The organism is Pseudomonas sp. BN414, assembly GCF_029871275.1.
GTDB classification, from domain to species: Bacteria; Pseudomonadota; Gammaproteobacteria; order Pseudomonadales; family Pseudomonadaceae; genus Metapseudomonas; species Metapseudomonas resinovorans_C.
Genome location: NZ_SSOL01000066.1, coordinates 56486 through 113120 on the forward strand (window position 1 = coordinate 56486; position 56635 = coordinate 113120).

Sequence of the window (56635 nt, forward strand, 5' to 3'; positions counted from 1 at the left end):
CAGCCATCCGAAGCTGACCCAGGCCGTGCTGTTGATGGAGGCCAATATCGAAGAGCCGCTGACCACTGACGAAATCGCCCAGCACGTCTGCGTGTCCCGTCGCCAGCTGGAACGAATCTTCAAGCAGTACCTCAATCGCGTGCCCAGCCAGTACTACCTGGAGCTGCGCCTGAACAAGGCACGGCAGATGCTGATGCAGACCAGCAAGTCGATCATCCAGATCGGCCTGTCCTGCGGCTTCTCTTCCGGCCCGCACTTCTCCAGCGCCTACCGCAATTTCTTCGGCGTTACCCCGCGCGAAGACCGCAACCAGCGCCGTGGCGCCAGTCCCTTCGAGACCCAGCAACCGTTGCCGACCCCGGTGGCGGAGCGGACCTGACCCTCGTTTCACCCCTGCTTTTCTTGTAGGGGTGAATTCATTGGCTATGTCTGCGTTAGCTGTTGCCAGAGATCGACATCGGTCCGGTGCCTTGTAGGAGCTAGCTTGCTAGCGAAAAGGGGCCATTCGCTGGCAAGCCAGCTCCTACGGGCAATGCAGCTACTTGCAACACTTAATGCAAACCAGCGAATTCATTCGCCAAGGGCAGCGCAGCTGCCCCGTAGGTTGGTGCTGAGGAACGAAGCCCAACGCTTGGTGCGGAGACGTTGTTGGGCTTCGCTGCGCTCTGCGCCAACCTACAAGTGCTCCTTACCGGACCGCCCATCACTTGCCTGCCAATACCCACCAGTCACCCCGTGGAGAAAATTTCCCGGCGGGTGCGTAGCGGTGGCGATCAGCGTTTAAACTGCGCCTTCCCGACGCTTTCTGTCGCATTTCCATAAGCGCCGGTTTTCGCAGGGTTGGCGCTGTAAGAAGTTGTCGCATGGCGGCAATGCCAACCCAGAATCAGTCCCTACAATCCTTTCATCACTAGCCGTTCATGGCAGGAGAAACTGATGTCCGTTGAGCATGCGCAGGTCGAGCGCGCCGATTTCGACAAGGTGATGGTTCCCAACTACGCCCCCGCCGCTTTCATCCCGGTGCGTGGCCAGGGTTCCCGTGTCTGGGACCAATCCGGTCGCGAGCTGATCGATTTTGCCGGCGGTATCGCAGTGAACTCCTTGGGTCATGCACACCCGGCGCTGGTCAAGGCGCTGACCGAGCAGGCCAACAAGATCTGGCACGTCTCCAACGTCTTCACCAACGAGCCGGCCCTGCGCCTGGCCAAGAAACTGGTGGATGCCACGTTCGCCGAGCGCGTGTTCCTGGCCAACTCCGGTGCTGAAGCCAACGAAGCAGCTTTCAAGCTGGCTCGTCGTTATGCCCATGACGTCTATGGCCCGCAGAAGCACGAGATCATCTCCGCCACCAACAGCTTCCACGGTCGCACCCTGTTCACCGTGACCGTTGGCGGCCAGCCGAAATACTCCGACGGCTTCGGCCCGAAGATGGAAGGCATCAGCCATGTGCCCTATAACGATCTGGAAGCCCTGAAGGCGGCCATCTCCGACAAGACCTGTGCCGTGGTCCTGGAACCCGTGCAGGGCGAAGGCGGTGTACTGCCGGCCGACAAGGCCTACCTGGAAGGCGCCCGCAAGCTGTGCGACGAGCACAATGCGCTGCTGATCTTCGACGAAGTGCAGAGTGGCATGGGTCGTACCGGTTACCTGTTTGCCTACGAGCACTACGGCGTGACCCCGGACATCCTCTCCAGCGCCAAGAGCCTGGGCGGTGGTTTCCCCATTGGCGCCATGCTGACCACCAGCGAAATCGCCAAGCACCTGTCCGTGGGCACCCATGGCACCACCTATGGCGGCAACCCGCTGGCCAGCGCCGTGGCGGAAGCAGTGCTGGACGTGATCAACACCCCGGAAGTGCTCAGTGGCATCAACGCCAAGCATGACCGTTTCAAGGCTCGCCTCGAGGCTATCGGTGCCAAGTACGGCATCTTCAGCGAAGTTCGCGGTCTTGGCCTGCTGATCGGCGCCGTGCTGTCCGAAGCGTGGCAGGGCAAGGCGAAAGACGTGCTGAACGCAGCCGAGAAGGAAGCCGTGATGGTCCTCCAGGCCAGCCCGGATGTGGTGCGCTTCGCCCCCAGCCTGGTTATCCCGGATGCGGACATCGATGAAGGCCTGGACCGCTTCGAGCGCGCCGTCGCCAAGCTGACCCAGGCGTAAGTCTCTGCTGGACGCAGCGCACGGAAGCGCTGCGCTGCGATCCCAGGGATGGACAGATTCATGCGTGAGTGCGGGCCATTGGGGCCCGTCTTTTCTCCGGATGGAACCACTGGTTCGTTCGGAGTCTTCAACAAGAAAAGGAGTGACCCCCATGTTGGTGATGCGCCCCGCGCAAATGGCCGATCTCGCTGAAGTCCAGCGTCTGGCCGCGGACAGCCCCGTGGGTGTGACTTCGTTGCCGGATGACGCCGAGGTCCTGGGCGAGAAGATTGCCGCGTCCGAGGCATCCTTCTCCGCCGAAGTGAGCTTCAACGGCGAAGAGAGCTATTTCTTCGTCCTCGAAGACAGCAAGACCGGCCGTCTCGCCGGCTGCTCGGCGATCGTCGCCTCGGCCGGTTTCTCCGAGCCTTTCTACAGCTTCCGCAACGAGACGTTCGTACACGCCTCTCGTTCGCTTTCGATCCACAACAAGATCCATGTCCTGTCGCTCTGCCACGACCTCACCGGAAACAGCCTGCTGACCAGCTTCTACGTCGAGCGCGACCTGGTGAATACCTCCATTGCCGAACTCAACTCCCGCGGCCGCCTGCTGTTCATGGCGAGCAACCCGGAGCGCTTCGCCGATGCCGTGGTAGTGGAAATCGTTGGCTACAGCGACGAGCACGGCGAGTCGCCGTTCTGGGACGCGGTGGGGCGCAACTTCTTCGACCTCAACTACACCGAGGCCGAGCGCCTGTCCGGCCTGAAGAGCCGCACCTTCCTCGCTGAGCTGATGCCGCATTACCCGATCTATGTGCCGTTGCTGCCGGACGAAGCCCAGGAATCCATGGGCCAGGTGCACCCGCGTGCGCAGATCACCTTCGACATCCTGATGCGCGAAGGCTTCGAGACCGACAACTACATCGACATCTTCGATGGCGGTCCGACCCTCCATGCGCGCACCTCGAGCATCCGTTCCATCGCGCAGAGCCGCATGGTGCCGGTGAAACTCGGTGAGCAGGGCAAGGGCGGACGGCAGTACCTGGTGTGCAACGGCCAGTTGCAGGATTTCCGCGCGATCGTCGCCGATCTCGACTGGGTTCCGGGCAAGCCGGTGGTGTTGGGTGAAGAGGCCGCTGAAGCACTGGGTGTTGGTGAAGGCGCCAGCGTCCGCCTGATCGCGGTTTGAGTCTTTGACCCTCCTCCCGCCGGGAGGGGGTGGCCCCTGGCGGGCCGGATGAGGGCACTGCTCTCTCCCTCGCTTCCTTCCCGGACGGAAGGAGCGCAATTTCTGGAGGCACTATGATCGTTCGTCCCGTACGCAGCGCCGACTTACCGGCCCTGATCGACCTGGCGCGCAGCACTGGCGCAGGCCTGACCACGCTGCCGGCCAATGAGGAGCGCCTGTCGCATCGCGTCGGCTGGGCGGAGAAGGCATTCCGTGGAGAGGCCGAGCGTGCCGACGCGGACTACCTGTTCGTTCTCGAGGACGACGATGGCACCGTCATCGGCATTTCCGCCGTGGCAGGCGCCGTGGGTCTGCGCGAGCCCTGGTACAACTACCGCGTCGGCCTGACCGTCAGCGCCTCCCAGGAACTGCATATCCACCGGCAGATTCCCACCCTGTTCCTGGCCAACGACCTGACCGGCAATTCCGAGCTCTGCTCGCTGTTCCTCCATGCCGGTCATCGCAGCGGCCTGAATGGTCGCCTGCTGTCCAAGGCGCGTTTCCTGTTCATTGCCGAGTTCCCGGAGCTGTTCGGTGACAAGGTGATCGCCGAGATGCGCGGCATGTCCGACGAGCATGGCGTTTCCCCGTTCTGGGAAAGCCTGGGACGGCACTTCTTCAAGATGGAGTTCTCCCGCGCCGATTACCTTACCGGCGTCGGCAACAAGGCCTTCATCGCCGAACTGATGCCCAGGTTCCCGCTGTACACCTGTTTCCTCTCCGAAGCGGCGCGCAACATCATCGGCCGCGTGCACACCGACACCGAGCCGGCGTTGGCCATGCTCAAGGGCGAGGGCTTCAGCTATCAGGGCTACGTCGACATCTTCGACGCCGGCCCGGCCATCGAATGCGAAACGTCGAAGATCCGCGCTGTGCGCGACAGTCAGAGCCTGGTGCTCGCTGTCGGTACGCCGGGCGATGACGCGACGCCTTTCCTGATCCATAACCGCAAGCGCGAAGACTGCCGCATCACCGCTGCGCCGGCCCGCCTGGCTTCCGGCACCCTCGTGGTGGACGCACTGACGGCCAAGCGCCTGAAGCTCTCTGCTGGTGCCTCGGTTCGCGCTGTTCCGCTGTCGGCCAAGGAGTCCGTATAAATGAGCACTCATTTCATTGCAGGTAATTGGCAGGCAGGGCAGGGCGAAGCCTTCGATTCGTTGAACCCGGTGACTCAGTCGGTCGTCTGGTCGGGCCAGGGTGCCAACGCCGCCCAAGTGGAAGAAGCCGTGAAGGCCGCCCGCGCCGCGTTCCCGGCCTGGGCACGTCGCCCGCTGGAAGAGCGCATTACCATTCTCGAGCAGTTCGCGGTGGCGCTGCGCAGCCATGCCGACGAATTGGCCCGCTGCATCGGCGAAGAAACCGGCAAACCGCTGTGGGAGTCGGCCACCGAAGTGACCAGCATGGTCAACAAGGTCGCCATCTCGATCCAGAGCTACCGCGAGCGTACCGGCGAGAAGAGCGGCCCGCTGGCTGACGCCACTGCGGTGCTGCGCCACAAGCCCCACGGCGTGGTGGCGGTATTCGGCCCCTACAACTTCCCCGGTCATCTGCCCAACGGCCACATCGTCCCGGCCCTGCTGGCGGGTAACGCGGTGATCTTCAAGCCTAGCGAGCTGACCCCAAAGGTTGCTGAACTGACAGTGAAATGCTGGGTGGAGGCGGGCCTGCCGGCCGGCGTGCTCAACCTGGTGCAGGGCGCTCGTGAAACCGGCATTGCCCTGGCTGGCAACGCAGGTATCGACGGTCTGTTCTTCACCGGCTCCAGCCGCACCGGCAATCTGCTCCACCAGCAGTTCGCCGGCCGCCCGGACAAAATCCTCGCCCTGGAAATGGGCGGCAACAACCCGTTGGTGGTGGATCAGGTCCAGGACGTGGACGCTGCCGTCTACACCATCATCCAGTCGGCCTTCATTTCCGCAGGCCAGCGCTGCACCTGTGCCCGCCGCCTGCTGGTGCCCGAAGGCGCCTGGGGCGATGCCCTGCTGGCGCGTCTGGTGAGCGTCGCGAGCACCATCAAGGTAGGCGCCTTCGACGCCCAGCCCGCGCCCTTCATGGGCTCGGTGATTTCCCTGGATGCGGCGCGCCACCTGCTCAAGGCTCAGGACCATCTGATCGCGGGCGGTGCTTCGGTGCTGCTGGCAATGTCCCAACCGCTGGAGAATGCGGCACTGCTGACTCCGGGCATCCTCGACGTTACCGCCGTGGCGGATCGTCCGGATGAAGAGTTCTTCGGCCCGCTGCTGCAGGTGATCCGCTACAGCGACTTCGGCGCGGCAATTGCCGAGGCCAATGCCACCCAGTACGGCCTGGCCGCTGGCCTGCTGTCCGATTCCGCCGAGCGCTACCAGCAGTTCCTCATCGAGAGCCGTGCCGGCATCGTCAACTGGAACAAGCAACTGACCGGCGCCGCCAGCAGCGCGCCCTTCGGTGGCGTCGGTGCCTCCGGCAACCACCGCGCCAGCGCCTATTACGCCGCTGACTATTGCGCCTACCCGGTCGCCTCGCTGGAAAGCGAAACCCTTGCCCTGCCTGCAACCCTTACTCCAGGAGTCAGCCTGTGAACGCCTATGAAGTGAACTTCGACGGACTGGTCGGCCCGACCCACAACTACGGTGGTCTGTCCTACGGTAACGTCGCCTCGCAGAGCAACAGCCAGGCGGTTTCCAACCCGAAGGAAGCGGCGCTGCAGGGCCTGGGCAAGATGAAGGCGCTGATGGAAATGGGCTTCAAGCAGGGCGTGTTTGCGCCGCAGGAGCGCCAGGACGTCGCCGCCCTGCGCAGCCTTGGCTTCGCCGGCACCGATGCGGAAGTCATCGCCAAGGCCGCCAAGGAAGCCATGCCGCTATTGGCGGCCTGCAGTTCCGCCTCCAGCATGTGGACCGCCAACTCCTGCACCGTCAGCCCCAGCGCCGACACAGCGGATGGCCGCGTGCACTTCACCGCCGCCAACCTGAACTGCAAGTTCCACCGTTCCATCGAGCATCCGACCACCAGTCGCGTGCTCGGCGCGATGTTCGCCAACGACAAGTTCTTCGCCCACCATGCCGCGCTGCCGGCGGTAGGCCAGTTCGGCGACGAAGGCGCAGCCAACCACACCCGGTTCTGCAAGGGCTACGGTGAGGCGGGCGTCGAATTCTTCGTCTTTGGCCGCAGCGCCTTCGACAGCCGTTTCCCGTCTCCGCAGCGTTACCCGGCGCGACAGACCCTGGAAGCCTGCCATGCGGTCGCTCGCCTGCACGGGTTGGGCGCGGAGGGCGTGGTCTACGCTCAACAGAACCCGGCGGTGATCGATCAGGGCGTATTCCACAACGACGTGATTTCGGTGGGTAACGGCGAGGTGCTGTTCTACCACGAGGATGCCTTCCTCGAGACCGACAAGGTGCTGGCCGAGCTGGATAGCAAGCTGGGCAAGCGTGGTGGCCGCTTCCAGGCGGTTCGCGTGCCGCGCAGCGCGGTGGGGGTGGAGGACGCGGTGCGTTCCTACCTGTTCAACAGCCAGCTGCTCACCCGCGCCGATGGCAGCATGCTGCTGATCGTTCCGGAAGAATGCCGTGGCAATGCCAACGTCTGGAACTACCTGAATGAGCTGACCTCGGGGCAGGGGCCGATTCGCGAAGTGAAGGTCTTCGACCTCAAGCAGAGCATGCAGAACGGCGGTGGCCCGGCTTGCCTGCGTCTGCGCGTGGCACTAAAGGAAGACGAGCTGGCGGCGGTGAACCAGGGGGTGATCATGACCCCGGAACTCCACGCCACCCTGAGCACCTGGGTCGAGAAGCACTATCGCGACCGCGTTAGCGAGTCCGACCTGGCTGATCCGCAATTGCTGGTGGAATGCCGGACGGCATTGGATGAACTGACGCAGATCCTTAAACTGGGCGCTGTTTATCCCTTCCAGCTCAACTGAGAAACCTGAAATGTCCGACGCCCTGCAACTCATCCTCGAAGATACCGACGGCACCCAGCTCGAAACCTCTTGCACCCGCTTCGCCGTCGTCTGGCAGGGCAAGGAAGTCTGGATCCAGCAGGCCGGCAATGGCCAGTTGCTGATCGGCGTGGACGTGGAGGAGGGCGACACCGAGTACGCCAACCTGCTGCTGCGCCCGCTGGCCACCAACCTGGTCAGCCTGGAACTGGAAATGGAACCGGCCGACGCCGCTGGCGACGACGATGACCATGTACATGGTCCCGACTGCGATCACGATTGAGGTAACAGGATGCTAGCCCTCGGAAAACTGCTCGAACTGACCCTCGCCGGCCGCGAGCCGACCGAGAAGATCCAGCTGACATCCGGGGGCGTGCGTCTGCACTGGCTGGGGGAGGGGGCGCTGGACGTCACTCCGCCGGCCGCCGAAGACAGTGGGCTCGACCTGATCCTTTCGGCCGGGGTGCACGGTAACGAGACCGCCCCGATCGAACTGCTGGACCGCCTGGTCCAGGCCATCGCGCGCGGCCAGTTGAAGCCGCGTACGCGCATTCTCTTCCTGCTGGGTAATCCCGAAGCCATTCGTCGCGGCGATCGCTTCGTCGAGCAGGACATCAACCGCCTGTTCAATGGTCGGCATGCTGAATCCAGCGGTTTCGAAGCCATGCGCGCCGGGGAACTGGAGCGCTACGCCGCTGCCTTCTTCAGCAAGCCTGACCGCTCGCGCCTGCACTACGACCTGCATACCGCCATCCGTGGGTCGAAGATCGAACAGTTCGCCCTCTATCCCTATGTCGAAGGCCGTGAGCATTCGCGCAGGGAGCTGGCCCGTCTGCGTGACGCCGGTATCGACGCCGTGCTGCTGCAGAACAAGACCGGTATCACCTTCAGCTCCTACACCTACGCGCGACTGGATGCCGAGGCCTTTACCCTGGAGCTGGGCAAGGCGCGTCCGTTCGGCAGCAATGCGGAGGTCAACCTCGACCGACTCGAGGCCCGCCTGCATGCGCTGATCGAAGGGCGCGAGCCGAAAGCCGACGGCGAAAGCCTGGATGGCCTGCAACTGTTCTCGGTATCGCGCGAGATCATCAAGCACAGCGAATCCTTCCAGCTGCACCTGGCACCGGATATCGAGAACTTCAGCGAGCTGCCCGTGGGCTACCTGCTGGCCGAGGACATCGCCGGTACGCGCTGGGTGGTGGAAGAGCAGGGCGCGCGGATCATCTTCCCCAATCCCAAGGTGAAGAACGGCCTGCGTGCCGGCATCCTCATAGTGCCTGCCGACGTCTGAGAACCTGACCACGATCTGCTGCGCGTCGGCCCTGCTGCGTTAAAAGCAGGCTCGGAATGCTCATTTACAGCTCGTAAACTCCGCTTCCTCGCCTTCTTTTGCCTTGCATGGCTCTAGCTCGCGAGACCGTGAACAGGTTCTACGTCTTTCTTTGCATCTGTACCTGTACCCGCAGGGGGCCGGGATTTAGGATCGGGCCCTTCGCCCATCCAAGGAGCCCGGCATGAGCCTGATCGACCTGCGTAGCGACACCGTCACCCAACCCACAGCTGGTATGCGCGAGGCCATGCAGCGCGCCGAACTGGGCGACGATGTCTATGGCGAAGACCCAACCGTAAACCGCCTGGAAGCCAGCCTGGCCGAACGCCTGGGCTTCGAGGCCGCGCTTTTCGTGCCGACCGGCACCATGAGCAACCTGTTGGGCCTGATGGCCCATTGCGAGCGCGGCGACGAGTACATCGTCGGCCAGCAGGCGCATACCTATAAATACGAAGGTGGCGGCGCCGCCGTGCTGGGCTCCATCCAGCCCCAGCCCATCGAAGGCGAAGTGGACGGCAGCCTGGATCTTTCCCGGGTCGAGGCTGCCATCAAGCAGGACGACTTCCACTTCGCCCGGACTCGCCTGCTGGCGCTTGAAAACACCATGCAAGGCAAGGTGCTGCCCCTGGACTACCTGGTAGCAGCCCGTGAACTGACTCGTCGTCGCGGTTTGGGCCTGCACCTGGATGGCGCCCGCTTGTACAACGCGGCGGTGAAGCTGGGTGTGGATGCCCGCGAGATCACCCGGCATTTCGACTCGGTTTCCGTCTGCCTGTCCAAGGGGCTCGGGGCGCCGGTGGGTTCGGTCCTCTGTGGCAGCGCGGGACTGATTGCCAAGGCCAGGCGCCTGCGCAAGATGGTGGGTGGCGGTATGCGTCAGGCCGGCCTGTTGGCGGCGGCGGGGCTTTACGCGCTGGATCACCGGGTGGAACGCCTGGCGGAAGACCATGCCAACGCCGAGCGCTTGGGGACGGGCCTGCGTGAACTGGGCTATAGCATCGAGCCGGTACAGACGAACATGGTTTACGTGCAGATCGGCGACCAGGCTCGCGCGCTGGGCGACTTCCTGGCGGGTCGCGGCATTCGCGTCAGCCCTGCCGCGCGCTTGCGACTGGTAACCCACCTGGACGTGCAATCCGCTGATATTCCCTCTGTGATCGAGGCTTTTGCCGCCTTCCGGCAAGCCTGATTGAATGGCGGGCATAAATAGCCGCCATCTATCGCACAAAGAGACTATCCCGCTGGCGCAGGGCCGATATAATGCGGCCCTTTGCCGGTGATTCGTATGCCTGTCGCCAGACGGCTGCGAGTTTCGCGCGCAACGTGGGAAACAGGCGTTAAATGCCGGGATATTCTTGAGAACCTGCTGCTTTTTCGCCGATTTCCGCTTGCCGCCCTTCGCCGATAACGATTAGCACCCGCCGTCGTGGCCGCAGTTTCCGTGGAAGAACCTATGAAAAGCGCAGAAATCCGTGAAGCCTTCCTGAGCTTCTTCGAAGAGAAGGGGCATACCCGTGTCGCTTCCAGCTCCCTGATTCCGGGCAACGACCCGACCCTGCTGTTCACCAACGCGGGGATGAACCAGTTCAAGGACTGCTTCCTTGGCCTGGAAAAGCGCGCCTACACCCGTGCCACCACCAGCCAGAAATGCGTACGTGCCGGCGGCAAGCACAACGACCTGGAAAACGTCGGCTACACCGCGCGCCACCACACCTTCTTCGAGATGCTGGGCAACTTCAGCTTCGGCGACTATTTCAAGCGCGATGCCATCCATTACGCGTGGGAATTCCTCACTGGCGACAAGTGGCTGAAGCTGCCGAAGGACAAGCTCTGGGTCACCGTCTACGCCACTGACGACGAGGCCTACGAAATCTGGACCAAGGAAGTTGGCGTGCCGGAAGAGCGCATGGTGCGCATCGGCGACAACAAGGGCGCCCCGTACGCATCCGACAACTTCTGGGCAATGGGCGACACCGGTCCTTGCGGCCCGTGCACCGAGATCTTCTTCGACCACGGCCCGGAAATCTGGGGCGGCCCGCCCGGCTCTCCGGAAGAAGATGGCGACCGCTACATCGAGATCTGGAACAACGTGTTCATGCAGTTCAACCGCACCGCGGACGGCGTGATGCACGCGCTGCCGGCGCCGAGCGTGGACACCGGCATGGGCCTGGAGCGCATCAGCGCCGTGCTGCAGCACGTCCACTCGAACTACGAGATCGACCTGTTCCAGAGCCTGCTGAAGGCTTCCGCTGACGCCATCGGCTGCGCCAATGACGACGCGCCGTCGCTGAAAGTCGTGGCCGACCACATTCGTTCCTGCTCCTTCCTCATCGCCGACGGCGTGCTGCCTTCCAACGAAGGCCGTGGCTACGTGCTGCGCCGCATCATCCGTCGCGCCTGCCGTCACGGGAACAAGCTGGGTGCCAAGGGCGCCTTCTTCCACAAGATCGTCGCGGCCCTCGCCGGCGAAATGGGCGAAGCCTTCCCCGAGCTCAAGCAGCAGCAGGCGCACATCGAGCGCGTGTTGAAGACCGAGGAAGAACAGTTCGCCAAGACCCTGGAGCAGGGGCTGCGCATCCTCGAGCAGGACCTGTCCGGCCTTTCCGGCACCGTGATCCCGGGCGATGTGGTGTTCAAGCTGTATGACACCTATGGCTTCCCGATGGACCTGACGGGCGACATCGCCCGTGAGCGCGGCCTGACCCTCGACGAGGAAGGCTTCGAGCGCGAAATGGACAAGCAGCGCGAAATGTCGCGCGCCTCCAGCGCCTTCGGCATGGATTACAACGCCCTGGTCAAGGTCGACGCAGACACCGATTTCACCGGTTACGTCTGCACCCATGGCGATGCCAATGTCGTTGCCCTGTTCAAGGACGGCCAGGCCGTCGAGCAACTCGCAGAAGGCGAGGAGGGCGTACTGGTCCTGGATCGCACGCCGTTCTATGCCGAGTCCGGCGGTCAGGTGGGCGATTGCGGCTTCATCGCCGCAACCGGCCTGCGCTTCGACGTGCGCGACACCACCAAGGCCGGTGGCGCCTTCCTCCACCACGGTGTGGTCGATCACGGCGTCCTTCGCGTTGGCAGCGCTGTCACCGCTCAGGTGGATGCCACCGTTCGTCAGGCAACCGCCCTCAACCACTCCGCCACCCACCTGCTGCACGCTGCGTTGCGCCAGGTGCTGGGTGACCATGTCCAGCAGAAAGGCTCCCTGGTCGACAGTCAGCGCCTGCGCTTCGACTTCAGCCATTTCGAGGCCATCAAGCCCGAGCAGCTGAAAGCCCTGGAAGACATCGTCAACGCCGAAATCCGCAAGAATAGCGAAGTCGAGACCGAAGAGACCGACATCGATACCGCCAAGGCCAAAGGCGCCATGGCCCTGTTCGGTGAGAAGTACGGCGACCAGGTGCGCGTTCTGACCATGGGCGGCGATTTCTCTGTCGAACTCTGCGGTGGTACCCACGTATCCCGCACCGGCGACATCGGCCTGTTCAAGATCACCAGCGAAGGCGGTGTCGCGGCTGGCGTGCGTCGTATCGAAGCGGTGAGCGGGGCTGCTGCCCTGGCCTACCTGAACGGTGCCGAAGAACAACTCAAGGAAGCCGCGGGCCTGGTCAAAGGCAGCCGCGACAACCTATTGGACAAACTGTCCGCGCTCCTGGAGCGCAACCGCCAGCTGGAGAAAGAGCTGGAGCAGCTCAAGGCCAAGGCGGCTAGTGCTGCCGGCGACGACCTGGCTTCTTCCGCCATCGATATCAAAGGCGTGAAGGTGCTGGCTGCGCGACTGGACGGACTGGACGGCGACGCGCTGCTGGCGCTGGTCGACCAACTCAAGAACAAGCTCGGCCGCGCGGTGATCCTGCTCGGCGGTGCGCTGGAGGGCAAGGTGACACTGGTCGCCGGTGTCACCCAGGACCTGACCGGCCAACTCAAAGCCGGCGATCTGATGAAGCAGGCCGCGGCAGCGGTTGGCGGCAAGGGCGGCGGCCGCCCTGACATGGCGCGTGGCGGCGGTACCGACGCTGCGGCCCTGGAACAGGCTCTGGCCCTGGCTGCACCGTTCGTCGAACAGGGCCTCTAAGGCCCGCCACCAACGGTCCGCCCCACGCCCGGCGGGCCTTGGCAGTGTTCTGCGTTGATTGTTTAATGGGCGCCCTTCACGGGATTAGGCGGCTTTTGAAATGGCTTTGATCGTACAGAAGTTTGGGGGGACCTCGGTCGGCACTGTCGAGCGCATCGAGCAGGTGGCCGAGAAGGTGAAAAAGTTCCGCGAAGGCGGCGATGACATCGTGGTCGTGGTTTCCGCCATGAGCGGCGAAACCAACCGCCTGATCGATCTGGCCAAACAGATCAGCGAGCAGCCGGTACCGCGCGAACTGGACGTAATGGTTTCCACCGGTGAGCAGGTGACCATCGCCCTGCTGGCCATGGCGCTGATCAAGCGCGGGGTGCCGGCGGTTTCCTATACCGGCAACCAGGTGCGCATCCTCACCGACAGCGCCCACAACAAGGCGCGCATCCTGCAGATCGACGACCAGAAGATCCGTGCCGACCTCAAGGCTGGCCGCGTTGTCGTGGTCGCCGGCTTCCAGGGTGTGGATGAGCACGGCAACATCACCACCCTCGGTCGTGGCGGTTCCGACACCACCGGCGTAGCCCTGGCAGCGGCCCTGAAGGCCGACGAATGCCAGATCTACACCGATGTAGATGGCGTCTACACCACCGATCCGCGCGTGGTGCCCCAGGCCCAGCGCCTGGACAAGATCACCTTCGAAGAGATGCTGGAAATGGCCAGCCTCGGCTCCAAGGTGCTGCAGATCCGCTCGGTGGAGTTCGCCGGCAAATACAATGTCCCGCTGCGCGTGCTGCACAGCTTCCAGGAGGGTCCGGGCACCCTCATTACCCTTGATGAAGAGGAATCCATGGAACAGCCGATCATCTCCGGCATCGCCTTCAATCGCGACGAAGCCAAGCTGACCATCCGTGGCGTGCCGGACATCCCCGGCGTGGCCTTCAAGATCCTGGGCCCGATCAGTGCCGCCAACATCGAAGTCGACATGATCGTGCAGAACGTGGCGCACGATAACACCACCGATTTCACCTTCACCGTGCACCGCAATGACTACCAGAATGCCCAGCGCGTGCTGGAGCAGACCGCTAGCGAACTCGGCGCCCGTGAAGTGATCGGCGACACCAAGATCGCCAAGGTCTCCATCGTGGGTGTCGGCATGCGCTCCCATGCCGGAGTGGCCAGCCGTATGTTCGAAGCCCTGGCCAAGGAGACCATCAACATCCAGATGATCTCCACTTCGGAAATCAAGGTGTCCGTGGTCATCGAAGAGAAATATCTCGAACTGGCGGTGCGCGCCTTGCACACTGCATTCGAGCTGGACGCCCCGACCCGACAGGGCGAATAAGGCAATTTTCAAAAGGCGCGGCTCACCCCGCGCCTTTTGTCGTTTTTGGCTGCTACGGTGGAACTTTCCTTTTGCCGGGGCTGGTCAATACTTGGGTGTAAGCTCCAGCGGTAGTCCGTGCTGGGGCCGTAACCATTTCTTTTTTGCAGACTGTTGTCCCGAAACGAATCCGTAAGGAGAAAGGAATGCTGATTCTGACTCGCCGGGTCGGAGAGACCCTGATGGTGGGTGACGATGTCACTGTGACCGTGCTTGGGGTGAAAGGTAACCAGGTGCGCATTGGTGTCAATGCTCCCAAAGAGGTTGCCGTGCACCGTGAGGAAATTTACCAGCGCATACAGAAAGAGAAAGACCAAGAACCAAGCCACTAATTTTTCTGCAATTTTTGGCTTTGCAAACGGGGAAAACATGGTTATCATGCGCCCCGTGTTGCGGAGAGGTGGCCGAGTGGCCGAAGGCGCTCCCCTGCTAAGGGAGTACACCTCAAAAGGGTGTCGGGGGTTCGAATCCCCCCTTCTCCGCCATTATTTAGTGTTGTAGGGGTGGTTAAGTGCTAGATCGATAAGTTATTGAAACTTATCAAAAAAGCAGTTGACCGAAGCAAAAAAATCCCTATAATGCGCGCCCACAACGCACTCATAGCTCAGCTGGATAGAGTACCCGGCTACGAACCGGGCGGTCGGAGGTTCGAATCCTCCTGAGTGCGCCATCTTCCAAGATCCGCGGCGTTGCCAGGGTCCTGAAGAAACCAGCGGTGATCTGGTCTAAAAACACCAACTGCGCACTCATAGCTCAGCTGGATAGAGTACCCGGCTACGAACCGGGCGGTCGGAGGTTCGAATCCTCCTGAGTGCGCCATACCGAAAGGGCCTGCAGAAATGCAGGCCCTTTTCTTTTGCGCGTTATTTTCCCTCTTTCACACAGCCATTCGTGTCGAATGCCACCTGGTAGCTGACGCCTCTCTTCGGCTTGTAGTGGTAGCGCAACTTGCCATTGCTTCCGCTGATACGGTCTGGCTTGCCTAGAGCGCTCTCGACATCCGTGCGGGTCATGCCGCTGCGAATCTGCTTGCGAATGATCGCGTTGCGCCTTTCCTGCGCTGAAATCATGTCGCCGCACACCGCCTCTCGCTCACCGACCACTACTATTTCCTGAAGGCGTTCAGGGTTTTCCCATTTCTGAATCGGAAAATACGAGTCGCTCCCTTCGTTCGGTATCGGGTCGCTGCTCAAGAGATTTGGCGTTCGCGTGCGGTGTTGTTTGATTTGGCTGTCCGGGGGACAGCCATGCTGGTTGAAGCTGACATTGCCTTCGGCGTCGCTGCAGCGGAAGACCGATGCCGCTTCCAGTGGGGGCTGCGGCCAGCAGGGCAGGGCGGTAAGGATGAATATCGAGAGTCGTTTCATGGTGCCGTTTCCTTGGCATGGGCTCTCGAGGGTATCCGCTGAATCTCCACGCGCGGGCGTGTCCTACAGATGAGTGCCGTCGTCGCAGGAGGGTGACGGCAATCCCAGCTTTGCGATGCAAGCGATTGTTCTTTCCATGATTTTGTAACGCGTGAGTCTAAAGGCGGTGTTATCATTGCGCGGTCAGCCCCGCCGGGGCATTCGGACAACCATCATGGACTTACCCAGTAGTTACTCAGAATCCCGATTGCACAATCGCGAAATGACTTTCTGACCCCTTCTGGCGTGCTCTGCCACTGGGGGTGGAGCGCGCTATATGACTGAAGTAGAAGCCAAAAAGCCGCAAGAGAGCCTGCAGGACCGCCTGGCCCAGGTAATCGAACTGCTGCATCGCCACAAGCTGGTGGAAGACCTGACGCATCGTCAGGAAGGCCAGCACCGCGACCTCGTTGAAAATCTCGTCCACCGCCAGAACCTCGCGGAACTGCAGCGCAAGCTGGACGAGTTGCACCCTGCCGACATCGCCCACATCCTCGAAGCCCTGCCGCTCCAGGACCGTCTGACGGTCTGGCAGTTGGTCAAGGCCGAGCGCGACGGCGACATCCTCCTTGAAGTGTCCGATGCGGTCCGCGAAACACTGATCGCGGACATGGACAATCACGAGCTGCTCGCGGCCGCCAAGGAGATGGACGCCGACGAACTGGCCGACCTCGCACCCGAATTGCCGCGGGATGTGATCCATGAGCTGATGGAGTCCCTCGACGCGCAGCAGCGTGAGCGTGTTCGCTCCGTGCTGTCCTACGAGGAAGACCAGGTCGGCGCGCTGATGGACTTCGAGATGGTCACCATCCGCGATGATGTGGCCCTCGAAGTGGTGCTGCGCTACCTGCGTCGTCTCAAGGAGCTACCCGGCCACACCGACAAGCTCTTCGTAGTGGATTACGACGGCGTCCTCCAGGGCGTGCTGCCCATCAAGCGTCTGCTGGTGAATGACCCGGACAAGGAAGTGGCCGAAGTGATGGCCACCGACCCGGTGAGCTTCCACCCGGATGAAGATGCCTATGATGCCGCGCAGGCGTTTGAGCGTTATGACCTGGTATCGGCGCCGGTGGTGGACAAGAACGGCAAGCTGATCGGCCGTCTGACCATCGACGAAATGGTCGACCTGATCCGCGAGGAGAGCGAGACCGAAGTGCTCAACATGGCCGGTCTGCGTGAAGAAGAGGACATCTTCGCCTCGGTCTGGAAATCGGTCGGCAACCGCTGGGCCTGGCTGGCGGTCAACCTGGTCACCGCCTTCATCGCGTCTCGTGTGATCGGGTTGTTCGAAGGCTCCATCGAGAAGCTGGTAGCGCTCGCGGCGCTCATGCCGATCGTTGCCGGTATCGGCGGCAACTCGGGAAACCAGACCATCACCATGATCGTCCGCGCCATGGCTCTGGACCAGATGGGGCCCGGCAACACGTCGCGCCTGCTGCGCAAGGAATTGGGCGTTGCACTGATCAACGGCCTGATCTGGGGTGGGGTGATCGGTGCCGTCGCCTACTACCTCTATGGCAACTGGTCGCTGGGCGTGGTGATGACCGGGGCGATGACCCTGAACTTGCTGTTGGCAGCGCTGATGGGCGTACTGATCCCGATGACGCTGACACGTATGGGGCGCGACCCTGCGATGGGGTCGAGCGTGATGATCACGGCCATGACCGACAGCGGTGGCTTCTTCATCTTCCTGGGGCTGGCCACGCTCTTCCTGCTCTGACAATCGAACAAATAAAGAAGCCGCCTCAACAGGGCGGCTTCTTCGTTTTTGCGATCATCCCGGGCGCAGTTCCGGAATCGGAGGCATGAAAAAAACCGGCAATCGCCGGTTTTTCATTCAATGCGGGTGGCCTCAGGATTCCTCGGCCGCCAGTTCCGCATCGTGGGCGATCAGGGCAACCAGGGCATTCTGCTGGCGCCGGGAGAGCTGGCGGAAACGCTGCAGCAGCTCGCGCTCGTGCAGGGTCAGCTCCGGGCTGTCCAGGCGCATGGAAACGCCTTCGTCCAGTGCGCCTTCCTGGAGCATGCTCTGCTCGAGGCGGGCGATTATTTCGGAGTTCATGCTGCGATGGTGATTGCGGGCCACGACAGCGATGCGCTCTCGCATACCCTCGGGGAGGCGAACGACGAATTTGTCAGCCGTGCGACTGGAATAGATAGCCTGTTTCATAGGGCGCATACATTCAACCGGTTAGTTCAGGAAAGCGATGCTGGCAATGAGCTGCAAGATTGTCACCGGTTTGACTGTTCTTGGCAGCAATTGTTCAACCAGTTTCGCGATTCGAGTCGGTATGACCCTAAGGTCGGAAAAACGTTTCCTTGACGTCAAATTGGTGTCAGATTGTGATCGTTATAGAGGCTTTTGGCCAGCACCAATTGTCCGAATTGCGAGTGGCTGAACACTTTCCAGACAATTCCCAAAGGCTGATTCCACCGCTCTAGAACCGTCATTGACCACAGTCTGACAGCCGCATTGCCCCTCGAAGCCCCATTCAAGGTCCATGAAGGCAGGATGATGCTGTCTGGCCATCATCCTAAAGGGTAGCTGCAGTTGTCAGACCACGCTCTGTGCAAAAGAATCCTTTGCGCTGTCATGAAAGCGGTTCAAAATTTTCATCTGTGAATTGCTTCTAAATCCGGCCGGGATCCAGGGCCATTTCCCCTTCCTCCAGGTGCACCCATGAAAGGCAGGCTCATCTACCTGATAGGCCCTTCCGGTTCCGGCAAGGACAGCCTGCTCGATGCCGTGCGAGAGCACGCGGGCGCCCAGGGCTGCCGCGTAGCGCGCCGGGTCATCACGCGTTCTGCGGAAGCGAAGGGGGAGCTTGCCGAGGCGGTCAGTCCCGAAGCTTTCGCCGATCGCGAGGAGCGTGGCGACTTCGCCATGAGCTGGTACGCCAATGGACTGTCCTACGGCATTCCGCGCCTGGTCGACGACTGGCTGGAAGGAGGCGACGACGTGCTGGTGAACGGCTCCCGTGGCTACCTGCCAGAAGCCCGTAGGCGCTACCCGCACTTGCTGGCCGTGCTGCTGACGGTCGAAGACGAGGTACTTCGCCGGCGTCTGCACGCTCGCGGCCGTGAATCGGCGGAGGAGATCGAAGCCCGTCTGGCCCGCAACAACGGATTCGCCGACACCCTGCTGGCCGGCGAGAACGCCGACCTCTGCCTGCTGGATAATTCCGGCTCCCTCACCGAGACCTGCCAGCGCCTGCTGCAGCTCATCGAAGACCACCGCCCCCTTGCCTGGCCCGACTCGGCCTGAGCCCTCAGAACCTATTTACGATCTGCTGCGCGTCGGCCCGGCGGCGTTAAAAACAGCCTGGAGCGCCAGCCCGGTCGGAACGCTCATTTACAGCTCGTAAACTCCGCTTCCTCGCCTGTTTTGATTCGCTGGCGCTCACCCTTCGGGCCAGCCTTCGGCTGTTACTCCCGTGGGTCGTTGCGCCTTGCATGGCTCTAGCTCGCGAAATCGTAAACAGGTTCTTAATCCAGCGGCAGCTCCGTGGTGCGCTTGACCTCGCTCATGGCGATGTTCGAGTGCGCCTCCAGCACATGGGGCCGTTGCAGCAGCTGGTCCCGCAGAAAGCGCTCATAGCTGGCGATGTCCTTGGCCACCACCTTCAACAGGTAGTCCGAGCCGCCGGCCATGGTGTAGCACTCCAGCACTTCCGGATAGCCGACGATGGCCTCCTCGAACTCGGTGAGGTTGTTGCGCCCGTGGGCGGACAGCTTGATGTTGACGAACACCGTGATGGAGAAGCCCAGCAGCTTTGGATTGAGCAGGGCCACCTTGCGCTCGATCAGTCCTTCTTCCTGCATGCGATGAATCCGCCGCCAGCACGGTGACTGCGACAGCTCCACCCGCTCGGCCACTTCGGCGGCGGAGAGGTCGGCATCGTGTTGCAGCAAGCGCAAAATCTTGCGGTCGATGGGGCTCAAAGAGTTCTGCATGAGTCAGTCCGAAATTTTGTTTTTGTTGGAAGGATCATGCGCAAGTCTGGCGTTGGCGCCCGAAAATAGAAAGAAAAAATCAGCACTGTCCGGTCATAGTCTTGGCACGCGTCCGAGGCAGCGATCCTGCTTCGGGCTGAACACAAGATGGCACCCACCGTTGCCATCAAGGTCGCCATAAAAATAAAAGGAGCGCCTGCATGTCTCTGGCCGAGATCCGCCTGGATGACAAATACCGCCTCGAAACCGGTCACCTCTACCTCACTGGCACTCAGGCGCTTACCCGCTTGCCGATGCTGCAGAAGCAACGCGACAAGGCCCACGGCCTGAACACCGCCTGCTTCATCTCCGGCTACCGCGGTTCGCCCCTCGGCAACCTCGACAAGAGCCTCTGGGAAGCCAAGTCGTTCCTCAAGGAAAACCACGTCCACTTCCAGCCCGGCGTCAACGAAGAACTGGCCGCTACCGCCTGCTGGGGTAGCCAGCAGACCAGCCTGTTCCCCGGTGCCCGCTACGACGGCGTGTTCTCCATGTGGTACGGCAAGGGTCCGGGTGTGGATCGCTGCGGCGACGTCTTCAAGCACGGCAACTCCGCGGGCGTATCGCCCCACGGCGGCGTGCTGCTGCTGGCCGGTGACGACCACGGCTGCAAATCCTCCAGCATCGCCAACCAAAGCGAGCACGCCTTCATCGGCGCATCCATTCCCGTGCTGAACCCGTCCAACGTCCAGGAAATCCTCGACTACGGGATCATCGGCTGGGAGCTGTCGCGCTACAGCGGCTGCTGGGTGGCGCTCAAGACCATCGCCGAGAACGTCGACTCCTCCGCCGTGGTGGAAGTGGACCCGCTGCGCGTGGATGTGCAGATTCCGCAAGACTTCGTCCTGCCCGAAGACGGCGTGCACATCCGCTGGCCGGACCCGCCCCTGGCGCAGGAAAAGCGCCTCAACATGTACAAGATCTACGCCGCCCGCGCCTTCGCTCGCGCCAACAACCTCAACCAGGTGATGCTGGATTCGCCCAGCCCGCGCCTCGGCATCATCACCACCGGCAAGTCCTACCTCGACGTGCGCCAGGCCCTGAATGACCTGGGCCTGGACGAAGAGCTGTGCGCCAAGGTCGGCCTGCGGGTGCTCAAGGTCGGCATGAGCTGGCCGCTGGAACCGGTCTCCGTCCACGAATTTGCCGAAGGTCTGGATGAAATCCTGGTGGTGGAGGAGAAGCGCAGCGTCATCGAGGACCAGGTCACCGGCCAGCTCTACAACTGGCCCGTGGACAAGCGCCCGCGCGTCGTGGGCGAGTTCGACGAAGACGGCGTGTCGCTGCTGCCCAACCTCAGCGAACTGACCCCGGCAATGATCGCCCGCGTCATCGCCAAGCGCCTGGCACCTATCTACTCCAGCGAGCAGATCGAATCCCGCCTGGCCTTCCTCGCCGCCAAGGAAAAAGCCCTGGCCGCGCCCAAGCACACGACCACCCGCACGCCGCACTTCTGCTCCGGCTGCCCGCACAACAGCTCCACCAAACTGCCCGAGGGCAGCCGCGCCCAGGGCGGTATCGGCTGCCACTACATGACCCAGTGGATGGACCGGAACACCGACACCTACACCCAGATGGGCGGGGAGGGCGCCACCTGGATCGGCCAGGCACCCTTCACCGATACCCCGCATATCTTCCAGAACCTGGGTGACGGCACCTACTTCCACTCCGGCCAACTGGCCCTGCGCGCGGCCGTCGCCGCCGGGGTCAACATCACCTACAAGATCCTCTACAACGACGCCGTGGCCATGACCGGCGGCCAGCCCATCGACGGCGAACTGCGCGTCGATCAGCTCAGCCATCAGGTCTTCGCCGAAGGCGTGAAACGCATCGCCCTGGTCACCGACGAGCCGGAGAAGTACCCGACTCGCGATACCTTCGCGCCCATCGTCACCTTCCACCATCGCCGCGAACTGGATGCCGTGCAGCGCGAACTGCGCGAGTTCAAGGGCGTGTCGGTGCTGATCTACGACCAGACCTGCGCCACCGAAAAGCGTCGCCGCCGCAAGCGCGGCAAGCTGGTGGACCCGGCCAAGCGCGCGTTCATCAACCCGGCCGTGTGCGAAGGCTGCGGCGACTGCAGCGTCAAATCCAACTGCCTGTCCGTGCTGCCGCTGGAAACCGAGCTGGGGCGCAAGCGCCAGATCGACCAGAACGCCTGCAACAAGGACTTCTCCTGCGTCGAAGGCTTCTGCCCGAGCTTCGTCACCGTGCATGGTGGCAGCCTGCGCAAGCCGGAGGCTGCCGGTGCCAAGGCGCTCTTCGTGGCCCTGCCGGAACCGCGCCAGCCGAGCCTGGAGCGTCCCTGGAACATCCTCCTGCCGGGCGTAGGCGGCAGTGGCGTGACCACCGTCGGCGCGCTGCTGGGCATGGCTGCCCACATCGAAGGCAAGGGCTGCACCGTCCTCGACCAGGCCGGCCTGGCGCAGAAGTTCGGCCCGGTGATCACCCACATCCGCATCGCCGCCAAGCAGGACGATATCTACGCCGTGCGCATCGCCGCCGGTGAGACCGACCTGCTGCTGGGCTGCGACCTCGTGGTAGCCGCAAGCGAAGAGGCCCTGGCCAAGCTCAACGACCGCATCGCCCACGCGGTAGTCAACAGCCATGAAGCCGCGACCGCCGAGTTCACCCGCAATCCCGATGCCCAGGTGCCCGGCCAGGCCATGCGCGACGCGCTGGCAGAAGCGGTCGGCAGTGCCAAGACCCACTTCGTCGACGCCACCCGCCTGGCTACCCGCCTGCTGGGCGACAGCATCGCCACCAACCTGTTCATGCTCGGCTACGCCTACCAGCGCGGCCTGGTGCCCATCTCCGCCGAAGCCATCGACAAGGCCATCGAGCTCAACGGCGTGTCCGTCACCCTCAACCAGCAGGCGTTCCTCTGGGGCCGCCGTGCCGCACACGACCTCGTGGCGGTGGAAAAGCTGGCCAAACCGGCCGAAGTGGAAGCACCGCGCTGCGAAACCCTGGAAGAAATCATCCAGCACCGTGCCGATCACCTGCGTGCCTACCAGAACGCCGACTACGCCGAGCGCTACCGCGCCCTGGTTGAGCGCGTACGTCAGGCCGACAGTGGTGAAGATAAGGCTCTCAGCCGCGCCGTTGCCCGTTACTACGCCAAACTGCTGGCCTACAAGGACGAGTACGAAGTAGCGCGCCTCTACAGCGACGACGCCTTCCGCAAACAACTCGAAGCGCAGTTCCAGGGCGACTACCACCTGGAGTTCCACCTGGCTCCGTCCTGGCTGGCCAAGGCCGATCCGCTGACCGGCGAACCGCGCAAGCGTCGCTTCGGCCCCTGGATGCTCAAGGCCTTCGGCGTGCTCGCCGGCTTCAAATTCCTGCGCGGCAGCGCGTTCGACCTCTTTGGCTACAGCGAAGAACGCAAGCTCGAACGCAAGCTGATCGCCGAGTACGAAGCCACGGTTGACCTGCTCATCAAGGAACTGAAGCCGAGCAACTACACCGCAGCCGTTGCCCTCGCCGAACTGCCGGAGCAGATCCGTGGCTACGGCCCGGTGAAGGAACGCGCCCTGGCCAAGGTCCGCGAGCAGGAGAAGCAACTCCGCAACCGCCTCACCGCCGGCGACATCCAGGTCCTGCACCTGTTCGACCCGGCTGCCTGAACCCAATTACGCCCTCAGACCTCCCCCCTTTCCCGCTTATGGGAGAGGGGCCGGGGGAGAGGGCGCTCTTCGACTTGAAACACGTCCATACCGAATCAGAGGTACCTCCATGTCCGTCTTCACCCATGTCGAGTTCGATCATCACGAGCAGGTGGTCTTCGGCCACGACAAGGCCACCGGCCTCAAGGCCATCATTGCCGTCCACAACAGCAACCTCGGCCCGGCCCTCGGCGGCTGCCGCATGTGGCCCTACCTGAATGACGAACAGGCCCTGCGCGACGTCCTGCGCCTGTCCCGTGGCATGACCTACAAGTCCGCCCTGGCCAACCTGCCGCTGGGCGGTGGCAAGGCCGTGATCATCGGCGACCCTCACCGCGACAAGAGCGAAGCGCTGTTCCAGGCCATGGGCGATTTCGTCGACAGCCTGGGTGGCCGCTACATCACCGCCGCCGACTCCGGCACCGGCGTCACCGAGATGCGCATCATGGCCGAGCGCAGCCGCCACGTCGCCGGCGCCGGCACCCGCGAAGCCCTGGGTGGCGGCGTGCGTGACGGCAACCCGTCGCCGTCCACCGCCTACGGCACCTTCGTCGGCATCCGCGTCGCGGCCAAGCATCGCCTCGGCCGTGACGACCTGACCGGCCTGCGCGTGGCCATCCAGGGCGTCGGCCAGGTGGGCTTCAGCCTGGCGCAGTACCTCAAGGACGCGGGCGCCCAGCTTTGGGTCTGCGATATCCACGAAGCCAACGCCCGCAAAGCCGCCGAGCAACTGGGCGCCCAGGTGGTGGGGCAGAACGAAATCTACGGCCTCGATGTGGACGTCTTCGCGCCGTGCGCCATGGGCGGCATCATCAACCCGCAAACCCTCGAGGCCCTGCGCGCGCCCATCATTGCCGGCGCCGCCAACAACCAGCTGGCCGACGCGGGCCTGGCCGAGGAGCTGCGTCGTCGCGGCACCCTCTACGCACCGGACTACGCCATCAATGCCGGTGGCATCATCGACGTCTGGTACGAGCGCAGCAACGGCAGCGAAACCGCGCTGCGCCAGCACGTCGAAGGCATCGGCGAGACCCTGCGGGAAATCTTCGTTCGCGCCGACAGTGAAGGCCGCACCACCACCGCCGTGGCGGATCGCCTGGCCGAAGAACGCTTCGGCCGCTGAGGTGAATGCCTCGCGGGACACTGGTCCCGCGAGGCATGACAAAACGCGCGGACGTCGCTAACATGCCGCCCGTCCTCCGGACCTTGCCAGCAATTGGCGAGCCCGCGTCCCAGTAGCTCAATTGGATAGAGCATCCCCCTCCTAAGGGGAAGGTTGGTGGTTCTTATCTTGAGTGTGTTTCTTATGCACATTAGGATGGCAACCCCAAGCAAGCTCACCAAGCTTGGTTACACGGCAACGTCCCCATAGTTCAATGGATAGAATAAGCCCCTCCTAAGGGCTAGATACTGGTTCGAATCCAGTTGGGGGCGCCATCCTTCAGGAGCAGTGGCATCACTGCCACGTAGTCTCCAGTCCTTGCAAAGACAGCCGTTTGCTTAGGCGAGTGCCATGCGTCTCGGACTGCGTACGTGTGTGCCTAGCTGCTTAGTCCGATATGAGGGCAAGGTCTGGGTACATGTGGCTGTCCACCCTTCCGTGGCAACGCTTCAAAGCGGATCAAAGGGATTGGAGAGCCGCTTCCCACCGCTTGGAAGGCGGCTTGGGTTGGCCGGGGGGATCAAGATGTCTTTCAGCTCGGATTGGACGAGCCTTTGCAGCCCTCGCCATTCGCCATAGCTCTCCGCGTAAACCGGGGTAAGGATGCTTAGCGGATGAACCAGAAGTGTCAGTGCCCACCAAAATCAAGCTGATTCATGTCCCTCCGAGCGGGTGACAGGCGCTTCAGCCTTCCCGCTCACCTTCCTCCAGCACGATCCCGTACACATCCTTCAGCTCGTGCTTCATCAGCTTGAGCAGCGCACAGCTTTCACCGTAGGTGGCTGCATAAGACCGGAACAGAAGGGTAATGGGGTGAAGGCCCAGGTTCTGCGCGATCTCGTCAATACCCTTGAGAGACGCTGCTTTGGTGCCCTTCTCGATGCGGCTGACGTGCGCTTGGTTTGGGCCGACGTCGGTTTGTGCCTTGTCCAGTATCTGGCGCGCTTCGCGCAAGGCGGAGCCGAACTCGTTCTGTCTGATCATCTGCTATTGGCAAATGAAAAATATAGAGCCAGAATACTTTAAAAATGGCTATGACCTATGGTCATATTTTAATGGATATTATATATGTTTGAAAGCCACTCGGTCGCGCGAATGCACCTGGGGAAAAGATCCCCGGACACCTACGAATGGTCGTATCTGGTGCTGCCTGAGGATTTGCCTTGGTTTCAAATCACGTGGTGCCATCGCCCAAGCGGGAAGGTGATGTGTGATGATGAGCAGCGCTTCATCGGTTACGTCCCGATGCTGTTGGCACACGTGAATGCAGAGCATCCGGAGTATTTCGTCAAAGAAGTCCTGATGGTAACGCCTTCAAGTATGAATAAGTCGGCCCACTCCAAGATGGAGCGGCTAAACAGAATAGTTTCCTATATGTCGGGCGAAGTGTCAGAGCCTGAATATGCTTATGAGGTGGCTAGTGGTCAGCGATACCCTCTTGGGTTGGATTGGGCGTCGCTTAATGCCTGTGAGGAAGTCTTTACTCGGCAATCACTGCGGAACTGGTAGTGGAGGCAGGGATGCAAGAGCTGAACGACGCTTTTCTAGCCGCCAAATATCCAAAATTAGTCCCCACTAATAAGTATGCGGAGTTATGCCTGTTTGGATTCGAGTGCGGTGATGGTTGGCTTGGCCTCCTGGATGGTACGTTATCGTTACTCGACGGATATGCAAGTCAACGTTCCGTTGACGTCTACTTGACACAAGTAAAGGAAAAGTTCGGTGTGCTGCGGATTTACTCGCGCGGCGGGGATGAGTACACCGAACTAATGATTGATATCGCAGAGCTAGTGTCCGGGACCATCTGTGAAATTTGTGGGCAACGAGGGGCTGCGTGGTCAAGTCAAGGGTGGATTAGCGTACGTTGCGCAGAGCATCGTCTTGAAAGTCCACCGAGCATTGCGGTCCATCGGAGTGCTTTCAGGAAATACAGCCCAGCTTACTTCAGTACTGTAGCCGCAGTAATCAACCTCTTTGGGCCAATAGCATTACGGTGGGTTCAGGAACCGGTGCTCGCACTGGGAAACCGAAAGCCGTTCGAATTGTTGGGCAATACAGAGGGATGTCAAGAAGTGCTCAGGCTGATCAATCAACTGGAGCATGGTGTTTATAACTAAGTTTCTGCATCTCGCGGGTAAGTCGTCTATGAATGTAGTGATGGCCAATCAGCCGAACCTTTTAGCGTATCTGAAGCGCGAACTGGAATTCGAGTTTTCTAATGGTCCGGTCGATCTTCGACGGGTAAGAAACTATGTCTCTTCACCGAGGCTGTTCGATTTTTATGCAAAGGGGATTGAATTACCTGGAATGATCGAAGCAGGGGACACCTACCTGGACCGGCGAACGATGCTAGCTGATCGCAGCCAGAAGACTTTTGCCCTTTCTTACGCGGATTGGGTCCAGCATCAGCCTCGCGTTGAGGTCGTAGGAAACTTCGCGGCTCGCGACTCCAGTATCATGAACATCCAGGTCTGGCCATACGCGCCCGCTGAACTGGATGAGTTTCAGATGGCGATTGCGGTGGCCTTGGCATACACCAAGCGCGAACTCGATGCTGAGTCGAGAATCTCTTCAGCAATTGATGACGTGATATCCGCGTACGGATTCTTCACTGACGAGTTCTAGAGCCAACTGACAATACAGAGCATGGTGCCGCCAAGCGGCGGCACGTGCCTTATTGCAGCCAAGACTCCACGACATCACTTCCGAACTCGGCTTTCCATTCCTTGAGGATGCGGTGATTGCCACCCTTGGTCTCTACGACTTCACCCGTGCTTGGGTTCTTGTAGCGCTTCACTTGCCGAGCCTTACGTGCAGACGGCTTTGCGGCAGGAGTGGAGCGCTTGGCCTGTGGGTCTAGGATGGCGATCACATTACGTAAGGACATCCCGTACTCCGCGAGCAGCGCGCGCAGTTTTTCTTCAAACTGAATCTCACGCTTGAGTTCGGAGTCATTTTTTAGGGCGTTGAGCTGAGCAAGTTGCTCGGCAAGCTGTGCTTCTAGTGCTTTATACTCTGCAAGCTTCGACATAACCTCTCCCTTTATGATTGATGTTTTTGAACATATAAGGTGTGTGTTTGTTTATGTCAATAGATTAGGGGCTGAAACTTGATCTATTTCTTTGTTTAGGACTGGTAGGCTTAATTAGACACTATGTTTGGTTGAGTGGGGCACGGCAGCTAGTGCCACATGGTGTGGTGTGGGGATCTGGTTCTGCATTCCAACCTACCAGTGCTCCTCCCAGCCTAACGTTGAGCGAAGAATGTATGCTCGTTGCGAGTACATTACCACGTGGCAGGGATTCGCCTGGAATAGTGTAATCCCACGAGCCGTGGTGCCAACCAGCCTCCTTGTGCACTCCAATACCTTGCTCGGTGGGATGGCGAGTTCCCCTTCGGCCGTGGCTATTGTTGCTTCCGAACGAGTAGACCAAGCGACAGTACTTAGAATCTGGATGCGGAGCTGGTGCGTCTGCCGCTGGACTCAAAGTTGCTCCATGATGAGGAGCCACAATAGCAACAGGAGGGTAGGGGTTAAGTCTATCTAAGAAGCAAGTATAATTACAGTCCCCCGTTAATATCCAGCTCCTAGGGGAAGGAAGTACTGACTCCACGGCGAGTACTATCCCCGTATTGTTTCTATTTCTCCCCACTCCGTGTGTAATCTTTATAGATTTTTTATCAGCCAATATGGCAGATACAACCAGTGGGTCAGCCCCGCAGATTAGAAATTTTCCGTTGTTGGATAATACCTCATGGGCAAATGCAATATGTACGGGTCCAACCACCTGTCGCGGTGCAATCCATGTCTGTGTTAATGCAGGGTATTCATCATTTACTTTGCACGCAAAAGCGCCTGCCCAATGATCTGCGTCCCAATGGGAGAGAATTATATTGGGGCTAAATGTAAAGCAGAACGCTAATTCTGTTGGGGTGGTATGTTGATTTCTATACACACCTGCGCCAAGGTCATAGTAGAGTGTTGGTGCGCCTATATCGCCCAGTAATGCGTTTGCATTTCCTTGGCCAACATCGTAGATTGCCAGATATTCGGCGGCCACGTAAGTACTTTCAATCAGGTCGCGTATATCGATGGAAGAGATTTCCCGTAGATTATCTAAAGAGAAGATTCCCGAGAGTCGCTCCCCTTCACTTCCTGTGGGGAGTTTCCCGCGTACGTGGACTTTTTTTGGAAGAGTAAACAGTCCTGAGTAAATTTTGGCTTCGTGCGAGTCCTTGTCAGGGAGTTCGGTTATATAAAATTCCAGCCAAGAATTAGCTCGCCTGGCCTTAGCAGACCATTCATCTGCATTCTCAACTGTATATTCAAAGAACTTGAATATTTCGCCGTGACTCTCTTTCTCAATTTCTAGACGGTACGTTGGCATGTCTTGAAAGGGATTTGGTTTTGGGTGTTCTTCACCAAACTTCCAGCGTAACCATGTCTCTGTGTATGTCTCTGGGTTGTCAATATTAAAGTAAGGGTTTGACTTCGTTTCCGAGTCCAACCAGTCTGCATCCACAAGATCGATCGATATTAGTGAACTTTCCAAATCTAACTCATCGACTCGGCCATAGCCGCGTCGAGGTACCTTTCTCGTAATTTGTTCTTCTTTGTTTCTGTTGAAGTGTGGGTTCAAAGATTAATTTTCCTTATCAAGTTGATTCCATGTTTCTGGTAATACTTCAGGGAGGAATTTTTCAATTAGAGCAAGGTGTTTGCTGATGCGTGTGCCTAATAGAATTCCGGGTTTACCATTGCGCTCGCGACGTTGTTCAATGGTAATTCCTGTAAGGAGCTGTCGCGCTGCCAATTCTTCTGGGTGGTATTGCTTTGGTAGGAATGGTATTTTCGATATCTTGATTATCGCGCCCCCACTCATGCCCTTCGGGATAGGTGAAGTCTGCCATCTGCCATTTTTAATGATTTGGTTCTCATAAAATAATGCTATGTGTGTTTCGCGGTCTAGGTCCAAACTCAAATATGCGCCATCATCAAGCTCGCGTGAGGGAAGTGCCTCTCGCCGTGTGTTGGCTTGATTATTCCGAGTTTTTGAAATCTTTGAGCGGAATCCGGCTGCTAAGTAAACACAACCGAAATCATCTCTAGGCTCAAGATCGAGGTCGTCGAGAGTGAGGCAATCTTTTTTTATGATTTCTGGAACTGCTTCTTGTATGTGATACACGGATGCGTCTATGGGGTCATCTGAATGTGTGCCTGACTTCCCTTTTAGAGAGCTGAATCTGTCTCCGCCCAAATATGCCAACGGCTCGCCATTTCCTAAACCGATGCAAAGTTTATACTTTCCTATGTCATCGAAAACATGGGATGCGCTAAAAAAGAAATGTTCTCCTCCGATCTGAATGGCGACGCAGGAGCCAATCTGTACCGGTTGCTTGCCGGATTTAATTACGTGAAAGATAGGGAATACGGCGCTTTCGACTGCTTGAGGTATTGATAGCGCTTTTTCATTTTGGCTGGCGATTAGATGGAGTATGAATTGAGTGCGGTGGTCTTTTAGGTCGATGCCTACTTTCATACTTCTTCCTTGAAAGGGAGGTTAACCATTAATTTGTATTTGGCGGATTTAATTGGACGGTGATTAGGAATCCAATGCCGAAACAGTGGGAGTTTCCTTAGTGATCAAGCGTCCATTTTGCAGGTTACCATCAAAAAATGCATTGTAATCACTTGCATAGCCATCGGATTCGTTTAATCGGCCCCAAAGACAATTCTTGTCGCCTTCCTTGATGTCTTCTTCCATTGCCCGTTGCCCCAACACGTATGCTCGGCGGGCTGAGGTCTAGCCCCGCTCTCAGCCGGATCGTTCTAGACCTCTCCCAGCCCACAACGGGGCGTAACCAACCGGAGGTAGTCGCCGAACTGAGCCCTAACCGAAGATGCTTCGGTCTGACCCTTTGGGAGGGCCTAACTTGACTGGCAAGGGGAACATCGGTCCATAGAATACGGAGCGGCCAATGTGGCTTAACGTAGCTCGAAGGAGAAACTGAAGTTGCTACCAATACGAAGCGCCGCTACCCCACTGTTCTGCTTCTTCTGCTTCTTCTGCTTCTTCTGCTTCTTCTGCTTCACAGCAGCGCTGGCGCTGGTTCAGCGGTACGGAGTGGATCTGGTCCATCTCTATTACGACCTGTGCCACCTAGCGTACGGGTTTGCGTTCCCGCTTTTGTTTAGTTACCTGCATATCGTGCCGGAAGGTGGGAAGATACCTTTTCGCGAATTCGTTGCTGAGGCGCTTGCAACACCGGTCTGGGATCGGCCCGGATCGATCTGGCGTCGGCACACCGAGAAGTAGCTGCGGGAGTACCCTGGCAGCCGTGGGCTGGGGGCATTTGGATCGCTATGATCTCGGTCTACAAGGAGACTGTCCTCGACCCAGTAGAGAACGGCGTCCCCATTACAGCAGCCTACGACAACCTCGCAGCTGACTTCGCAGGAATATTGCTATTCCTCGCGGTGAGCCGCTGGCTGACGAAGCGCTTGTCTCGGACTCCCTCCTAAATGCATGAACTAGGGGCCCTGGTCGATCTGATCAGGGCTCTATTTCTCTCTTGATTCGACCGATTTTTACTTTAGTTTCAACTATATGAATACTCTGAAAACTGTCTATTGTGTCCCGATGGAGAGAAATCTGTATATTCATGGAGAGTCAGCCAATGAGGAAGAAGATTTGGTTCTTGGGCATGCTTGGTCGCCGGGAGATAGAGCACCTCTCAACGTAGATGACGGCCCTGATCAGGATCATCGAATTTCTGAAGGATATGAAATACTCGATGAGTATTTTGCTCACACCTTTAAATCGTCAAGGAAAATTATTGAGGCTAACTCTAAGTTTTTTGAGGGGTTAGGCTAAACTGGCCGGATTGTTGTTCTTGGGCACTCCCTGTCTAATGTTGATCGTGACTATTTCTTGGCGATTGTGGCCGCTTTGTATGCTCGGGATGTGAGTTGGACTATAGCTGTTCGGGGAGAGTGACGAGTTTCAGGAGAAAAAACACCTCTTGTCAGAGTTTGGTCTGCCTTGTCACCATATTGAAAGTAAGCTATGCATTGAAATTTAGCTTCTGAATATAAGAAGCTTAGGGGTACGTATGGATTGGGTCGCAGTAGCTCAGCAGCTTGATAGGGATCTTCTAGCCATTGAAATGGTGAGGTGTGCCCTGATACAGCAAGAAGAAAGCATACGGTCAATCCCTCTGTTTGATAGTGAAACCGGAACGCCGATAAGTAAGCTCGAATTCAAAGAGCTTGGTGCCGCTGGCATGATAATAAATCAAGTTGGTGCTGAGGCGATAATTGCTCTTGTGGCTAATGCTGTTGAAACATTTAGTATTCGCTTAGAAAGACATTTAGGTGTCAAGTGGGAAGCATTCTCTGCGCCAAGTAATGAGATTCAATATGCTGAGCGGGTGAGGCAATTTAGGGCTCTCAACAACGTATTCAAGCATCAAGAAGGATATGTGGATTCGGAATGCTCAAGATCCGCGAGATACCTCGTTAAGAATGGCTATTTCGCAGATAAGACCTACTTGAAGCATTATGACGCAGATAGCATTGTGGCTGATTTTGAGATTGCTATCTATGAGGCATTTTCCCATATGTATGGAGTATGCTTTCAGCTCGCAGGGTTGCGATTTGAGGAAGCATCAATGTCTGGTAAAGATCTTGTGGCTCATTTAAAGCATAGAGTGATCTACGACGTGATTCAGTCTAGTCTTGTCCGATAGAATCGGAGTTAGGGCATAGCAGTGGACCTTGAGAGGTACTGCTTTCGCAAGGATGAAAACATAATGGCACTCTTTATTCAAAAGCCCGTTTTCTGGAATACGCTTCACTATTTGGCCCCCTCTGGTTTCATCGGGACCAGCGGCTATCCCAAGGTGACGGGATATGGCCACGAAGAGTGGAACAATTCTCCGAGGATGCTATTAACACGCGGAAAACAGCGTTACCGTGTGTTTCATACCGAAGGCTTAGGCGCAGCTCCGCTGGAGGAGAATGCGGGCCAGACATTCATCTTCATGACCGCGTCGCACGACGGAGTTCAACAGCTCGTCGGCATTGCCGGTAATGCAATCTGCCTATCCCCAGATAATTATCGATCTCAACGCGAAGAAATTGCCCAAGAGCTATCACTTCATGCGTTGTGGAAGGATGCCTGGAAAATCCAAAACGTCCAGAAACAGCATCAAAATAACCAACGACTGTTCCTAAAAGATTGGGAAAAGGACTTGCATTGGATTCCCAATTGGGTGTGCCCTGACGACTTCTTCTGGTGGCTAGATGAACCAGTGACCCTTAATTCACAGGCGATCACGGGTAAAAGCAAGCTGCTTGGAATGTTCAGTAGCTATACAGAACTTGACCTTCCAACCGTCGGCCGCTTGCTAGATTCCATTCCTGCAAATCAGCGTCAGGAGAAGTGGATGCGCCTCGCCGATGCCGTTCAGTGCGCTCCGACAGAGCCCTTGGCGACTGAGGATATGTTTGACGGCAGCGAACCGGTCACGAGCGTACTTGCCAGAGTTAACGCACGACGCGGCCAAGGTAAATTTCGAGAAGATCTGATGCGTGTGTGGGGTGGTGCTTGTGCTGTTACGGGAATGGGATGCCATGAAGTGCTTCGGGCTTCCCACGTGAAGCCTTGGGCAGAATCAACGGCCAAGCAGCGGCTTGATACTCACAATGGTCTTCTGCTCTCTGCGAATCTCGACGCGTTGTTCGACAAAGGACTCATTACGTTCGAAGACAGCGGCAAGATGCAAATCTCTGAGCGCCTTAACGCTAAGCATCGGAAGGCATTGGGCCTACCTAGGCCTCTACGTTTCGTTCCTAAGGAACTTGCACCATATCTCAAATATCACCGGGACAATGTCTTTCAACGCTGAGTCATCAGACCAGCCTGGCAGTCTTGTCCAGTTGAATGTCGCTGCGCTCAGTGTGACCTGTTATCGGAAAATCGAATAAAAGGCGAAGAAGGGAAATGGATGCCGTGAATCTTTTTGATCTTGTGGTGGAAGACGCTGATCTACACCCTCTTTTTAGGAGGGTTGTTCAGGAGGAAAACTATAAAGCGGCAATGGCTGTCATTAATGAATGGTCGTTAGGGTTGTTGGATAGAAGGAGCGAGGCAGCTAAATTTATTAAAGAATTTCAGACGACCTTTAATTCTTCCTTGTGGGAAATTTATTTAAACAAGGCCTTTAGAGAGTTCGGGTTTGAAATTGATTACGCTAAGAGCGCTCCGGATTTTAATTTGAAGCATCATTCGGGGAAATTTGTTTCCGTTGAAGCAGTGACGACCAATAATAGGCTCAATAGGGATGAGGATTATTATTCTTTTGAATCATTTAATGATCAAATTAATGATAGTAATCATCTTGATCGATCAACTATAAAGTTGATTGGGAAGTTGAAGGATAAAAGGGATTTGTTTACCGGTACAGGTGGGAAAAAGTATCCATATTCAAGTCTTGAGCATGTCAAGGGTAACCCATTCGTGGTTGCAATTGCTCCTTTTGATAATCATTTGTCATACGCTCAGAATAATATGGCAATAAATAGGGTTCTGTATGGGATTGATCCTCCGGTTGCGGACTCTGATGGGGTGATGATCGCTCCGAAAATAGGCTTCATAGAAAATCATAATAATCAGAAAATAGAACTCGGCATATTTACAAATGAAAGCTATAAGGAAATAAGTGCGGTGATTTTTTCAACGACTGGGATGTTTGGAAAAGCTGTTAGTGAGGCAGGGGTTAGCAATTTGGTTCGTGCCACTAGATATAGGAAAATGGATATATTGGAGTTCATGAATAAAGAGGGGGCTGCAATGCTTGGTTATACTCATAGAAGAATTTCTGAGAGGTATGACATTTATTCGCTTCGGCTTGTTGATGGAGGGCTTGTTTGCGGTAGTGATACGTTCTTTTATGACTCAAAATTTCATAGAGAGACACATCTAGATGGCCTGCATATATACTACAATCCATATGCTGAAGTGCCGCTAGATAAAAATCTGTTTTCTGCTTATGAGGTAACCCAGAATAGCTATAACATAGAAACAGGAAGCATGATCTGCCAGCATAATGATGGGTCGTTGGTTTCTAGGCAGACTTTTACGTCACTTTCCAGCTATGTGTAGGTAAAGATTTGTCTATAGTGATTGTCGATTTTTATGTTTTTCTACTATTTTAGATTGTTTATATTCCCCACTTCTCCAGCCTTTCCTGCTGAGTTATGAGCTTCCTCTAGCTGCCAGGCTCCGATAACAGTTCGCTACGAGCCGAAGGCTGTCTGTCCGCCGCGTCTGTATTAGACCGTAATGGGTGTTTCTCTGCTGAGGCCTGTTCGCCATAAAGCTCAACGTCGTCGCCGTCGCAGCCGTAAAACTCATACGCTGAAGTTCTTCATCAGACACTGCTGCTGATCGGCTAGGTCGTTGAGTGCCTGACTGATCTTGGCCGACTCCTCGGCCTGCTGAGCCAAGGAAGCGGTGACATCGCGAATGGCAGAGACATTCCTGTTCACCTCCTCAGAAACCGCGCTCTGTTCCTCAGCTGCGCTGGCGATCTGGAGGTTCATGTCTCCAATCACGTCGATGCCACTGCTGACCTTTTGCAATGCTCTGGTCGCATCCTCAACATGCTGAACACTTGAGCCAGCGCGCTGGTGGCTGGTCTGCATCGACTCAACCACCGCGCGAGTTTCGCTTTGAAGGCTCTGGATAACGCCCTGGATTTCGCTAACCGATTCCTGGGTGCGCTTGGCCAGGTGTCTCACTTCGTCAGCGACCACCGCGAAGCCGCGACCACTCTCTCCAGCGCGAGCTGCTTCAATGGCTGCGTTCAGCGCCAGCAGGTTTGTTTGCTCCGCCACTGAGCGGATGACATCCAGAACACTGCCGATACGCGCGCTGCTGCCAGAGAGAGCTTCGACTTGCTCCATTGCCAGGTTCATTTCACCGGCCAGCAAAGTGATCGATTCGTTCGTGCGTTCGATCACTTGCATGCAGGATCGAGCCGCCTGCTCCACGTCTTGTGCGGCATCCGCAGCAAGAGCAGCACTACGTGCCACGTCCGATGCTGTAGCGCTCATCTCATGGGCTGCGGTTGCAACCTGATCGACCTCTCTGAACTGGTGCTGCATCCCCGCACTGGCCTCGTTGGATATCTTCGCGGCCTGGTCCGCGGTGGCTCGCGTATCGGAGACAGACGCGCTCACTTCCGCGATGACAGGCTGAAGCTTGTCGAGGAAGCAGTTGAACCAAGAAGCCAACGTACCCATCTCGTCCTGGCGCTCGTAGTGGAGTCTACGAGTGAGGTTCCCATCACCGTTGGCGAACTCCTCCAGCATGTGTGCGACCTGAAGGATGGGGCGGGTGATGCTCTTGGCCAGTATCCACATGGCCATCACCCCCAATGCAGCGACTATCGCGCCTAGGCCGATCTGGGACAGGATGGTGGATCGATTTGCCTTGGTGAGTGTTTCTTGTAATTCAAGGGCAGGGGCCAGCAGAACGGACTCTGGCACTTCAATCATCACTCCCCAATGACTAGTGCCTGGGATCGGGGCAAACGGTGTAACGACGCCCAACTCGTCCCCATCCTCCAGGAGAGTGGGATTGCTTCCAGGTAGCGCGGCGACAATTTTCACGCCTCGGTCAGGCTCCTTCAGGGATATCGGTTTGCCTAATCCGTTCTTCCCCTCGCTCTGGCCTGCAACCGTACCGTTGGAACTGATGAAACTGAGGTGGCCGTGCCCTTCGTAAAGCTTGCTTGCTGCGTCTACGGCAAGTTGCTGCAAGCTCTCCAGCGTCAGGTCAAGGCTCAGGACACCGACCAATTTATCTCCGTCCATCAAGGGTATTGCGATGCTCGACATTAGAGTCTCAACACCGTTGAGCGGGTAGCTGTACGGATCAATTAAGCAAGTGCGCCTGCTCTTCTGCGGGCATACGAACCAAGTGTTGGCGGGGTTTCCGTTGTCCTGGAGATCCTTCTCTCCAATCGAAAAGTCTTCGACGTGTGACACGTAAACCGCATAGCGTCCACTGTCATTGCCTCGCTCCATCCCTTGCTCGATGAAGTGCGAGTCCTGGCCATCGAGCGCGTCCGGATTGAAAGCAAGTGCAATACCCAGGATCTCGGGGTTCCCGTGCACCTGTGCCTTCAAGAACCGAAAGAGGTCCTCACGGAGAATCGCTGGGTCCGTCCCTCTGCTAATGGCTTGCTGCCGGAATGCCAGGATCTGATTGGAAACGGTGATGGCGAACATGTAGCTGGTACTGAATCGCTCACTGACTCGTACCGCTTGGTGGCGGCCAGCCTCGCGTAGAAACTCCATGGCGCCTTCCTTCAACGTACTGGAGCTGGCCGCATGAACTTGGTTGGCAAGGTCTTGTATGCGTTGGATGGAGAAACAGACCAGGCCGAGAACCACAGCAAGCAGGCAGCATCCCGCCAATGCGACTGTCTTGATCTGAATGGATAGGCGTTGGGGCATGCCGGGCCTCGTGGGGCTATTGTTATGAATTCGCTGTAAACGATTACCTTATTTGAGGCGTTTTGCAATGCCTTGTGAGGACCGACCACATCCGAGATTCGGAAAGGCATCTCGAACGCTCTGCACGTCGGCCCCAGCAATTGAGCCGTACCCGCCCCATCCGCACTGCTTTGAGGGAACGTTGACGAAAGGAATTGACAGCCGGGTTTGGATTTGGGAAATTGTCGGCGCCCTGTAAACGATTACATTGCTCGCGCAACGATCAACAGAATGTGGGGTAGAAACACATGAACTGGATCGCTGATCGAAAACGTGAGGGCAGCAGGGCGCGACGCTCATCGATCTTCTGCGACCTGTCGCTGGGGTTGCATGAGCGTCACTTTGTTTCGACCAGGCTTTGCGGCAACTGAGTTGGATGTCGAAGTTTCGTCACCTCTTACCCGCTTCACACTGGCGGGTTTTTTTATTCGGTTACTGATTCGAGCAGGTGAGTCATGGGTCAATGGGTCGCGATCAGGCAGGAAGATCAGAATGTCTTTTCCGGCTACCTGGCTGTGCCGCCGAAGGGGTATGGCCCGGGCCTCCTGCTGCTTCAGGAAATCTGGGGGGTCAACCCTCACATTCGCAGCCTGGCTGACCAATATGCAGCCGATGGCTATGTCGTTCTTGCCCCGGACGTGTTCTGGCGGCAGCAGAATCGTGTGGCCCTGGAGTACAGCCAGGTCGGTACTGAGCAAGCTTACCGGCACTACGGGGCATTGGACTTTGTCCAGACCGCACAAGACCTCGCGGCTGCAATTGAGCACCTATCCGCTTATCCGATAGTGCAGGGGGGGATAGGCGCCATGGGCTTCTGTCTCGGGGGGCGCCTTGCCGTTCTTCTGGGGGCTGATCGTCGGCTCTCGGCTGTTGTGTCGTATTACGGCAGCGGACTCGGCAATCACCAGGATCTCATTCCTGATCTCAAATGCCCGCTGCTTTTCCACTTTGCAGGGGACGACCACCTGATTCCGTTGAGTGAGGTGGATGCGTTGATGCCGCAGATTCAGGCGACAGTCGAGGCAACTCACTTCATCTACGACGGGCAGAAACACGGATTCAACTGTCCTGAGCGAGCAAGCTACTCCCAGCGTTCGGCTGCGTTAGCCAAGGCAAGAACCCTGGAGTTTCTCTCTCGTCACCTGTGACGGATTCATTGAATTCTGTTTCGGCCGCCATCTGACTTGTTCGGGTTGGCGCGGCTGGTTCTTTACGTGGTGCTGAGATGAACGCTGCTGTCGATGTGAGGGTAAACGCGCGGGTCCTGGCGATCCTTTCTATCTGCGCCACGGCATTCTTCTTGGCCAGTCATGATGCACTCGCCAAGCGGTTGACTATGGAGTACCCAATCGCGCTTATGGTCTGGGTGCGTTATCTGGTGCATTTCCTGGTAATGGGAGTGACCGCTGCACGCTCTGGGGGGATGCGAGCCTTTCACTCGGACTGCTACCACCTGCATTTCCTGCGTTCGGCCTGCCTGGTTGCTCTGAGTTTCTGTTTCATTTTTGGCCTGCGCTTCATTCCTTTGGCTGAGGCCACTGCGGTCAACTTCCTGTCGCCCCTGTTCGTGCTGATGCTGACGGTGATGTTTTTCTCGGAGCGAGTTCGGGGGAAACAATGGTTCTCGGTGATTCTGGGGCTTGCTGGAGTTCTGCTGATCGTTCGGCCTGGAGGGGCGCTGTTCACTCCTGCCGTGCTTCTTCCTTGCGCAGCTGCTGCATTCTTCAGCGTTTATCAGGTGCTCACACGCGTTGCCGGCAAGGTAGACAGCCCCACCACTTCGAACTTGATGGTCGGCCTAATTGGGCTGCTGATCAGTTCGGTGCTGTTGCCCTTCTTCTGGGTGGTCCCAACTGGTGAAGGCGTGACGCTGATGATCCTGTTGGGGTTCATGGGAACCGCAGCTCATCTATTCCTCGCGCATGCGTACAAGCTTTCGAGCCCCGCGGCTCTTGCGCCGTTCAGCTATGTGCAAATCCTTTTCGCCGGATTGCTGGGCTTCATTTTCTACGGCCACATCCCAGATGTCGGCGCCATCGTCGGCATGGTGCTGATTGTCGTCGGCGGCCTGCTCGCAGCGATTCGTTTCAAATAGTCAAAAGAGGAGGGCTGTCGAGATGCTCCTGAACGGCATTACCTGGTTGGTGATATTCCAGATCCTGGGCTCCGGCCTCAGTGCAATCTTTCTGCCCTTCGTGCCGGGGCCGATCATTGGACTCGTATTGCTCCTCGCCTACTTCCAATGGTCAGGCGGCATCGAGGAATCGCTGGAGACTGCCGCCTCCAGTTTGCTCAAGTACATGCCGCTTCTGCTGGTACCGGCAGCGACCGGGGTCATGGCCTATTTCCAGGTCATCGAGAAACAGCTCTGGCCAATCGTTGGGACCTTGGTCCTGTCGTTGCTGCCTTCGATGTATTTCGCCGGCTGGCTGATGCAGCGCTTGATCAAACGCCAGCAGCCTGGCGAGGAGCAATGACATGAACGCTGATATCGGAAGGGGCTGGTTCCAGGTCATTCACCATCCGTTGTTCGGTCTCGGGATTACCCTGCTGGCATTTCAGATCGCCCTGAAGATCAGTCAGCGGACCGGGCTAGTGTTCCTTCAGCCGGTCTTGGTGTCGGCAGCGCTCATCGTGTGCATGTTGTATGCGCTGGGGATCGACTATGTGGAGTACCGAGACAGCGTGTCGATGATCTCCGTGCTGCTCGGGCCTGCAACTGTCGCCCTTGCGGTGCCGCTCTATCAGAACCTCAAACGCATCCGTCAGCTGTTCTGGCCGATCCTGCTGACGCTGTCCATCGGCGGAACATTTACCACCGTGATCGCACTTCTTTTGGGTGAGGTCTTTGGAGTCGACCATTTGATGCTGATGACGCTGGCGCCAAAGTCCGTTACTTCGCCGATAGCCATGCTCGTAGCCGAACAGGTCGGAGGCGTAGCAGCGTTGGCGGCGGTTTTTGTCTTGATTACCGGAATCATCGGTGCAGTGGTGGGGCCATTCTTGCTGCGTCGGCTGCGCATCGAGCATCCAGCTGCCGTCGGCATGGCGCTAGGGTTGACGGCGCATGCTGTGGGGACTGCCAGGGCCTTGCAGGAAGGCAGGGAAACTGGAGCCTTCGCTGCACTGGCTATGAGCCTGATGGGCGTGTCGACTGCGGTACTGCTGCCTATGGCGATCAATTTCTTCGGGTAAAGAGAGGGGGCACACCAGTGGCGCGAGTGCCTGTCTCCGCGCTGATTGTGCCCCTGTGAGAGTCCTGGTCCCGATTTGTGTCCCGGCATTGATAGTGCTCGGCGACATTGGCCGGGGCTGGCATGAAGTCTGCTTGTAAACGTTTTCTGTTGATTGGGATCCGACTACCGCCGATCACCAGGAACTCGTGAGTGACAAGCGGTACGTAGCTAGTGTTGCAAGTGTTGCTGTAATCGTTTACAAAATAGTTAACGGCTCCCAAGCTTGCTCCATTCCAAAAACAATTCCTTCGGGAGAAAAACGTGCGTGATATCTACGGTCGGGCTGCCCTCAAAGCCTATGATTACGTGGTTGTGGGTTCGGGCTCTGCGGGCAGCGTGTTGGCTGCCAGGTTGGCCGAGGAGCGGGGCGTAAAGGTCCTGCTGCTGGAGGCTGGCCCTTCCGACCAGAGCCTTTACATCCGGATGCCGGCAGCGCTCGGTTTCCCGCTGATGAACGACCGCTTCAACTGGTACATGCACTCCGAGCCCGAGAAGGAACTGGGTAATCGCACCATCTATGAAGCCCGCGGCCGCGTGCTGGGCGGCTCGTCGTCCATCAACGGCATGAACTGGGTGCGTGGCAACCCCTGGGACTACGACAACTGGGGGGCGATGGGGCTGGACGGCTGGAGCTACGCCGAGTGCCTGCCTTACTTCCGCAAGGCCGAAAGCTTCGACAAGGGATCTAACACCTATCGCGGCGGAAATGGCCCGATGAAGGTGGAGACCTGTAAAGCGGAGAACCCGCTGTACCACGCCTTCCTAGAAGCTGGTGTGCAGGCTGGTCACCAGCGTGTTGACGACCACAATGGTTTCCGCCAGGAAGGGGTACACATCACCCAACGCAATATCCACAAAGGGATTCGCTGGAGCACTTCCCAGGCCTACCTGCACGCCAATCCGGACCGTGAGCGTCTGCATGTCTGCGACCGGGCACAGGTAACCCGCATCGAGTTCGCTGGCCGTCGCGCAGTACGTGTGCATCTGCACTGGGCCGGCGAGCCCCACACCATCGAAATCGGCCGCGAAATCATTCTCTGCGCCGGCGCACTGCACTCGCCGCACCTGCTGATGCTGTCGGGTGTCGGCGAAGCCAGCCATTTGGAAGAGAAGGGCATCAAGGTCGTTGCCGATCTTCCTGGCGTAGGCAAGGGCATGAAGGACCATATCGCAGCGCCAGTGCAGTACCGCGCCACCCAGAATGTCTCGATTGCCAAGGACCTGACACTGCTGGGTAAGGCGAAGCTCGGTCTGATGTGGCAGTTGTTCAAGAAGGGTCTGGGCGCGACCAACTTCTTCGAGGTCGGCGCCTTCATTCGCACCGACGAGTCGATCAAGGTGCCGAACGTCCAGTTCGAGTTCATCCCGATGCTGGGTGAGTTCCAGCACGGCAGTGTGAAGCTGGAAAACGGCTTCCAGTACTTCTTCAGTCTGATGCGCCCGACCAGTACCGGTCAGGTATGGCTTGGCAGTGCTAATCCGCTGGAAGCGCCGAAGTTCAACTTCAACTTCCTCTCCACCGTCGAGGATCAACGCGAAGCGATTGCCGCCGTAAAAGCCATACGCCACGTCGTTTCCCAGCCGGCTTGGGATCCGTATCGCGGTGAGGAAGTCACTCCCGGTGCAGCGACCCAGTCGGATGCTCAAATCCTGGAAATGCTGCGTCTGAGTGCTGGTACCAACTACCACCCCAGCTGCTCCTGCCGCATGGGGGTAGACGATCTCAGCGTGGTGAATGCCTGGGGACAGGTGCACGAAACTGACAACGTGCGTGTTGTCGATGCCTCGATCATGCCCGAGATCGTCAGCGGCAACCTGAATGCCCCCGTCATCATGATGGCGGAGAAGATCGCCGACCACGTGCGAGGACGACCGCAGCTCAAGCGCGAGAACGCTGACTACTACCGAGTTGCCTGACGGCACGGCCGCAAGCATGGCCGGGTACTTCGAACGGTGTACTCGGCCAGCAGAACAAGAATCAAAGCGTTCGGAGGTGATGATGTTTTACGCCAAGGTACTGAGAAAGGCACGGGTGGCGACGTCCGCCGTGTTCTTCGCCAACGGCATGCTGCTGGCAATCTGGGCCACCAACATTCCAGGCATGAAGCAGGCGCTTGAGCTGACCGACCAGGAACTGGGATTCGCCCTGGGAGCGTTTGCCGCGGGGACCATGCTGACCATGGCACTCGCCGGCGCCCTGGTTACGCGTCTGGGTAGCCGGAATGCGCTGATGCTGGGTGGGCTGATGGTGTCCCTGGTGCTGCCGCTTTCGGCGCTGGCAGGTACGGCCCTTGGATTCGCCTTGGCGATCTTCTCGCTGGGTGTCGTCAACAGTGTCCTTGATGTGGCGATGAATACTCATGGCTCCATCATCGAAGCTGAGCGTAAGAAATCGATGATGGCGTCGTTTCATGCCGTGTTCAGCTTCGGCGGCCTGGCAGGCGCTTCGACGGTGGCTACTTTGCTGGCCGATGCGTTCGGCCCTGTGCAGTGCCTGATTCTGGCTGCGACTGTCATGGCTGGAGTGACCATTCTTGCAGCGCCGTTCCTTGGCAACCTGAAGCCGGTTCCAAGCGAGAGCCAGGAGCCAGTCCGGAACTTCGCCTGGCCGAATCGGGCACTGCTGTGCATCGCCGTGCTGACCTTCCTGGCTCTGTTCATTGAGCGCACTGTCATCGACTGGAGTTCGCTCTACCTGACCGACGTCAGCCATGCCAGCGGCAGCTTCGCGGCTTTTGCCTTCGGTGCTTTCAGTTTGGCGATGGCCATCGGGCGACTGCTGGGTGACTTCCTGATTCGTCGATTGGGCGCCCGGGTAGTTCTTGGCTGTTCCGGTGCCCTTGGTGGGGCAGGGCTGGGCATAGCGATTCTGGTGCCGGTTCCGGTGGTTTCCATCACCGGTTTCATCCTGGTCGGCATCGGCCTCTCGAACATGATTCCTCTGCTGTATAGCCGTGCCAGTCGGGCGTACCCCGGCGCGCCAGGTCTTGGCTTGGCCATGAATGGGACGTTGGGCTACCTGGGTTTCCTGATGGCTCCGCCCATCATTGGCTACACCTCCGGGATGTTCGGCTTGCAAGCCGCAATGCTGATACCGGTTGCTGCGTTCATTGCTCTGACCGTGAGCAACCTGCGCAGTGGTCGTCCGAAAAGAGAACACCCCGTAGATAGATTCGTGCCCGTGCATTTGTGAGAAGACCTGTCGGAGGTTTCGTTCGGTCTGAAATGAAAACGTTTTCCAAAAAACCATGCTGACGTCCCCGACACCCCAACCAATTCATCCCATGAGGAGAACCAAAATGTCCGATTCCACCAATACCGCCGTTCCGGCCGACAAGGGCACCGTTTACTACTTCAATCGCGAGACCGAAGTGAGTTACTGGCAGCCCAAGCCGGCCAATGGTTACGTGACCGTCTGCGTCTCGCCCTCCATGATCAAAATGGAGCGTGACTTTGCGATGGGGACTCAGCTGTTGCCGCCGGGCGGTCGTGTTCGCGAGCACGCTCATCCGGCCAACGAGGAAATCATCCACGTGATGTCCGGCAGCGGTACCGCCACTGTCGATGGCGTGGAATACAAGATGGAGCCGGGTGCGACCTTCTTCCTGGGCAAGCACAACTCCCACACCTTCCTGAACGACGGCGACACCGATCTGCACTGGGTCTGGTTCATGACCCCGAGCGGCCTGGAAACCTTCTTCCGTGACATCGGCCGGCCGCGCAAAGACGGCGATGCCACGCCTGAGCCTTTCGAGCGTCCGACCAACATCGCCCAGATCGAAAGCAGCGATAACGGCGTATTCACCTACACCAAGAACTAAGAGAGCGAAGCGACATGGCAATTGAAGTCTTCGCCCTCGAAAGCGGACATGGGCATCCCGTCGTGCTGGTCTCTGGGCTGGGTGGACAGGCTTCCTTCTGGAAGCCGGTCATGGATCGCCTTGAGCAGTCCCATCACGTGATCACCTTCGACCATCCGGGTGTTGGCGGTAGCTCGCTGTCTGGGCGCCCGACCATTCCCGGCATCGTTGAAGCTGTGCTTCATGTGCTGGAGCAGAAGGGGATTGAACGTGCTCATTTCGTGGGTCACTCGACCGGATCGCTGGTGGTGCAAACCCTCGCCCTCGATTTTCCGGAACGGGTTGAAAGCATTGTTCTGAGCAGCGGCTGGGCTCGGCCCGACAAGCGCTTCGAAGACTTCTTTGCCTATCGCAAGCTGGTTCTGAATCGCCTTGGGGGCACCGCCTACACCGCTCTGACGCGGCTGGCGGCGTACCCCTCGGAGTGGTACGGCGAGAACTTCGCTACCGATGAGGCGCTGGATTTCGATGCGCCTTCCCCGGTCGACGTCGACATGGTGATCGCCCGTATCGACATGCTGCTGTCCTACAACCGTCTGGATGAGCTGCATCGCATCAGTGCCAGGACCCTCGTCGTAGGCGCTGAAGATGACTACGTCATCCCTTACCACCACTCCCGCGAATTGGCTCGCCGTATCCCCGGTGCGCAGCTTGTGGAACTGAGCGGTGGGCATTTCTCACCCGTTACGCGCACCGATGATTTCGTGTCGCTCTTACGCAATTTCTGGGAGTCACTCGCATGAGCACTCAACACATTTCTCGCGTCGGCATCATTGGCCTGGGCGCGATGGGCAAGCGGGTTCTGACGGCCTTGCAGAACGACCATCTGCCGCAAGCGTCCTTCGCTGCGATTGACCATGCCGTCCACAGTGATGAATTCATCCAGGCGCACCGTCTGGAAGTCTTCACCGATGTGCAGGGCCTGATTGACTGGCGTCCGGACATCGTTGTCGAGTGCGCGGGTCACTCTGCTGTCACCGGCCCGGTGCTGGAGATCCTGCGTGCCGGTATCGATGTAGTGATCGCATCCATCGGTGCTCTGGCTGACAAGCAAATCAACGCTGCCCTGGACCAGGCCGCTCATGATGGTGAGTCCCGACTGATCCTGGTGTCCGGCGCTATCGGTGGTTTGGACGCGCTGCGCTCGGCTCGCTCGGCCGGTCTGGAAGCGGTGGTCTACGTCGGCCGCAAGCCGCCGCGAGCTTGGGCCGGTTCCCCGGCTGAGGAAGAGTTCGACCTCAGCAAGATTACCGAGCCGACCACCATCTTCCGCGGTACAGCAGCGGAGGCATCCATTCGTTTTCCGAAGAATGCCAACGTCACCGCTGCGGTGGCGCTCTCCGGTGTCGGCTTCGAGAACACCCAGGTTGAGCTGGTTGCTGACCCCGGCGTCGACCGCAATGTGCATGAGGTTCAGGCCACCGGGGCATTTGGCGAACTGAGTATCCGCCTGGCCAACAACCCGCTTCCTGACAATCCCCGTACCTCTTGGCTGGCTGCTCTGAGCATCGAAGAAGCCGTCGCCAAACAACTCCACTGCCTGGTTTTCTAAGGAGCACTCATCATGAAACTGCAAAACAAAGTTGCCCTGATCACTGGTGCAGGTGCGGGTATCGGTGAAGCCACTGCCATTCTCTTTGCCCAGCAGGGCGCCAAGGTTGTCGTGGCTGACAAGAACTATGCCCTCGCGCAGGCTGTCGCCGAACGTATCGGTGAAAACGCCTTCGCGCTGGAAGTGGACGTTGCCAAGGCCGAGCAGGCCAAAGCCATGGTGGAAAAGGCCGTTGAGCATTTCGGTGGTCTGGACATCCTGGTGAACAATGCCGGCTTCGGCACCCTGGGCACCGTGGTGACCCTGGACGAGGACACCTGGGACCAGGTGGTCGATGTGAACCTGAAGGGCGTATTCCTCTGCTCGAAGTACGCGATTCCGGAAATCGTCCGTCGCGGTGGTGGTGCCGTGGTGAACCTGGCCTCGACCATCTCCGTGGTCGGCATTAAGGATCGCGCCGCCTATGTGGCTGCCAAGGGTGGCGTGGCTGCACTGACCCGCGCCATGGCCCTGGACCATGCGCTGGACGGGGTGCGGGTCAACAGCGTGGCACCGGGTGTGATTGCCTCCAGCTACTACGACCGCATGTTCGAGCAGGTAGCGGATCCGGTGGCCTTCAAGAAGGGCCTGGAAGCGCGCTCGCCGCTGAACAAGATGGGTGAGCCGACCGACATCGCGAACATGATCCTCTTCCTCGCCTCCGACGATTCGAGCTTCGCCACCGGCGCGATGTTCACCGTCGATGGCGGCTACACCGCCTGGTAAGCCGAAGATGATCCACGAACTACGAGAGTACCGGATTCAGCCTGAGGCTTGGCCGGTTTACTGGAAGCTCTTCAACCAGGTGTGCATGCCCATTCGCGGCGAAGAGTTTGGTCGGCTGCGCGGAATGTGGACGGAGATGGACAGCCGCCAGGTGCGCTTCTTTCATCTCTGGGAATACGCTTCTCTGGATGATCGGACGCGCCTGCGAATGGCACTCCTGAACAAGCCGGGGTGGCGCGATTCCTTCCTGGCCAAGGCCGCGCCGCAGATCCACAAACAACACCTGCGCGTCCTGAATCCGTTGCGCGTAGCCGATGATCTGATGGCGCAGGGCGACGAGGTCCATCTCGTTCGTTATGGCTGTGAAGTAGGCCGAGCCAACGAATTCCGTCAGCGGTTCGAAGAGTCTGGTGTCGAGGCTCATGCGCTGTGGGGTATGGAGTTCCCTGACCCGAACCAAGTGGTCGTGCTGACATCGATGGGGGATGTTGCTCTATCGGCAGATGCCGAATCCTGCCTGCAATGCACCGAGGTCACTCGGCTCAAGCCTCTCGCCCTAGAGATAGGCTGATATCGGTACTCAGCCCTGAGAATAGGGCAGATTCCTCAAGTCAAAACGGCGCGCCCTTGTGGCGCGCCGTTTTGCTTTCAGAGTCCGTCGGATGAGGTGTCCGCAGGCGATTGGCTGGAGAGGAAGGAACAGAGCCCTCCACGAGATCAGGGCTCTAGCCTTTGGCCTAACAGCCGCAGCGAGACAAGTTCTTCATGAGGTAGTCGGTGACCGTCAGCGGGTCCGGGCTGGCCATGATCGAGAACATCAGATACCGATGTCGTCGTGGAAGGCGCTTGGCACAGCGTTGAGCAGTAGCCCTGATCGCGTCCGCATTGTCGTGGATGTGGGCGGCAAGCAGCAGCGCAAGGATGGCATCTCTGACGTTCATCGTGCTCTCGCAAATCGGCAGGTGAGGGAGCTTGTTTTGCCTGCAATGATAACGTTTACATTAGACTTTCCCAACTACCTATAAGCGGCCACCCTGTCCGCCTGATGATTCCTACAGCTTCAATTATCGAATACCAATCGTGGGGCATCACGGTGGGAAATGGCTCTATTACGGGGCATTCAGCGATTCGTGAACCTCGTACTCGGATGATGTCACCGCTGGCGTGCCGGCCACTGTTTCTCTCTAGTCTCCTGCGTTACCGCCGGTGACAGCCGTTCTCGTCGAGGCTGCTCGTCCCTCTTGCTCCCCCCAGATGATCGCTGGTTGCGCCGTGTTTCTGCGCTGTGGCCCAATCTTTGCTGTATTGAAAACGTTTACATAAAAGGGAGGTAATCGTTACCAGGGGGCACAGAAAGCAGCTGCGTAGAACACAACAGATAACCCGACGCACGTACTCAGATTTGGGACTCCGTCCCTCGATTTAGCTACAGGGGAAATCCATGAAATTTCAGGCCAAGGTTCATGCTCTCGTAATCGCATGTGCAGTAACTGCGACTGCAAGCTCTGCATTTGCAGACAAATTGGACGACATCATTTCTGCCGGAGAGTTGAAATGTGGCGTCATGCTGGACTACCCGCCGAATGGATTCCGCGATGGTAATAACAAGCCTGCTGGTTACGATGTGGAGTATTGCCAGGACATGGCGAAGGCTCTCGGGGTGGAACCAAACATCGTTGAGACATCTTCGCCGGATCGGATTCCCGCGCTGATCTCGAATCGTGTCGATATCTCCATTGCCAGTGCAACCATCACACTTGAACGCGCCAAGACCATAGCCTTCTCGCAACCTTATTCGAGCTACAGCTTCGTTGTGATGGCAAGGAAGGACTCGGGTATCAACTCGTTCGAGGACCTGAAGGGCAAGAAGGTCGGCAGTGTCAAAGGAGCGGCAGAAGATATTCTGTTCCAAGAGTACTTCAAGCAGTGGAGCGATCCCCAAGGTAAGTATCTCACCCTCACCAACGATAGTGATCGAAACCTGGCCTTGGCCCAAGGCAAGATCGATGCGTTCATTGTTAATATTCAGGCAGCCAATGAACTGCAAAAGCTCCCTCAGTACGCAGACTTCCATACCTGCTGTGATGCTCCGTTCCCGAAAGACACGGTGGGTATTATGGTGGGGCGGCAGGATGAGTCGCTGCTCCGTTGGATAAACCTCTTTGTCCACAATCAGGAGCAGAGTGGGCGATATGCAGAACTCTACAAGAAGTGGTACTCGGCTACTGCGCCACAACTGAGCAAGTACTGATGGGAAGGCGGCCTTCGTGGCCGCCTTTTTTGTTGGGAGGGGACATATGCTGAACTACAACTTTCAATGGAATCCTGTGCTGAAGTCCATGCCGGATCTTCTGGATGGCTTGCTCATGACGGTTGAGCTGACCCTGATTTCGTTCTTGCTGGGGATCGTCATTTCCTTCCTCCTGGCTTGGGCGAAACAATCGGGAGTTAAAGGCGTCAGGTGCATCGCAAGCAGCTGGATCGAGATCGCCCGCAACACTCCGTGTCTGTTTCAGATCTACATGGCGTACTTCGGCCTGGGTGCATTTGGCATCGATGTCGATTCTTACGTCGCTGTGCTGGGTGCCATTGCGTTCAACACCGCAGGGTACATGGCAGAAATCGTGCGCGGTGGCTTGAGAGGGATAGATCCAAGGCAGCGCCGAGCTGCGGCAGCTCTGGGGATGAATCGATGGCAAACGTTCCGTCACATCATCCTTCCGCAGCTTGTCCCGCTGATTGCACCGGCAACCAGCAATCAGCTGATCTGGAGCTTGCTGAATACCTCGCTCGGAATGGTCGTCGGATTGCAGGAGCTTACCGGGGCAACTTATGCGGCCCAATCGCTAACCTTCAGGTCATTCGAGTTCTTCATTGTTACGGCGGTGGCCTACTACATCTTGGTGAAGGCGGTGCTGCTCGTGACAAACCTTTCTTCTTGGGTGCTGTTTAGAAAGAGGAATGCATGATGGGGTCTGCGATGTTCTCCAGCCTTCAGATCAGTGATCTGTACTTCATCTTGGATGGCGCACTAAAGACGATATGGCTTGCTGCCGTTGTGATTGCTATTGGCACTCTTATCGGATTCTTCATGGGCTGGCTACGATCTTCCTCGAAGATTATCAACCTGCTGCTGTCGCCGCTGGTTGATTTATCACGATCAATTCCACTGATTATCCAGCTGATTGTCGCTAACTCTGCCCTGGCCATTCTGGGGAGTCCGGCGAGCCCCTTTGTGTGTAGTGGCGTGGTGCTCTCTCTATACATGGCGGCTTACTGTTCAGAAATCTACAAGGGCGGATTCGAGGCGGTGCCATCGAAGCTTCAGAGGGCGGCGCGATCTCTGGGCATGTCTTACATGCAGAGTTTCCGTCATGTCACTGTGCCGATCATGTTGCAAAACACCTTCCCAGCTTGGGTTGGCATTATGTTGGGGGTACTGAAAGACACCTCGCTAGCGGCAGTGATCGGTTACATCGAACTACTCAGATCTTCGCAGATTGTCATTACCAGGACCCAGGAGCCGCTGATCATTCTCTTGGGAGTTGGATTGTTCTACTTCGTGATTTGCTATCCGGTATCGCGTTACAGCCAGAAACTTGAAGAAGGATTCCAGAAATGATTGAGATCAAGAATGTCCACAAGTCCTTCGGCGATGTCAGTATCCTCAAGGGTATCGATATGACGGTTCAGAAGGGTGAGGTCGTTTCGATCATTGGGCCGAGCGGTTCCGGAAAGTCGACTCTTCTTCAGTGTCTGAACGCTTTAGAGCCCATCGACAGTGGCAGCATTGTTGTGGATGGCACAGATGTCTTCTCGAAAAAGACGGATCTGAACAATCTCCGGACCACTATCGGAATCGTTTTCCAGCAATACAACATCTTTCCGCACCTGTCGGTTCTGGAGAACACTGCCCTGGCTCTCAAGGTCGTGCAGAAGGTTCCGAAGCAAGAGGCAGAGCAACGAGCCTATGACCAACTCGTGAAGGTGGGGCTTGGCGCAAAGGCGAAGATGTCGCCCACGCAGTTGTCCGGGGGCCAACAGCAGCGCCTGGCTATCGCGCGGGCGTTGGCAATGCGCCCGCGGTACATGCTCTTTGACGAGGTTACCTCGGCGCTCGATCCGGAGCTGGTTCGGGAAGTGCTGGACACGTTGCGCATGCTGTCGGAGGAGGGCATGACGATGGTCCTGGTCACCCACGAAATCGCATTCGCCAGAGAGGTGTCCAGTCGCGTTGCATTCTTCGATGCTGGCCTCATCGCTGAGATCGGCGAGCCGCGCCAGGTCATCGATGCCCCTTTGAACGAGCGGACGCGGCAGTTCCTCGCGAAGCAGATCCACTGACGCCTGCATGCCCAGTCTTCGATTGGCTGCGCCGTGGGGAGCGGCGCAACTTTCACGGCGCTATGGCGGTGCAATTTTCGCAGGTGTGCACTGTTTCTTTTCATCCTGCATCTGGTGAAAAGGGAACATGGCCTGTTACAGATTTATACAGCGCGGCGTGCGTTGATTGGTCCATGCCTCAGTCGCATAGGGCTCTCCGCAGGCTAGAAAGCCTGTCTTGTGCGCATCGATGGGCGCGCGAACGCCGGGGGGACCGTGACTGGCATGAATGCTGCCTGTAAACCTTTACATTGCGATTGAGAGACGGGCTGCTGAATCAGCGCGATTCCCTCCGAAGCACCACCCCTGGAATGGGGGTTGTGGAGGGGGTCAGGCTGCTAGGGAGCTGGTCTGAGCAGAATTGTCCGTTCTACCTCAGCTCGAAATGTAAACCTTTACAGTGGCTTGTTGAAAAACTTCAAAAACCTGCTCTAGCTAATAAGAGCGTCATCAAGACGGTGGATCACGCCTTGCAATTGGTGTGGATCCCGCAAGAGGTAAGTCATGGACATCGAGAAAAGAAGCATCGAGTTCGTTCCCCACTCCGAACGCTACGGTCATCCGCGGCGGCTGTTCACGATCTGGTTCAGTGCAAACATGCAGGTCACCACGTTGGTTGTGGGCACGCTGGGTATCGTCGCTGGGCTGAGTTTGATCTGGACTTGTATCGCACTGGTGCTGGGTTGTGTGATCGGTACTGTGTTCATGGCCGCGCACTCCACCCAGGGGCCGCATCTGGGTATCCCGCAGATGATCCAGAGCCGTGCTCAATTCGGCGTCCTGGGGGCTGGCTTCCCCTTGCTGATCAACTACCTGGCGTTTGTGCTCTTCACTGCGGCCAACGGTGTGGTGATGCGAGATTCCGTCCAGGCGTTCCTGAATGTAGGCGACAACACGGCCATCATTCTGTTTGGCGTGGTGTCCTTCATCGTGGGCTTTATCGGCTATGAGCTGATTCACCGTCTCGGCGCGTTGATGTCGGCGCTATCCGGGATCATCTTCCTGATTGTTGCCGGGCTGGCTCTTCAGCAACCTCTGCCGGCGGGGGCGATGGATGTCTCTCAAGGATTCACCTTGGCTGCCTTCGCCCTAACCGTTACTCAGGCTGCGTCGTGGACACTGGGCTTCGGTCCTTATGTGGCTGACTATTCTCGTTATCTTCCAGCCAATATCTCCAGCCGTCAGACCTTCTGGTTTAGCTACATCGGCAACCTGCTCGGCGCGGGCCTGGTCATGCTGCTGGGTGCGCTGCTGGCCGTCCTGATCAAGGACGTCACCTCTGATCCGGGGACTGCGATTGGTAGCTTCTTCGGCCCCTGGTCAAAAGTGGCAATGGTGATCGTGGTGCTCGGTGTGTTGGAGATCAACTCGCTGAACCTGTACAGCGCCTACATGTCCTTCATGACCATGTTCACCGGCATGCGCGGTATGACGCGAATCAGCCGCAAGACCAAGTTCATCGCGATGGGCCTCACCGCAATTGCTGCGACCTGGATCGCCACCGCTACCCAGTACAATTTCTTCGCCTATTTCTCTGACATCCTGATTGCCCAGGTCTACTTCCTGGTGCCCTGGAGTTCGATCAACCTCGCGGACTTCTACCTGGTCCGCAAAGGCAAGTACTCGGTGGACGCCATGTACGACGTGAACGGCGAGTACGGCAAGTACAGCTGGTCCACCATGGCGATCTTTATGCTCGGCGTCCTCTCCACTGTGCCGTTCATGGACCTGTCGTTCTATCACAGCTACTTCGCTCAGATGATCGGTACCGACATCAGTTGGATCCCGGCCTTGATCGTTCCGGGCGGGCTGTACTACCTGTACAACCGCAATCGCTTTCAGTCGAAAAGCCCGAATATGACCCTGCAAAAGGCTGCCTGACCTTCACGCTTAGCCCTGATGTGAAAGAGCCCGCGCTTGATGCGCGGGCTCTTTTTTAGTGGCTGATCAGCAGTTGTAAAGGGCGGGGTGCTGGCTCGGCGGAGCTGGCCCTTGCGTATGTCAAATTGCGTGACTGGACTGGCGAATGATCAGCTGCGTACCCAGAAGGGCAGGCTTGATCTCGCTACCGTTCTTGAGGTGTGCAAGAAGCGCTTCAGCGCTCAACTGGCCCATTTCCGTGGCCGGTATGGCCAGGGTCGTCAGCGGCGGGTCCAGGTATTCGGCGAACTCAAGATTGTCATAACCAACGACTGTCATGCGCTTGGGCACGTCGACTCCGAGTTTCTTGCAGGCAGAAAGGACGCCAAAGGCAATGACATCACTGTTGCAGATGACCGCGGTGACTTCGGGCTTCTCCATGTGGATCCGTCGCATCGTGGTATCGCCGAATTCTATGCTGTAACCCTCAACGCTTTCATAGATGGCATGGGTGCAGCCGCCCGATGAAGCGTTCAGCGTTTCGACGAAAGCTTTGACCCGGGCCTGCTGCCGGTCATTGCCCTGGATTGGCCCGGTCAGCATGGCCATGTGGCGATGTCCCAGGCCGTGCAGATACTGGACGAGCTGTTGGGTCGCGCTGAAATTGTCGAAACCAATGAACGGAAACTCTTTTCCTTCAAAGTAGGAGTACGTGCAGATCACCGGCATGCGGTACTCCTTCAGGTACTTTGTCAGCTCCGGGTCGGCAATCTCTCCCACCACAAGCAAGCCTTCTGCGCCGCGTTCGACCAGCAGTCTCACCTTTTCGTAGATGGTCCTGGAGTCGAACCCACAGGACAGGACGTGCACCACGTAGCCGTACTGCGCCAACTTGGCTTGGAAGCTGTTGATCATCTTGGCGTAGATGGCGTGATCGAGCGTAGGGATGATGGCGCCGATCACATTGGTCTTGCGCGAGCGCAATGCCTTCGCCGCAGAGTTAGGCGTGTAGCCCATCTTCCGGGCGACTTCGAGGACCTTTTCGCGAACGTCATCCCTCACGTGGTGTGGAAGGTTGAAGCTGCGCGACACTGTGGCAACTGACACGCCGGCTGCCTTAGCTACGTCGATAACGTTTACGCGAGATGGCGACTTCTTGGTGGTACTCACGAATCCCAGGGCCTCTATGGATGTCAGGATGACGGGGATGGCTAGCGCGAACTGCTCTCGAAATGCGCCACTCAACTGGGCATCTGACGGTAGTTTCGGCCCTATGGGAGGGGAGGAAATTCCCGCGCCCGTTCGGTGCTCTGCTCTCCACAAGCCGCATAGCTAAAGGCTTAGCCTAGTGTTCCGACCTTAAATTCACAAGGGGGAAGTAGTCTGGAGACCCTAGAATTCGTGGGTTGGATGGGCTGATTTTCTGCTGACCTGGTCTGGTTATTTTTCGACCACTGGTTGGTTCATAGTGTGTTGTCCCTGTTTCATTTTTACTAAGATCCTGTCATTCTCTGTAAACGTTTACTAGATGCCGTTTTTTCGATGAACGGCGGACTTCTTGGGTGACATCATGCGTGACATCAACGGGCGGGCAATCCAGAAAACCTACGACTACATCGTCATCGGCTCCGGCTCTGCTGGCAGCGTCGTGGCAGGCCGTCTTTCAGAAGACACCAGTAGCTCCGTCTTGATGCTTGAGGCCGGTCCCTCCGACCAGAGTCTCTACATCCGGATGCCGGCAGCGCTCGGTTTCCCGCTGATGAGTGATCGTTTCAACTGGTACATGCACTCCGAACCCGAGAAGGAACTGGGAAATCGCACCATCTACGAAGCGCGTGGCCGTGTTCTGGGCGGCTCCAGTTCCATCAACGGGATGAACTGGGTGCGTGGCAATCCCTGGGACTACGACAACTGGGGGGCTATGGGGCTTGAGGGGTGGAGCTACGCCGAATGCCTGCCGTACTTCCGCAAGGCCGAGACCTTCGACAAAGGCGAGGATGTTTATCGCGGTGGCAATGGCCCAATGCACATCGAGACGTGCAAAGCGGACAACCCCCTTTATCACGCCTTCCTCGATGCCGGTGTTCAGGCTGGCTACCAACGCGTGGATGATCACAACGGCTTCCGGCAGGAAGGTGTGCATATCACTCAGCGCAATGTGCACAAAGGCATTCGCTGGAGCACCTCCCAAGCATATATCCATACCAACGCTGATCGTTTGAACCTGCAAGTTCTTGATCGTGCGCAGGTCACTCGAATCGAGTTCGCGGGTAAGCGCGCAGTGCGAGTCCACTACGTTCGCCAAGGGCAACCTTACGTAGTGGAGGTGGGTAGGGAAGCCATCCTGTGCGCTGGTGCTATCCACTCCCCGCACCTGCTGCAACTGTCAGGAATCGGCAATGCGGATCACTTGGCGCAGTTCTCGATCAAGAGTGTCGTGCACCTGCCCGGCGTCGGTGAGGGCATGAAGGACCACATCGCTTCGCCCGTGCAATTCCGGGCGACCCAAAACGTCTCCATCGCCAAGCAACTCACCCCCCTGGGTAAAGCCAAGCTGGGCCTGCTCTGGACGCTGTTCAAGAAGGGCCTGGGGGCGACCAACTTCTTCGAGGTTGGAGCTTTTATCCGCACCCATGACGACGTGAAAATCCCGAACGTCCAGTTCGAATTCATCCCCATGCTGGGCGAGTTCCAACATGGCAGCGTCCAGCTGGAGAACGGCTTCCAGTACTTCTTCAGCCTGATGCGTCCGACCAGTACGGGCCGTGTCTGGCTGGGTTCGGCCGATCCGTTAGCGGCACCCAAGTTCAGCTTCAACTTCCTCTCCACCGAAGAGGACAAGCGAGACGCAATTGCTGCGGTCAAGGCGATTCGTCACGTGGTGTCGCAGCAAGCCTGGGACCCGTATCGCGGCGAGGAAGTAACTCCGGGCGCGGGTGTCAGCAGCGATGAGCAGATCCTTGCAAGCCTGCGTGCGCTGGCTGGCACCAACTATCACCCCTCGTGTTCTTGCCGCATGGGCAACGACGCCAACAGCGTGGTAGATGCCTGGGGGCGCGTACACGAAACCGAAAACCTTCGTGTCATCGACGCTTCGATCATGCCGGAGATCGTCAGCGGCAATCTCAACGCGCCGATCATCATGATGGCGGAGAAGCTTTCGGATCACATTCGGGGCCGGGCACCCCTGCCCAAGTCCAACGCATCCTATTACCTGCCGGCCTGAGGGCCAGCAGGAGTCGCCATCGGCTGCGGTCGATTGGTTGAGGATATGAGTTATCTCTTCGTCCAGGCGCTGCCAGGGCGGATCTACAACACCAATGTTCGACATTTAGTTCCAAGGGAGCATCAGTCATGAAGCTGAAGAACAAAATCGCACTGATCACCGGTGCCGGTGCTGGTATCGGCGAAGCCACCGCCAAGCTTTTCGCTCAACAGGGTGCCAAGGTCGTAGTTGCCGACCGCAATATTGAGCAGGCGCAGGCAGTAGCCGATGCCATTGGCGAGCAAGCCGTGGCGGTGCAGGCTGATGTGGCCAATGCCGAGCAGGTGAAGGCGATGGTCGAGGCGGCTGTTGGCCACTTCGGCGCCCTGGACATCCTGGTGAACAACGCCGGCTTCGGCACCTTGGGCACCGTGGTGACCCTGGACGAGGACACCTGGGATCAGGTGGTCGACGTCAACCTGAAGGGCGTGTTCCTCTGCTCGAAGTACGCGATTCCGGAAATCGTCCGCCGCGGTGGCGGTGCTGTGGTGAACCTGGCCTCGACCATCTCCGTGGTCGGCATCAAGGATCGCGCTGCCTATGTCGCCGCCAAGGGTGGCGTGGCTGCGCTGACCCGCGCCATGGCCCTGGACCATGCCCTGGAAGGGGTGCGGGTGAACAGCGTGGCACCGGGTGTGATCGCCTCCAGCTACTACGACCGCATGTTCGAGCAGGTAGCGGACCCGGTGGCCTTCAAGAAGGGCCTGGAAGCGCGCTCGCCGCTGAACAAGATGGGTGAGCCGACCGACATCGCGAACATGATCCTCTTCCTCGCCTCCGACGATTCGAGCTTCGCCACCGGCGCGATGTTCACCGTCGATGGCGGCTACACCGCCTGGTAAGGAACGAGA

General features: G+C 58.2%; 52 protein-coding genes and 4 tRNA genes (1 of these 56 only partly in view). 44 read left to right on the forward strand and 12 right to left on the reverse strand.

The window, feature by feature from the left end; translation table 11 throughout:
• From argR to E8E95_RS14730, 15 genes are all read left to right on the forward strand, one after another.
• A protein-coding gene (gene argR / locus E8E95_RS14660; RefSeq protein ID WP_280351289.1) for a transcriptional regulator ArgR crosses the window boundary here: on the forward strand, positions 1 to 379 show its end. It extends 614 nt beyond the left edge of the window; only the last 379 of its 993 coding nucleotides appear in the window; the start codon falls outside the window, past its left edge; its stop codon occupies positions 377 to 379.
• Between the two features lie 557 nt (positions 380 to 936).
• The gene (locus E8E95_RS14665; RefSeq protein WP_280351291.1) at positions 937 to 2157 is read left to right on the forward strand and encodes an aspartate aminotransferase family protein; all 1221 of its coding nucleotides are present in this window, start codon (positions 937 to 939) and stop codon (positions 2155 to 2157) included.
• A gap of 151 nt (positions 2158 to 2308) precedes the next feature.
• Positions 2309 to 3325, forward strand: a complete 1017-nt coding sequence (gene aruF / locus E8E95_RS14670) for an arginine/ornithine succinyltransferase subunit alpha (RefSeq protein ID WP_179060959.1) — start codon at positions 2309 to 2311, stop codon at positions 3323 to 3325.
• 113 nt (positions 3326 to 3438) lie between these two features.
• Complete coding sequence (astA, locus tag E8E95_RS14675; RefSeq protein ID WP_077527397.1) at positions 3439 to 4461, forward strand: arginine N-succinyltransferase; 1023 nt, start codon at positions 3439 to 3441, stop codon at positions 4459 to 4461.
• Positions 4462 to 5925, forward strand: a complete 1464-nt coding sequence (gene astD / locus E8E95_RS14680; RefSeq protein ID WP_280351295.1) for a succinylglutamate-semialdehyde dehydrogenase — start codon at positions 4462 to 4464, stop codon at positions 5923 to 5925.
• Positions 5922 to 7268 (forward strand): N-succinylarginine dihydrolase, encoded by a 1347-nt coding sequence (gene astB, locus E8E95_RS14685; RefSeq protein ID WP_280351296.1) that lies wholly within the window; start codon positions 5922 to 5924, stop codon positions 7266 to 7268. Before astD ends, astB begins: the two co-directional genes overlap by 4 nt.
• A gap of 10 nt (positions 7269 to 7278) precedes the next feature.
• Positions 7279 to 7569, forward strand: a complete 291-nt coding sequence (locus tag E8E95_RS14690) for a topoisomerase II (protein WP_280351298.1) — start codon at positions 7279 to 7281, stop codon at positions 7567 to 7569.
• A 9-nt stretch (positions 7570 to 7578) separates the two neighbouring features.
• The gene (astE, locus tag E8E95_RS14695; protein ID WP_077527393.1) at positions 7579 to 8577 is read left to right on the forward strand and encodes a succinylglutamate desuccinylase; all 999 of its coding nucleotides are present in this window, start codon (positions 7579 to 7581) and stop codon (positions 8575 to 8577) included.
• A gap of 223 nt (positions 8578 to 8800) precedes the next feature.
• Entirely contained in the window at positions 8801 to 9805 is a 1005-nt protein-coding gene (gene ltaE / locus E8E95_RS14700; RefSeq protein WP_280351301.1) for a low-specificity L-threonine aldolase, read from the forward strand.
• A gap of 264 nt (positions 9806 to 10069) precedes the next feature.
• On the forward strand, positions 10070 to 12694 hold the full coding sequence (gene alaS / locus E8E95_RS14705; RefSeq protein ID WP_280351303.1) for an alanine--tRNA ligase: 2625 nt from the start codon (positions 10070 to 10072) through the stop codon (positions 12692 to 12694).
• Between the two features lie 100 nt (positions 12695 to 12794).
• Positions 12795 to 14030, forward strand: a complete 1236-nt coding sequence (locus E8E95_RS14710; RefSeq protein ID WP_280351305.1) for an aspartate kinase — start codon at positions 12795 to 12797, stop codon at positions 14028 to 14030.
• 185 nt (positions 14031 to 14215) lie between these two features.
• Complete coding sequence (csrA, locus tag E8E95_RS14715) at positions 14216 to 14401, forward strand: carbon storage regulator CsrA (protein WP_003283978.1); 186 nt, start codon at positions 14216 to 14218, stop codon at positions 14399 to 14401.
• A gap of 62 nt (positions 14402 to 14463) precedes the next feature.
• Positions 14464 to 14554: transfer RNA gene (locus tag E8E95_RS14720), tRNA-Ser, on the forward strand.
• 108 nt (positions 14555 to 14662) lie between these two features.
• Positions 14663 to 14739 (forward strand) — tRNA-Arg (locus E8E95_RS14725).
• 72 nt (positions 14740 to 14811) lie between these two features.
• Positions 14812 to 14888 (forward strand) — tRNA-Arg (locus E8E95_RS14730).
• A 44-nt stretch (positions 14889 to 14932) separates the two neighbouring features.
• On the opposite strand, the gene E8E95_RS14735 is transcribed toward E8E95_RS14730, so the two are convergent.
• Positions 14933 to 15436, reverse strand: a complete 504-nt coding sequence (locus tag E8E95_RS14735; protein WP_280351307.1) for a DUF4124 domain-containing protein — start codon at positions 15434 to 15436, stop codon at positions 14933 to 14935.
• Positions 15437 to 15752: 316 nt separating this feature from the next.
• On the opposite strand from E8E95_RS14735, the gene mgtE reads away from it, so the two are divergent.
• Positions 15753 to 17195, forward strand: coding sequence for a magnesium transporter (gene mgtE / locus E8E95_RS14740; protein WP_077527388.1), 1443 nt, complete (start codon positions 15753 to 15755; stop codon positions 17193 to 17195).
• A gap of 132 nt (positions 17196 to 17327) precedes the next feature.
• Here the strand turns inward: mgtE and E8E95_RS14745 are convergent, their stop codons facing one another.
• The gene (locus tag E8E95_RS14745; RefSeq protein ID WP_041770386.1) at positions 17328 to 17654 is read right to left on the reverse strand and encodes an Arc family DNA-binding protein; all 327 of its coding nucleotides are present in this window, start codon (positions 17652 to 17654) and stop codon (positions 17328 to 17330) included.
• Positions 17655 to 18155: 501 nt separating this feature from the next.
• Here E8E95_RS14745 and phnN point away from each other — a divergent pair.
• The gene (phnN, locus tag E8E95_RS14750; RefSeq protein ID WP_280351309.1) at positions 18156 to 18740 is read left to right on the forward strand and encodes a phosphonate metabolism protein/1,5-bisphosphokinase (PRPP-forming) PhnN; all 585 of its coding nucleotides are present in this window, start codon (positions 18156 to 18158) and stop codon (positions 18738 to 18740) included.
• Between the two features lie 221 nt (positions 18741 to 18961).
• Here phnN and E8E95_RS14755 read toward each other — a convergent pair whose 3' ends face one another.
• Complete coding sequence (locus E8E95_RS14755) at positions 18962 to 19429, reverse strand: Lrp/AsnC family transcriptional regulator (protein ID WP_280351311.1); 468 nt, start codon at positions 19427 to 19429, stop codon at positions 18962 to 18964.
• A 200-nt stretch (positions 19430 to 19629) separates the two neighbouring features.
• On the opposite strand from E8E95_RS14755, the gene E8E95_RS14760 reads away from it, so the two are divergent.
• The 3 genes from E8E95_RS14760 (at position 19630) to E8E95_RS14770 (ending at position 24573) form a co-directional block, all read left to right on the forward strand.
• Positions 19630 to 23097 carry an indolepyruvate ferredoxin oxidoreductase family protein gene (locus E8E95_RS14760; protein WP_280351313.1) on the forward strand — a complete coding sequence of 1156 codons (3468 nt, stop codon included), beginning with the start codon at positions 19630 to 19632 and terminating at the stop codon, positions 23095 to 23097.
• 109 nt (positions 23098 to 23206) lie between these two features.
• Positions 23207 to 24259, forward strand: coding sequence for a Glu/Leu/Phe/Val dehydrogenase dimerization domain-containing protein (locus tag E8E95_RS14765; protein ID WP_280351316.1), 1053 nt, complete (start codon positions 23207 to 23209; stop codon positions 24257 to 24259).
• Between the two features lie 239 nt (positions 24260 to 24498).
• Positions 24499 to 24573: transfer RNA gene (locus tag E8E95_RS14770), tRNA-Arg, on the forward strand.
• 409 nt (positions 24574 to 24982) lie between these two features.
• Here the strand turns inward: E8E95_RS14770 and E8E95_RS14775 are convergent.
• Entirely contained in the window at positions 24983 to 25282 is a 300-nt protein-coding gene (locus E8E95_RS14775) for a hypothetical protein (protein WP_280351318.1), read from the reverse strand.
• 84 nt (positions 25283 to 25366) lie between these two features.
• Between E8E95_RS14775 and E8E95_RS14780 the strand changes: the two genes are divergently transcribed.
• From E8E95_RS14780 to E8E95_RS14790, 3 genes are read left to right on the forward strand one after another with little or no spacing between them, the layout of a single operon-like run.
• A complete protein-coding gene (locus tag E8E95_RS14780) occupies positions 25367 to 25807 on the forward strand; it encodes a hypothetical protein (RefSeq protein ID WP_280351319.1) in 441 nt (146 codons plus the stop codon).
• 11 nt (positions 25808 to 25818) lie between these two features.
• Positions 25819 to 26415 (forward strand): MbcA/ParS/Xre antitoxin family protein, encoded by a 597-nt coding sequence (locus tag E8E95_RS14785; RefSeq protein ID WP_280351321.1) that lies wholly within the window; start codon positions 25819 to 25821, stop codon positions 26413 to 26415.
• A 28-nt stretch (positions 26416 to 26443) separates the two neighbouring features.
• Entirely contained in the window at positions 26444 to 26923 is a 480-nt protein-coding gene (locus E8E95_RS14790) for a hypothetical protein (protein WP_280351323.1), read from the forward strand.
• A gap of 49 nt (positions 26924 to 26972) precedes the next feature.
• On the opposite strand, the gene E8E95_RS14795 is transcribed toward E8E95_RS14790, so the two are convergent.
• From E8E95_RS14795 to E8E95_RS14815, 5 genes are all read right to left on the reverse strand, one after another.
• The gene (locus tag E8E95_RS14795) at positions 26973 to 27329 is read right to left on the reverse strand and encodes a histone-like nucleoid-structuring protein, MvaT/MvaU family (RefSeq protein WP_280351325.1); all 357 of its coding nucleotides are present in this window, start codon (positions 27327 to 27329) and stop codon (positions 26973 to 26975) included.
• 121 nt (positions 27330 to 27450) lie between these two features.
• Entirely contained in the window at positions 27451 to 28938 is a 1488-nt protein-coding gene (locus tag E8E95_RS14800) for a hypothetical protein (protein WP_280351327.1), read from the reverse strand.
• 3 nt (positions 28939 to 28941) lie between these two features.
• Positions 28942 to 29838: a hypothetical protein gene (locus E8E95_RS14805; RefSeq protein WP_280351329.1), complete on the reverse strand. Its 897-nt coding sequence runs from the start codon at positions 29836 to 29838 to the stop codon at positions 28942 to 28944.
• 63 nt (positions 29839 to 29901) lie between these two features.
• The gene (locus tag E8E95_RS14810; protein WP_280351331.1) at positions 29902 to 30063 is read right to left on the reverse strand and encodes a hypothetical protein; all 162 of its coding nucleotides are present in this window, start codon (positions 30061 to 30063) and stop codon (positions 29902 to 29904) included.
• 252 nt (positions 30064 to 30315) lie between these two features.
• The gene (locus E8E95_RS14815; RefSeq protein ID WP_280351333.1) at positions 30316 to 30438 is read right to left on the reverse strand and encodes a hypothetical protein; all 123 of its coding nucleotides are present in this window, start codon (positions 30436 to 30438) and stop codon (positions 30316 to 30318) included.
• 973 nt (positions 30439 to 31411) lie between these two features.
• On the opposite strand from E8E95_RS14815, the gene E8E95_RS14820 reads away from it, so the two are divergent.
• The 3 genes from E8E95_RS14820 (at position 31412) to E8E95_RS14830 (ending at position 34464) form a co-directional block, all read left to right on the forward strand.
• Positions 31412 to 32047 carry a hypothetical protein gene (locus E8E95_RS14820; protein ID WP_280351335.1) on the forward strand — a complete coding sequence of 212 codons (636 nt, stop codon included), beginning with the start codon at positions 31412 to 31414 and terminating at the stop codon, positions 32045 to 32047.
• A 63-nt stretch (positions 32048 to 32110) separates the two neighbouring features.
• A complete protein-coding gene (locus tag E8E95_RS14825; RefSeq protein ID WP_280351336.1) occupies positions 32111 to 33208 on the forward strand; it encodes an HNH endonuclease in 1098 nt (365 codons plus the stop codon).
• 95 nt (positions 33209 to 33303) lie between these two features.
• Positions 33304 to 34464, forward strand: coding sequence for a hypothetical protein (locus E8E95_RS14830; protein ID WP_280351338.1), 1161 nt, complete (start codon positions 33304 to 33306; stop codon positions 34462 to 34464).
• Positions 34465 to 34712: 248 nt separating this feature from the next.
• Here the strand turns inward: E8E95_RS14830 and E8E95_RS14835 are convergent, their stop codons facing one another.
• On the reverse strand, positions 34713 to 36824 hold the full coding sequence (locus E8E95_RS14835) for a methyl-accepting chemotaxis protein (RefSeq protein WP_280351340.1): 2112 nt from the start codon (positions 36822 to 36824) through the stop codon (positions 34713 to 34715).
• A 494-nt stretch (positions 36825 to 37318) separates the two neighbouring features.
• Between E8E95_RS14835 and E8E95_RS14840 the strand changes: the two genes are divergently transcribed.
• The 11 genes from E8E95_RS14840 (at position 37319) to E8E95_RS14890 (ending at position 46847) form a co-directional block, all read left to right on the forward strand.
• Positions 37319 to 38011, forward strand: a complete 693-nt coding sequence (locus E8E95_RS14840) for a dienelactone hydrolase family protein (RefSeq protein ID WP_280351342.1) — start codon at positions 37319 to 37321, stop codon at positions 38009 to 38011.
• Between the two features lie 77 nt (positions 38012 to 38088).
• Positions 38089 to 38958, forward strand: coding sequence for a DMT family transporter (locus E8E95_RS14845; RefSeq protein WP_280351344.1), 870 nt, complete (start codon positions 38089 to 38091; stop codon positions 38956 to 38958).
• Positions 38959 to 38980: 22 nt separating this feature from the next.
• The gene (locus E8E95_RS14850; protein WP_280351346.1) at positions 38981 to 39340 is read left to right on the forward strand and encodes a CidA/LrgA family protein; all 360 of its coding nucleotides are present in this window, start codon (positions 38981 to 38983) and stop codon (positions 39338 to 39340) included.
• Position 39341: 1 nt separating this feature from the next.
• Positions 39342 to 40058 (forward strand): LrgB family protein, encoded by a 717-nt coding sequence (locus E8E95_RS14855; RefSeq protein WP_280351348.1) that lies wholly within the window; start codon positions 39342 to 39344, stop codon positions 40056 to 40058.
• 302 nt (positions 40059 to 40360) lie between these two features.
• Positions 40361 to 42016, forward strand: coding sequence for a choline dehydrogenase (locus E8E95_RS14860; RefSeq protein WP_280351349.1), 1656 nt, complete (start codon positions 40361 to 40363; stop codon positions 42014 to 42016).
• Between the two features lie 82 nt (positions 42017 to 42098).
• Complete coding sequence (locus E8E95_RS14865; protein WP_280351351.1) at positions 42099 to 43292, forward strand: MFS transporter; 1194 nt, start codon at positions 42099 to 42101, stop codon at positions 43290 to 43292.
• A gap of 106 nt (positions 43293 to 43398) precedes the next feature.
• The gene (locus E8E95_RS14870; RefSeq protein ID WP_280351353.1) at positions 43399 to 43920 is read left to right on the forward strand and encodes a cupin domain-containing protein; all 522 of its coding nucleotides are present in this window, start codon (positions 43399 to 43401) and stop codon (positions 43918 to 43920) included.
• Between the two features lie 14 nt (positions 43921 to 43934).
• Positions 43935 to 44702 (forward strand): alpha/beta hydrolase, encoded by a 768-nt coding sequence (locus E8E95_RS14875; protein WP_280351355.1) that lies wholly within the window; start codon positions 43935 to 43937, stop codon positions 44700 to 44702.
• On the forward strand, positions 44699 to 45511 hold the full coding sequence (locus E8E95_RS14880; protein WP_280351357.1) for an aspartate dehydrogenase: 813 nt from the start codon (positions 44699 to 44701) through the stop codon (positions 45509 to 45511). Before E8E95_RS14875 ends, E8E95_RS14880 begins: the two co-directional genes overlap by 4 nt.
• Positions 45512 to 45523: 12 nt before the next feature.
• Positions 45524 to 46276, forward strand: coding sequence for an SDR family oxidoreductase (locus E8E95_RS14885; protein WP_280351359.1), 753 nt, complete (start codon positions 45524 to 45526; stop codon positions 46274 to 46276).
• A 7-nt stretch (positions 46277 to 46283) separates the two neighbouring features.
• Entirely contained in the window at positions 46284 to 46847 is a 564-nt protein-coding gene (locus E8E95_RS14890; RefSeq protein ID WP_280351361.1) for an NIPSNAP family protein, read from the forward strand.
• 166 nt (positions 46848 to 47013) lie between these two features.
• Here E8E95_RS14890 and E8E95_RS14895 read toward each other — a convergent pair whose 3' ends face one another.
• On the reverse strand, positions 47014 to 47217 hold the full coding sequence (locus E8E95_RS14895; protein WP_280351363.1) for a hypothetical protein: 204 nt from the start codon (positions 47215 to 47217) through the stop codon (positions 47014 to 47016).
• A 500-nt stretch (positions 47218 to 47717) separates the two neighbouring features.
• Here E8E95_RS14895 and E8E95_RS14900 point away from each other — a divergent pair, with 500 nt between their 5' ends.
• The 5 genes from E8E95_RS14900 to E8E95_RS14920 all read left to right on the forward strand — a co-directional run bounded on the left by E8E95_RS14900 (position 47718) and on the right by E8E95_RS14920 (position 52540).
• Entirely contained in the window at positions 47718 to 48527 is an 810-nt protein-coding gene (locus tag E8E95_RS14900; RefSeq protein WP_280351365.1) for a transporter substrate-binding domain-containing protein, read from the forward strand.
• Between the two features lie 46 nt (positions 48528 to 48573).
• Complete coding sequence (locus E8E95_RS14905) at positions 48574 to 49245, forward strand: amino acid ABC transporter permease (RefSeq protein ID WP_280351367.1); 672 nt, start codon at positions 48574 to 48576, stop codon at positions 49243 to 49245.
• Positions 49242 to 49898 (forward strand): amino acid ABC transporter permease, encoded by a 657-nt coding sequence (locus E8E95_RS14910; RefSeq protein WP_280351369.1) that lies wholly within the window; start codon positions 49242 to 49244, stop codon positions 49896 to 49898. Before E8E95_RS14905 ends, E8E95_RS14910 begins: the two co-directional genes overlap by 4 nt.
• Entirely contained in the window at positions 49895 to 50620 is a 726-nt protein-coding gene (locus E8E95_RS14915) for an amino acid ABC transporter ATP-binding protein (RefSeq protein WP_280351371.1), read from the forward strand. Before E8E95_RS14910 ends, E8E95_RS14915 begins: the two co-directional genes overlap by 4 nt.
• A gap of 543 nt (positions 50621 to 51163) precedes the next feature.
• Entirely contained in the window at positions 51164 to 52540 is a 1377-nt protein-coding gene (locus E8E95_RS14920) for a cytosine permease (protein ID WP_280351373.1), read from the forward strand.
• A gap of 120 nt (positions 52541 to 52660) precedes the next feature.
• Here E8E95_RS14920 and E8E95_RS14925 read toward each other — a convergent pair whose 3' ends face one another.
• Positions 52661 to 53689, reverse strand: a complete 1029-nt coding sequence (locus E8E95_RS14925; RefSeq protein WP_280351375.1) for a LacI family DNA-binding transcriptional regulator — start codon at positions 53687 to 53689, stop codon at positions 52661 to 52663.
• Positions 53690 to 54089: 400 nt separating this feature from the next.
• Here E8E95_RS14925 and E8E95_RS14930 point away from each other — a divergent pair, with 400 nt between their 5' ends.
• Positions 54090 to 55745, forward strand: a complete 1656-nt coding sequence (locus tag E8E95_RS14930; protein ID WP_280351377.1) for a choline dehydrogenase — start codon at positions 54090 to 54092, stop codon at positions 55743 to 55745.
• A gap of 128 nt (positions 55746 to 55873) precedes the next feature.
• Positions 55874 to 56626: an SDR family oxidoreductase gene (locus E8E95_RS14935; protein ID WP_280351379.1), complete on the forward strand. Its 753-nt coding sequence runs from the start codon at positions 55874 to 55876 to the stop codon at positions 56624 to 56626.
• The last annotated feature ends 9 nt before the right edge of the window (positions 56627 to 56635 follow it).

Excerpts from the sequence above, each read along its gene's own strand:
- E8E95_RS14665 (WP_280351291.1), top strand. The coding sequence starts at position 937 with ATGTCCGTTGAGCATGCGCAGGTCGAGCGCGCCGATTTCGACAAGGTG.
- aruF (WP_179060959.1), top strand. The coding sequence starts at position 2,309 with ATGTTGGTGATGCGCCCCGCGCAAATGGCCGATCTCGCTGAAGTCCAG.
- astA (WP_077527397.1), top strand. The coding sequence starts at position 3,439 with ATGATCGTTCGTCCCGTACGCAGCGCCGACTTACCGGCCCTGATCGAC.
- astD (WP_280351295.1), top strand. The coding sequence starts at position 4,462 with ATGAGCACTCATTTCATTGCAGGTAATTGGCAGGCAGGGCAGGGCGAA.
- E8E95_RS14690 (WP_280351298.1), top strand. The coding sequence starts at position 7,279 with ATGTCCGACGCCCTGCAACTCATCCTCGAAGATACCGACGGCACCCAG.
- astE (WP_077527393.1), top strand. The coding sequence starts at position 7,579 with ATGCTAGCCCTCGGAAAACTGCTCGAACTGACCCTCGCCGGCCGCGAG.
- ltaE (WP_280351301.1), top strand. The coding sequence starts at position 8,801 with ATGAGCCTGATCGACCTGCGTAGCGACACCGTCACCCAACCCACAGCT.
- alaS (WP_280351303.1), top strand. The coding sequence starts at position 10,070 with ATGAAAAGCGCAGAAATCCGTGAAGCCTTCCTGAGCTTCTTCGAAGAG.
- E8E95_RS14710 (WP_280351305.1), top strand. The coding sequence starts at position 12,795 with ATGGCTTTGATCGTACAGAAGTTTGGGGGGACCTCGGTCGGCACTGTC.
- csrA (WP_003283978.1), top strand. The coding sequence starts at position 14,216 with ATGCTGATTCTGACTCGCCGGGTCGGAGAGACCCTGATGGTGGGTGAC.
- E8E95_RS14735 (WP_280351307.1), bottom strand. The coding sequence starts at position 15,436 with ATGAAACGACTCTCGATATTCATCCTTACCGCCCTGCCCTGCTGGCCG.
- mgtE (WP_077527388.1), top strand. The coding sequence starts at position 15,753 with ATGACTGAAGTAGAAGCCAAAAAGCCGCAAGAGAGCCTGCAGGACCGC.
- E8E95_RS14745 (WP_041770386.1), bottom strand. The coding sequence starts at position 17,654 with ATGCGCCCTATGAAACAGGCTATCTATTCCAGTCGCACGGCTGACAAA.
- phnN (WP_280351309.1), top strand. The coding sequence starts at position 18,156 with ATGAAAGGCAGGCTCATCTACCTGATAGGCCCTTCCGGTTCCGGCAAG.
- E8E95_RS14755 (WP_280351311.1), bottom strand. The coding sequence starts at position 19,429 with ATGCAGAACTCTTTGAGCCCCATCGACCGCAAGATTTTGCGCTTGCTG.
- E8E95_RS14760 (WP_280351313.1), top strand. The coding sequence starts at position 19,630 with ATGTCTCTGGCCGAGATCCGCCTGGATGACAAATACCGCCTCGAAACC.
- E8E95_RS14765 (WP_280351316.1), top strand. The coding sequence starts at position 23,207 with ATGTCCGTCTTCACCCATGTCGAGTTCGATCATCACGAGCAGGTGGTC.
- E8E95_RS14775 (WP_280351318.1), bottom strand. The coding sequence starts at position 25,282 with ATGATCAGACAGAACGAGTTCGGCTCCGCCTTGCGCGAAGCGCGCCAG.
- E8E95_RS14780 (WP_280351319.1), top strand. The coding sequence starts at position 25,367 with ATGTTTGAAAGCCACTCGGTCGCGCGAATGCACCTGGGGAAAAGATCC.
- E8E95_RS14785 (WP_280351321.1), top strand. The coding sequence starts at position 25,819 with ATGCAAGAGCTGAACGACGCTTTTCTAGCCGCCAAATATCCAAAATTA.
- E8E95_RS14790 (WP_280351323.1), top strand. The coding sequence starts at position 26,444 with ATGAATGTAGTGATGGCCAATCAGCCGAACCTTTTAGCGTATCTGAAG.
- E8E95_RS14795 (WP_280351325.1), bottom strand. The coding sequence starts at position 27,329 with ATGTCGAAGCTTGCAGAGTATAAAGCACTAGAAGCACAGCTTGCCGAG.
- E8E95_RS14805 (WP_280351329.1), bottom strand. The coding sequence starts at position 29,838 with ATGAAAGTAGGCATCGACCTAAAAGACCACCGCACTCAATTCATACTC.
- E8E95_RS14810 (WP_280351331.1), bottom strand. The coding sequence starts at position 30,063 with ATGGAAGAAGACATCAAGGAAGGCGACAAGAATTGTCTTTGGGGCCGA.
- E8E95_RS14815 (WP_280351333.1), bottom strand. The coding sequence starts at position 30,438 with ATGGACCAGATCCACTCCGTACCGCTGAACCAGCGCCAGCGCTGCTGT.
- E8E95_RS14820 (WP_280351335.1), top strand. The coding sequence starts at position 31,412 with ATGGATTGGGTCGCAGTAGCTCAGCAGCTTGATAGGGATCTTCTAGCC.
- E8E95_RS14825 (WP_280351336.1), top strand. The coding sequence starts at position 32,111 with ATGGCACTCTTTATTCAAAAGCCCGTTTTCTGGAATACGCTTCACTAT.
- E8E95_RS14830 (WP_280351338.1), top strand. The coding sequence starts at position 33,304 with ATGGATGCCGTGAATCTTTTTGATCTTGTGGTGGAAGACGCTGATCTA.
- E8E95_RS14835 (WP_280351340.1), bottom strand. The coding sequence starts at position 36,824 with ATGCCCCAACGCCTATCCATTCAGATCAAGACAGTCGCATTGGCGGGA.
- E8E95_RS14840 (WP_280351342.1), top strand. The coding sequence starts at position 37,319 with ATGGGTCAATGGGTCGCGATCAGGCAGGAAGATCAGAATGTCTTTTCC.
- E8E95_RS14845 (WP_280351344.1), top strand. The coding sequence starts at position 38,089 with ATGAACGCTGCTGTCGATGTGAGGGTAAACGCGCGGGTCCTGGCGATC.
- E8E95_RS14850 (WP_280351346.1), top strand. The coding sequence starts at position 38,981 with ATGCTCCTGAACGGCATTACCTGGTTGGTGATATTCCAGATCCTGGGC.
- E8E95_RS14855 (WP_280351348.1), top strand. The coding sequence starts at position 39,342 with ATGAACGCTGATATCGGAAGGGGCTGGTTCCAGGTCATTCACCATCCG.
- E8E95_RS14865 (WP_280351351.1), top strand. The coding sequence starts at position 42,099 with ATGTTTTACGCCAAGGTACTGAGAAAGGCACGGGTGGCGACGTCCGCC.
- E8E95_RS14870 (WP_280351353.1), top strand. The coding sequence starts at position 43,399 with ATGTCCGATTCCACCAATACCGCCGTTCCGGCCGACAAGGGCACCGTT.
- E8E95_RS14875 (WP_280351355.1), top strand. The coding sequence starts at position 43,935 with ATGGCAATTGAAGTCTTCGCCCTCGAAAGCGGACATGGGCATCCCGTC.
- E8E95_RS14880 (WP_280351357.1), top strand. The coding sequence starts at position 44,699 with ATGAGCACTCAACACATTTCTCGCGTCGGCATCATTGGCCTGGGCGCG.
- E8E95_RS14885 (WP_280351359.1), top strand. The coding sequence starts at position 45,524 with ATGAAACTGCAAAACAAAGTTGCCCTGATCACTGGTGCAGGTGCGGGT.
- E8E95_RS14890 (WP_280351361.1), top strand. The coding sequence starts at position 46,284 with ATGATCCACGAACTACGAGAGTACCGGATTCAGCCTGAGGCTTGGCCG.
- E8E95_RS14895 (WP_280351363.1), bottom strand. The coding sequence starts at position 47,217 with ATGAACGTCAGAGATGCCATCCTTGCGCTGCTGCTTGCCGCCCACATC.
- E8E95_RS14900 (WP_280351365.1), top strand. The coding sequence starts at position 47,718 with ATGAAATTTCAGGCCAAGGTTCATGCTCTCGTAATCGCATGTGCAGTA.
- E8E95_RS14905 (WP_280351367.1), top strand. The coding sequence starts at position 48,574 with ATGCTGAACTACAACTTTCAATGGAATCCTGTGCTGAAGTCCATGCCG.
- E8E95_RS14910 (WP_280351369.1), top strand. The coding sequence starts at position 49,242 with ATGATGGGGTCTGCGATGTTCTCCAGCCTTCAGATCAGTGATCTGTAC.
- E8E95_RS14915 (WP_280351371.1), top strand. The coding sequence starts at position 49,895 with ATGATTGAGATCAAGAATGTCCACAAGTCCTTCGGCGATGTCAGTATC.
- E8E95_RS14920 (WP_280351373.1), top strand. The coding sequence starts at position 51,164 with ATGGACATCGAGAAAAGAAGCATCGAGTTCGTTCCCCACTCCGAACGC.
- E8E95_RS14930 (WP_280351377.1), top strand. The coding sequence starts at position 54,090 with ATGCGTGACATCAACGGGCGGGCAATCCAGAAAACCTACGACTACATC.
- E8E95_RS14935 (WP_280351379.1), top strand. The coding sequence starts at position 55,874 with ATGAAGCTGAAGAACAAAATCGCACTGATCACCGGTGCCGGTGCTGGT.